Consider the following 56,398-nt stretch of genomic DNA (forward strand, 5'->3'; position numbering starts at 1 on the left):
CGGCCGTGATACATCAGCGCGATGAAGGGCGGCTTGCTGTCGGCCTTCGCGTCGGGCAGCGCAAAGTAATCGCGAAAGGCGCGGTTGATGAATTCAGCGCGGGTGTCGGCATCAAGCAGCACGATGCCGATGTCGACCTGGTCGAGCGCCGATGAGAGTCGGTCGGCGGTTGCGTGATGACGGCGCTCCCAGGCGAGCGTATCGACCAGGCGTTTCCGCAGCAGGCCGGTCAGCAACGCGGTGCCGAACGCGGCGACCGCGAGCATCGCGAGGCGGGCGAGGTCGGAAGCCGACGCGTCGAGCCGAAAGCCGTTGGCCAAAAAAATCAGCGCGGAGCAGGCGAGTGCAATCGCCGCGCTGGTCAGGCTCGAGCCAAGACCGGACAGCGATCCGGCAAGCGCCACGATGCAGACAAACAGCGGTGCGGGGTTGGGAACGGCAAACAGCAGGCGGTCGACGGCGAGCGCAACCAATGCGGTTGCTGCGGTGAGGGCCGGTCCGAACGTAGCGCGCCAGTCGAACTGCATGAACTAACTCTCGTTGGCTCACGAGAATGAGACGGGCAGTTTGATGGAAAGTTGTGTGTCGTCAGCGAGGTTTCTCGTCATAACCTTAAACAGCCGTTAATCGGCTCGGTGCAGCTGTCCGGTCTTTTGCGTCAAATTGGCCGGGAACCGGCTCGCGTGCGGAAGTCAGGACTTGCCGCTGATTGTGCTCGGCGCCTGCTTCATCTTTCACGAATGGTCGTAAGCCGGCGCATCGCGATACGGAAGCGGCGCCTCCTCGCCGCGCGTGCCGGCGGCAATCAGCAATGACGCCGCCACCAGGATGGCCGTCACCAGCGCTGCCGTCACCAATGCGGTAGGCGACCTCATCATTCTCCGATCGCGATGCGGATCATCGCGTTTCAGTCCAAGCCAACGAAAAACCAAAATGGCTTTAAGAAAATGAAGGGGAGCTAGGCCGGAATCGGCGGGCCCGCACCGAGCTTGCTCGACAGCACCGTGAGGGTCACCATCAGGCAAAGCGACAGCGAGGCGATCGCGAGCGAAGCCGCTACCGCCTCCCTCAACCGGGTCGATGCGACGGCCACGCCTGGGTTAAAGAAACCGGCTGGGCCCGAAGATCGGGTCATGGTCGAATAAATCCTTATAAAAACGCGCAAATTCGTCCCGTCACGCGGCGAATCAGTGCCGCGCGATAATCGTTATGTGACAATTTTCACCGGCAAGATTGGGGCGGGGCCGTCAGTAAAAGCGGCTAAAATGCGGCGAAGCGAGCGCTATGCCCATGATCCCCGTCGTTCGTCCCCGCTTTTCACCGGGTCTTCAGGCCTCGGCCGCGAGATCTTCAGTCTCGGCGGGCGACCAGTCCATCGAGACAAATCCCGGAAATTGCTCGACCCGCTTCAGCCAGGCGCGGATCGCCGGGAAGGTCGAGAGATCGTAGTCGCAAAGCTCCGCGACATGGGTGTAGCCGTAAAGCGCGATGTCGGCGATCGTGAACTGGCCGGCGGCAAAATAGTCGTGGGTCTTGAGATGATTTTCCATCACCTGGAGCGCCGCATAGCCGCGCTCCATCCAGTCTTCCAGCGCATGCGTTTGCAGATCGCGGCCGCCTTTGACCAGCGCGAGCCAGAAATAGGCCGCGCCGATATTCGGCTCCAGCGCATGCTGTTCGAAGAACATCCACTGCAGCGCTTCGGCGCGTTCGATCGGCGACTCCGGCGCCAGAGAGGTGCCGCGGGCGACGTACCAGAGGATGGCATTGGATTCGGCGAGGTAGCGCCCCTCGGCGACTTCGAGCAGGGGAACCTGTCCGCTCGGATTCTTGGCCAGAAAGTCCGGCGTGCGACTCTCGCCGCGCAGAATGTCGATCTCGATCGCGCGATAGGGTGCATCGAGTAGCGCAAGGGCCAGGCGGACCTTGTAGCTATTGCCCGAGCGCTGCATGGAATAGAGTTTGTACATTGCGAAACAGTTCGACCAGTGAGAGCGATACTAGTGTCCCGGTTCTGACATTCGTATCATATCGCGGCAGGCACGGTTACGAATGTCAGAACCAGAGGGACACTAGCAACCCTGTGATTCTAGTGTGGCCTTGACTCTGACGTTCCTTTGAAGAACTCGCGGCGGCACTGAAAGGAACGTCAGAGTCGCCACACCAGCGGCTTCTCCGCCTGCAACTTGGCCAAACAATGATGCCGATGCGAGCGCGCCGCAAGGGTTGAAACTGGAATCGGTCAAAAACCTCTACTGCACTGCAACGACGGAAAACAACTTTCCGATCCAGCGCGACAAATCAGATCACAGTTGCGATAGCGGCGGCGCGCTCGTGCTGTGCGCTCAGACGTCGCACGATCAGTGCGAACAAAGCGAGCGTCGCGAGCAAGCCGATTGGAATGCCGATCAGGCCGGCCACGCTGCGTGTCACAAGCGGCGCGATCCAGACAAATGCCATCACGCTTTTTTCATAGTCGCGCGCGCCGTCGTCCAGCATGGCCGACGTGAGGAAGGCCAGCGCGGGCGCAAGCAGAACGAGGTCGTAGTCGAGCAGATGCGGCGAGGCCAGCGCCGTCGCGACCACGAGCATTGCGGCTTTGAGTGCGATGTTATCGGAGATACGCCAGGCATAGGCGGTCGTGAGAACGGCCAGCATCGATACGGCGCCCTGCACAGCATAGCCCAGTGGCACCCCGCCGCCCCACAGCCGCACGGCTGCAAACGCGCTCTGCAGTTTTTCGAAGCCGACGCTGCCTTGCTCGAGCAGGATTTTCCGCGACATCTCGGTCGAAGCGAGAAATGCCGTCCATGCATCGGTGCCGAACAACAACCAGGATGCACCCACAAGCGCGATCGTGGTCATCGTGGCGGCCGCGATCACGCGCCACCTTCCGGCGGCGAGCAGCGCAAGCGGGATGACGAGCGCAAATTGCGGCTTGTAGGAAAGAAGGCCGATGCACAGGCCTGAGAGAAAAGGCCGCTCCAACATCACCAACGCCGCGCCGAGCAGGCCAGCGGTGAGAAAGCCGTTCTGACCGTGGCCGAGATTGACGAAGACTGCGGGAAAGGCCGCCGTCACCGGCAGCCAGTTCCGCGCGATGACGGGATCCTGCCGTCGCGGTTTGCCGAGAATCGCGGCGATGCCCCAGAGATAGAACGCAAACCCCGTTGCCTGGAACAGCGCGAGCGCAAACGGATAGGGTAGCAGCGCAAGTGGCGCCGCGATGAGGAAGAACACCGGCGGATAGTTCCAGCTGTAATAGGGTGTCGTCGCGCCGAACTGGCTTTGCTCGCGTGCGTGCTGGGAGGCGGGCTGGTAGGCGTCGGCCGCGCGGCCCTCGAGCGCCAGCGAGCCCGCGGCATAGAAGCTCGAGAAATCGGTGCCGATGGGTTTGCCGTTGCGGTCGATCAGGCCATCTGACAGGGCAATCCAGCCGATCGTCGCGACAACGCAGAAGCCGAGCAGGATCAGGCTGTAGCCGCGCGCGCGGGCGGCCGTCAGCCACTCGCCGGATCGCAGGCCTTGCCAGAAATGAGCCATTTTGCCGCGGAATTTTATGAATGTTGCGCGGAAAGCTAGTCCCTGCACTTTAAGGATCTCTAAAGTTCGCAAGGCGTGGCCGAAGCTTCTTGCGATGCGGTGAGCCTCGTTTTACTGTGGTCCGCATTCCACTCACATCGAGTCGTGATGCTTTTGAGCGCACGACGTTTGCCGGGAGATCATGATGCCTTTCCTGTCTGCTGCACTCGACCGCGTGAAGCCGTCCGCGACCATCGCGGTCACGGATAAAGCGCGCGAGCTGAAAGCGGCGGGGCGCAATGTGATCGGTCTCGGCGCGGGCGAACCCGACTTTGACACGCCCGCCAACATCAAGCTCGCGGCGATCAAGGCGATCGAAGCCGGCAAGACCAAGTACACCGCGGTCGACGGCATTCCCGAATTGAAGCAGGCGATAGCAGCCAAGTTCGAGCGCGAGAACGGGCTTGGCTACAAGCCGAACCAGATCATCGTCGGCACCGGCGGCAAGCAGGTGCTCTACAATGCGCTGATGGCGACCATTAATCCGGGCGACGAGGTGATCATTCCCGCGCCGTACTGGGTGAGCTATCCCGAGATGGTGGCGCTTGCCGGCGGCGAGCCGGTCGCGATCGTGTGCACGGCGGAGCATGGCTTCAAGCTGCAGCCCGATGACCTGGAAAAGGCGATCACGCCGAAGACCAAATGGATCATTCTCAACTCGCCGTCGAACCCGACGGGCGCCGCCTATACCCGCGCCGAGATGAAGGCGATCACCGACGTGCTGGTGAAGCATCCGCATGTGTGGGTGATGACCGACGATATGTACGAGCATCTCGTCTATGACGACTTCGTGTTCACCACGCCGGCGCAGATCGAGCCGAAGCTGTACGATCGCACGCTGACCGTGAACGGCGTCTCCAAGGCCTACTGCATGACCGGCTGGCGCATCGGTTACGCCGGTGGGCCCGTGCCCTTGATCAAGGCGATGTCCACGATCCAGTCGCAGTCGACCTCGAACCCGTCGTCGATCGCGCAATGGGCCGCGGTCGAAGCGCTCAATGGTCCGCAGGATTTCATTCCCGCGAACAACAAGGTGTTCAAGGAGCGGCGCGACCTCGTGGTGTCGATGCTCAACCAGGCGAAGGGCATCGATTGTCCGCGGCCGGAAGGCGCGTTCTACGTCTATCCGTCCTGCGCCGGCACCATCGGCAAAACCTCGCCATCGGGCAAGGTGCTCGCCAACGACCAGGACTTCGTCACCGAGCTCCTGGAAACCGAGGGCGTCGCGGTGGTGCAGGGGTCGGCCTTTGGTCTCGGACCGGCGTTCCGCATTTCCTACGCCACCAAGACCTCCGACCTCGAAGACGCCTGCAAACGCATCCAGCGTTTCTGCGGCAACCTGCGCTAGTTTAAGAAGACCCCTCGTGTCCCGGACGCGGTGCGACGCCTCTCGGCGTGCACCGCAGAGCCGGGACCCACGTGTCTGGACCCCGGATCGGCGGTGCAAGACCATAGCATAGCGCGCCCAAGACGCGCGTGAACGCGCTTATGGTCCTGCGCCGCGTCCGGGGAACGCATCTGGAGCAAGCATAAAACTTATGCCATAGACAAAGCGTGCGTCCGGGCCTGTTGCCCGGGGCGCGTTCACCTTTCTCGACTCGCATCACAGCTTTTCAGCCGGAGACATAATTCATGCGTCGTTTGATCATCCTTGCCGGCATTGCCGCCGCTACGCTTGCCGCGCCCCTGGCCGGCGCCAACGCTCAGCCGGTGGACCGCGTTCAGGTCGGCGTGCTGGAATGCCGGGGCGGGGCGAGCATCGGCTTCATCGTGGGATCCGTCACCAATCTCGGTTGCGTGCTCCGCGTCAGCGGCAGGCCCGACGACTTCTATGTCGCCACCATCCGGAAGGTCGGCGTCGATCTCGGCATCACGCAGGAGACCGCACTGGCCTGGGGCGTGTTCGCGCCGGCGAAGTGGCTCGGTTCGGGCGATCTCTCCGGCAATTATGCTGGCGCGCAGGGCAGCGCGACTATCGGCGTCGGTGCCGGCGGCAACGTGCTGGTCGGCGGCTCCAACAACTCGATCGCGCTTCAGCCGCTCAGCCTGCAAGGCCAGGTCGGCCTGAGCGTCGCCGCCGGTCTGGAAAGCCTGGAACTGCGTCCGGGACGATAAGACCCACGCCCTGCTGGTCCGCCGCCTTGCGATGACAAGGCGGCGGAACGATTCCTTGGTCGATGCACCGCAGCGATTTTCTTCCTTGCCAAATCGATGACGGAGGAAGAGCATACACTGTTGCCGACCCAATCACGGGCCGAGCTCCACATGAGGAGGCGGCAATGGGACAAGACGTCAGAAGTCCCCGCGGTCCACGGTGCATCGCACTGGTGGGCCCTTTCCAAAGCGGTAAAACCACCCTTCTTGAAGCAATACTCGCTCGCACCGGTGCGATCTCGCGTGCGGGCAGCGTCGATTCCGGCACGTGCGTAGGCGACGCCAGCCCTGAGGCCCGCCATCACAAGATGGGCATCGCGCTCACGGCCGTCACCACCAATTTCATGGGCGACAGTTACACCTTTATCGACTGCCCCGGCTCGGTTGAATTCACTCACGACATGCGGGCCGCTCTTCCCGCCGTCGATGCGGCGATCGTGGTCTGCGAAGCCGACGAGAAAAAGCTGCCGCAGCTCCAGATCATCCTGCGCGAGCTCGAGGATCTCGGCATTCCGCGTTTTCTGTTTCTCAACAAGATCGACCGCGCCAACAAGCGCATCCGCGAGACGCTCGCGACGCTGCAGCCAGCCTCGCGCATTCCGCTGGTGCTGCGCCAGATCCCGATCTGGAACGGCGATCTGATCGAAGGTTTTGTCGATTTGGCGCTCGAACGCGCCTTTGTCTATCGCGAGCACAAGGCTTCCGAAGTCGTCACGCTCGAAGGCGGCAACCTCGACCGCGAAAAGGAGGCCCGCTTCTCGATGCTGGAGAAGCTCGCCGATCACGACGACGCATTGATGGAACAATTGCTCGAGGACATCGCGCCGCCGCGCGATGCCGTATTCGACGATCTCGCCCGCGAATTGCGCGAAGGCGTGATCTGTCCGGTACTGCTCGGCTCCGCCGCGCGCGGCAACGGCGTGCTGCGCCTGATGAAGGCGCTGCGGCACGAGGCGCCGGGCGTCGCCGACACGGCCAGACGGTTAGGGGCGGCCGCGTCGAAGGAGATGTTGGCGTATGTCTTCAAGACTGTGCATCTGCAACACGGCGGTAAACTGTCTTATGCACGCGTGCTCGCCGGACGGCTTGACGATGGCGCCACGCTGCATGCCTCCTCGGGCGAGGCCGGCCGGGTGTCGGGCGTCTCCGCGCTCTATGTCGGCCAGGACAACAAGCGATCGTCGGCCGAGGCCGGCGAGACGGTCGCGCTCGGCAAGCTTGACGTGGTCAAGACCGGCGACACGCTGTCGAGCGGCAAGACCGCGCCACAGCCGCTGGTGAGCGTCGCGCCTCAGCCGCCGGTGCTCGCGATGGCGGTCGCAGCCACGGACCGCAAGGATGACGTCAAGCTCGGCCAAGCCTTGTTGCGACTGAATGAGGAAGACCCTTCGCTGACCATGGTGCAGAACCCGCGCACCCATGACAGCGTGCTGTGGGGACAGGGCGAGATGCATCTGCGCGTCGCGCTCGAGCGGCTGAGCAACCGCTTCGGCGTCAACGTCAAGTCGCATCCGCCTGCGATCGGTTATCAGGAAACTATCCGCAAGCCGATCACCCAACGCGGCCGGCACAAGAAACAATCCGGCGGCCACGGCCAGTTCGGCGATGTCGTGCTCGACATCAGACCGCTGCCGCGCGGCGGCGGCTTCGAGTTTCACGAGAAGGTCGTCGGCGGCGCGGTACCGCGCAATTACATCCCGGCTGTCGAGGAAGGCGTCGTCGATGGTCTGTTGCGCGGACCGCTGGGTTTCCCGGTCATCGACGTTGCGGTGACCTTGACGGACGGCTCTTACCACAGCGTCGATTCATCCGATCTCGCGTTCCGGACCGCCGCACGAATCGGCCTCAGCGAAGGGTTGCCGCAGTGCCAGCCGGTGCTGCTGGAGCCGATCCATGTCGTGGACATCGTTTGTCCGACAGATGCGACGGCGAAGATCAACGCCATCCTGTCGGGGCGGCGCGGACAGATCCTGGGTTTCGACACCCGCGAGGGCTGGCCGGGATGGGATCGCGTGCGCGCGATGATGCCGGAGGCCGAGATCGGTGAACTGATCGTTGAGTTGCGGTCGGCGACTGCCGGTGCCGGCAGCTTCACGCGGCAGTTCGACCGCATGGCGGAGGTGACGGGCCGCGCCGCCGACCAGATCATTGCCGCCCATCGCGTCGCCGCCTGACCGTCTTCAAGACTATAATTGCGGATCGCCGTCCCCATTTGTGGGGGCGGCGATCGTCTTGACGGCCTCGTCTGTATCTGGCTGCTTTCTGCTGCGCAGCCCGAGGCCGGCACCACGCAGGATCGGGATCGATTGATATATTATAAATGTAAATTGATGCTTGAAGCATGCTTTCATGTATCATATTTATATTTTGTCTAGATCCAGGCGAACCGCTCTACATGATCACCGCCAACCAACTCAGGGCCGCGCGCGCTTTGCTGAATATCGATCAGCGAGAAATCGCCGATATGGCTGACCTTTCAGTTCCAACCATTCAGCGCATGGAATCAAGCGAGGGCGTCATCCGGGCCAACGTCGATTCGCTGATGAAGCTCGTTTCCGCGCTCGAGAATGCGGGAATCGAATTGATCAATCCCGGAGCTCAGAGCGCCTCGGGCGGCCGCGGTGTCCGGCTGCGCGAACATGTCGTCAACCCGGTGACGAGGAGCGTCCGCTAACGTCCGGCCAGGTTCTCAGGCCGTAGCGGCGGTATCGTCCGTCCGTTCGAGCAGCGCAAGAAGCCCTTTCAGCATTGCCATCGGCGTCGGCGGGCAGCCGGGAATGTGGAGGTCGACCGGCACAACATCGCCGACGCCTCCAACCACCGCGTAGCTGCCGGCAAAGCAACCGCCATCCTTCGCACAATCACCGATCGCGACCACCCATTTGGGATCGGGGGTCGCATGATAGGTGCGATCGAGAGCATCACGCATGTTTTTGGTCACCGGGCCCGTCACCATCAGCACATCGGCATGGCGTGGCGAGGCGACAAAGCGCAGCCCAAAGCGCTCGACATCGTAATAGGCATTGTTGAGCGCGTGAATTTCCAGTTCGCACCCATTGCACGAGCCCGCATCGATCTCGCGTATCGAGAGGCTGCGGCCGAGACGTCGCCGTGCGGCGTGAGCGACGGTCGCCGCGAGCTCGTTCAGCGCGAGATCATCCGGCAACGGTGCGCGTTCCGTCAGAGGCGGGCGGAACAGGCTTTGAAAGAGCAGCTTGCGCATCTTGTGTCGCCCTTAGAGGTCCTGACCCGAATACGAACAGTTGAACGACTTGTTACAGAGTGGAAAGTCGGCGACGATATTGTCCTCGATCGCCGCTTCAAGCAGCGGCCACTGAAACCACGAGGGGTCGCGCAGATGGCAGCGCTCGACCCGGTCGCCGCGCAGGCGAAGCCAGACCAGTATGTCGCCACGAAATCCTTCGACCATCGCCATGCCTTCGTTCGCCTCTGGCCGTGGCTTGAGCGGAATTCTCGACGGTCCTTCGGGAAGCTGGTCCAGGATCTGATCGATCAGCGCAAGCGATTGTTCGACCTCGCGCACCCTGATCCAGACGCGCGCGTTGACGTCGCCCTCGCTCAGAACCGGCACGTCGAAGCGCAAGGCGTCATAGGGCGGGTAGGCGAGATTCTGGCGGGCGTCGAACGCGCGGCCGGAGGCGCGGCCGATATAGCCGCCGGTGGCATATTGGCTCGCCAAAGCAGGCTTAACCACGCCGGTGCCGAAGGTGCGGTCCTGCAGCGAGGCCGTATTGTCGTAGAGTTCGACAAGCGGGGGAAAGCGCACACGGAGATTGTCCAGCATGGCGTGGATAATTTCCTTATGCTCGTCGGTGAGGTCGCGGACGACGCCGCCGGGCACGATCAGATCCCGCATCAGGCGATGACCGAATACCTCGCCGGTGGCGCGCAGCACGCCCTCGCGCAACACGCCGCAATGCGCATGCATCAAGGCGAAGGAAGCGTCATTGCAGATGGCGCCGATATCACCCAGATGATTGGCGAGCCGCTCGAGTTCGGCTAGCAGCGCGCGCAACCAGACCGCGCGATCGGGGACGACAATGTCGAGCGCTGCCTCGGCAGCCTTCGAGAATGCGAAAGCATAAGCCACCGTGCTGTCACCCGAAACCCGTCCGGCAAGTTGGGCGGCGCGTTCGAGAGCGGCGCCGGACATCAGCCCCTCGATGCCCTTGTGGGTATATCCGAGCCGCTGCTCCAGCCGGGCCACGGTCTCCCCGCTTGCGGTGAACCTGAAATGTCCGGGCTCGATGATTCCTGCGTGCACAGGTCCGACCGGAATCTGGTGAAGGCTGTCGCCCTCGACCGGGAGGAAGCGATAGGGCGCCGCTTCCGGCGGGGACACCACCCGATTTCCCAACGGAAACCACATACCCCAGCGCCCGTGATCAAGCCAGGGTCGGGCATCTGGCAAGCCCTCCGCTGACAATCCGAACAGATCGTTGATTGCCCGTTCCAGGCGGATGGCCGGCGGGTGGTGCGCGCCGACGGAAGGGTATGTTTGCTCGGGGCAATCGAGACTGAGCACGGCAATCTCGCTTGCGGCCTTGTCGCTGATGGCCATGTGCACCGCGGAGGGTTCTCCCCAAAGCGCGAGCAGGTTGCAGCGCCTCTGCGCCACTTCATCTGCCGCACGGCTCCAGGTGGCAGCATCGACCACGGCGCGCGGCCAAGGGCGATGTTCGGCGACCATGCGGCCCTTCTGCACGAGATCAATCAGCGGCGACATCATCAGGCCATCCTATCCGAGAAGGCGCGCGACATGCTGGAACCAGGCGACGAATGGCGCGGGCAGATAGACGCCCGCAATGAGAACCAGCGACAGATGCGCGAACATCGGCACGTAGGATGCCTTGGCTGACGCCGTGCTGCCGCGCGGTTCGCCGAATGCGAGGCTGGTCAAGCGCAGGATCAATGCGCCAAAGGCCAACAGGAGCCCAAACACCAGAACGATCGCGAGCAAGGGGGCTCTGGCAAACGTCGAGCTCACGACCAGGAATTCGCTCATGAAGATACCGAGCGGCGGCAGGCCAGCGATCGCCACGACGCCGACGATCAGTCCCCAGCCGAGCGCCGGATGCGTCACGGTCAGGCCGCGGATTTTCGAAATTCGCTGCGTACCCTTGATCTGTGAGATGTGGCCGACGGTGTAGAAGATCGCCGACTTGGTGAGGCTGTGCATCACCATGTGCAGCAGCCCGGCGAAATTGGCGAGCGGCCCGCCCATGCCGAACGCAAACACGATGATGCCCATATGCTCGATCGAGGAATAGGCGAACATCCGTTTGATGTCGCGCCGGCGATAGAGCATGAACGCCGCGAAGACGACCGAGATCAGGCCGATCGTCACCATCAGCGGTCCCGGCGTGATCGCGAAAGGATTGGCAACCACCAATATCTTGAAGCGCAGCAGCGCATACAGCGCGACGTTCAGCAACAGCCCGGACAGTACCGCCGAAATCGGAGTGGGTCCTTCGGCATGCGCGTCGGGCAGCCAGGCGTGCAGCGGCGCGAGACCGACCTTGGTGCCGTAGCCGAGAAGCAGGAAAATGAAGGCAACGTTCAGAAGCTCGGGGTCAAAATTTGCGGCATGCTCGATCAATGTCGTCCAGACCATGCCATCGAGGCCCTCGCCAACGACGGGGCGCGCCGCCATGTAGACCAGGATCGTGCCGAACAGCGCGAATGCAATTCCAACACTGCCCAGGATGAAATATTTCCAAGCCGCCTCGAGCGCGGCATGCGTGCGGTAGATCCCGACCATCAGCACTGTCGTGAGCGTCGCCAGTTCCACCGCAACCCACATCAGCCCGATATTGTTCGACACGAACGCGAGGTTCATGCCGAACATCATGGTCTGATACATGGCGTGGTAGAAACGCAGATAGATCGGCGTCAGCCTTTTCGTCTCAAGCTCGTGGGCGATATAGCTGGCGCTGAAAATGCTGGTCGTGAAGCCGACGAAGGTGTTGAGCACGATGAAGACGATGTTCAGGTCGTCGACCAGAACATATGGCCCGGGCTGCGACCGCTCGACCACGAACAACGAAAGCGCAGCGAGAAAGGTCGCAAAGCTCGCGACAACGTTCAGCCGCGCGGTCAGCCGGTAACCGGGCAGCGCCGCCAGCAACGCCGCCGAGCCGATCGGGATCAACAGGACTGCCGTCACCGCATCGGAAGAATAGGTGTTCATCGCCGCTCTCCCCGAAAATCGTCGAGCGCCGACACATCCACCGAATCGAAGCGCTCGCGAATCCGGAACAGGAAGATGCCGATGACGATGAAGGCTATCAGGATCGAGAAGGCGACGCTGATTTCGACGACGAGTGGCATGCCCTTGGCTCCGGTGGCCGCCAGCACCAACCCGTTCTCGAGCGACATGAAGCCTACGACCTGGCTGACGGCATTGCGGCGCGTCACCATCACCAGAAGGCCGAGCAGTACGACCGACAGCGCAAAGGCGAGATCCTCGCGCGCCAACGGGTCGGCATCGGCCGTGACCCGCAGCATCAGCACCATCGACAGCGCGACCAGCGCCATTCCGGCCAGCATGGTCGGGCCGATGCCGACGGCCGACTCGATATCGCGATGAATGCCGAGCTGCTTGACGATGCGATGCAGGGCGAGCGGGATGACGATCGCCTTGAAGACGAGGGCGATCATGGCCGTGATGTAGAGGTGCGGCGCGTTCTGGACATGGGCCTGCCAGGCGACGGAAAGCGTCAGCACCAGGGCGTGAAGCGCAAACACATTGAGGAGCGAATAAAGCCGGTCCTGATACAGCATCATGAAGCTGATCAGCACCAGCCCGCCAGCGAGCGTGTGCGAAATGTCGAAGGCGAGACTGTGCATCTGCATCAGAAACTCCTCGATACGAACAGGAGCAATGTTCCGAGTAGACCCAGCATCAGCGCGGCGCCGAGGAATTGCGGAATGCGGAAAACTCGCATTTTCGCGGTGGCGGTTTCAAACAGCGCGAGGAAGAAGCCGGCAACGGCAAGCTTGACGATGAAGACGCCGGCGCCGACGGCATAGGCCAGCGGCCCGGCGCCGAGCACGGCCATTTTCCACGGCAGAAATACGCAGACGATCAGCGAGATATAGAGCAGCAACTTGAGAAATGCGCCGATCTCGATCATCGCGAGGTGGCGTCCCGAATATTCGAGAATCATGGCCTCGTGCACCATGGTGAGTTCAAGATGCGTTGCCGGATTGTCGACCGGAATGCGCGCATTCTCGGCGAGCGCCACCATGATCAGCGCGATCACGGCCATGCCGAGCGAGACGCGCAATCCGACCCAGGACGATGCCATGAAGTTTGCAACCGTCGAAAGCTGGGTCGATCCCGCAACCAGCGCCATGCAAAACACGATCAGCAGCATCGCGGGTTCGGCGAGCGTTGCAATCATGACCTCGCGGCTGGACCCGATGCCGCCGAAACTCGTTCCGACGTCCATGCCGGCGAGAGCCAGAAAAAAGCGAGCACTTCCGAGCAGCGCGACGATGGCGATCAGGTCTGCAGTCCAGTTGAACAACAGGCCTGTGGCGAAGGTCGGCACCAGCGCCGCTGCGACCCAGATCGCCGCGAACGTAATGTAGGGCGTCACGCGGAACAGCCACGACGCGTTCTCGGCGATCACCACCTCCTTGCGGAGCAACCGCAACAGATCGCGATAGGGCTGAAAGATCGAAGCGCCGCGCCGCCGCACCAGCCGCGCCTTGATCTTGCGTACGAAGCCGGTCAAGAGCGGCGCAAGCAGGAGCACCAGCAGCATCTGCACGGTTTGCACGAGAATGTTCGAGATCACGACCATATCGCAAGCACCAGCAGAAGCGCGACAAGCGTGACGAATACCAGGCTGAGATATTGTCGAATGGTCAGGAACTGCAGACGATTGAGCCGTTCGGAAGAGCGGCTGATCGCGCCTGCAATCGGCGCGTACATCGTTTCCCAGACCAGATCGTGCAGTTCGATTCTGAGCCGCGCCGGCCGCGTATCGCCGGGAGCAGGCATCTCGACCTGGTCTTTCGCATTGAACGCCATGGTGCCGAACACGCGCCGGATCGGCTGCGCGAAGCTCGCGGCCGAATATTGCGCAGCCGGGGTCGGATCGGAAAAGCCACAGCCCCAGGCCGGTCCGCGCCGCAGCGCGTGGGAGGCGAAACGATGGATGAAAAACACGGCGAGCGAGGCGGAAATCGTGATGAAGACCATCACCAGCAGGCCGTTATATGAACTTCGACTCTCCGCAATCGGGGCGATCGACAGCCACGCTTCGTTGACCTGGATTGGCATTCGGCCGCCCAGGATCTCGATCGCAACCGGCGAAAGCGCATCGATCACCAGCCCCGGCAGAATTCCACCGAACAGACAGAGCGCAACGAGAACGAACATCGCGCCGAGCGAGAAGCGGTCGACCTCATCGGCTGTTTCGGCAACCACGCTGCGTGGCCGGCCGAGAAAGCTCACTCCGAACACCTTTACAAAGCAGGCGGCGGCGAGCGCCGCAGCCAGCGCCAGCATCGCACCTGCCGCAGACACCGCGATCTTGAGCGCCCATTGCGGAAGATCCGGACTCTGCAATACGGCCTGGAACATCAACCATTCCGAAACGAAACCGTTGAATGGCGGCAGCGCCGAGATGGCGACGCAGCCGACCAGGACGGCGAAGCTCGTAAGTGGCATGCGATGAATAAGGCCGCCCAGCCTGTCCATGTCCCGCTCGCCGGTCGCCGTCAGTACGGCGCCGGCACCAAAGAACAGCAGGCTCTTGAACAGCGAGTGGTTGAGCACGTGGAACAGCGCTGCTGTGAAAGCAAGCGCTGCCGCCAGTTTGAGACCGTTGGCCTGAAATGCCAGCGCAAGCCCGAGACTGACAAAGATGACGCCGATATTTTCGATGGTGCTGTAGGCAAGCAGCCGCTTGAGATCCCTTTCCATCATGGCATAGAGGATTCCCATCACGGCGGTCACGCTGCCAAGGAAAAGAACGACGACGCTCGCCGACCATGCCGGCGGTCCCAGCAGGTCGAATACGACGCGAACAAAACCGTAGATCGCCACCTTGGTCATGACGCCGCTCATCAGCGCCGAGACGTGGCTGGGAGCCGCGGGATGGGCGAGCGGCAGCCAGACATGCAACGGCACCAGGCCGGCCTTGGAGCCGGCTCCAAGCAACATCAAGACCAGCACCAGCGCCGCCGTGTAAGGCGTGTGATGCGCCGCGCGGATCGCGGAAAATGCGTAATCGCCTGACGGGCCTGACAGCAGGCCAAAGGCCAGCAGAAGTGCAAGCGTCCCGAAGCTTGCCATCACGAGATAGATGTAGCCGGCCTTCGCGTTACCTGCCTCGCGGTGATGCGCCATCACCAGCGCCCAGGAAACCAGCGACATGAATTCCCAGCAGAGCAGATAGGAGAACGCATCGTCCGCCAGCACCACGAGACTCATGCCGGCCAGAAAAGCGGCGAAAAAGGGCAGCACGCGAGACGGAGTTGGCTCATGGTGGCCGTAGCCCAAACCGTAGAGGCTCGCGGTTGCACCTCCAAGATTGACGACGACGAGGAAGAAGGAGGCCAGCGGGTCGAGGCGGAAATGGGCGCCGAGCCACGGCAATCCGATCGGCAATACAAGATCGGATGTTGACGAGTAACCCAGCAAAACCACGAGCGAACTGATTAATCCGACCGCTGACACCGCCAATGTCGCGCCATAGAGGATGACCGTGGAGAATCTTGACCGGCTGAGGACGATCGCCAGCACTGCCAGTCCAAGCGTGACGGCCACACACGCCATTTGCAAAACCACGGCTGACATTATGTGCGCGCCCTCGTTCTGCCCGCGGCTTTGTGCGCCGATCGTGTTTCGACCAGGGTTGATGTCGAACTCGCTCTCAGCCGTACCCCTCGCCCTTGCGAACGGCTGACGGCTCCTTCGTCGATCATCTCGATGCCGGCCGCATCCAGTGCGGCAATCAGCTTGACCAGCGAGTCGACATTGCCGCGAACCATCGTTTCAGAGGCCTCCATCCGTTGAATGGTTGGCACGGAAAGCCCTGACAGTTCGGCGAGCCGGCGCTGATCGATGCCGAGAAGCACCCTGGCGGCTCGCAATTGAGCCGCAGTGATCATTGGTCTGCCCTGCTGCGGGGATTCCAGCTGATATGAGAGATCATATTTTCATGATAATTTATGATGTTAATTTGTCAATAAATGATATTTAGAACATCTAATATGAGGTGTGCAGGCTGTGAATTCTGTGAATTTCTCGGATTTTGACGTCAGCAAGGGTGCGCGACAGTGCGCTATCGCGGTCCACCTCTTCATGAACCCCATCGCCGGGACCGGGCACTGATCTGGGTCAAAATCGATGCTCCCCGGCTTCTATCCTCGGACCGGGCTCGGCGCTGAGATGCACGGGCTCTCGCCGTTGCACGAACAGCCTGTCCGCATTGACTCGGCAACCGGCTTGCCCGATCTGAGGGATATGGCGGCGATGCCGCAACAGGATCGACGATGGCTTTTCTGACAAGATCTCGCGCGGCATGTTTGATCGGATGGCCGGCGGCGCATTCGCGCTCGCCCCTGATCCATCACTACTGGCTGCGTCAGCTCGGCATCGAGGGCGGTTACAGCATTGAAGCGATTCCGCCGGAAGGGTTTGCCGAATTCGTCCAGCACCTGTCGATACACGGCTTCGTCGGCGCCAACGTCACTATTCCGCACAAGGAACGCGCTCTGGCGCTGACCATGCCGGACGCGCGGGCGCGCGCCGTCGGCGCCGCGAACACGCTTTGGTACGATGGCAGCAACCTCCGCTCCACCAACACCGACATCGAAGGCTTTGTCGGCAATCTCGATGCGTCCGCGAAGGGATGGGACGGCGCAACTGAGGCGTTGGTGTTAGGGGCCGGCGGTTCGTCGCGCGCGGTCATATTCGGTCTTCTCGAGCGCGGCATCAAATGCGTGCATCTGGCGAACCGGACCGCCGAGCGATCGCAGGCACTCGCGGATCAATTCGGAACCGCCGTGCGGCCGATTTCGTGGGACGACATCAGTCAGGTGCTTCCGCGCGCCGACCTTTTGGTCAACACGACTTCGCTCGGCATGCACGGACAGCCGGCGCTCGAGCTCGATGTGAGCCTGCTCGCGGCGCGCGCGATCGTTGCCGATCTCGTTTATGTCCCGCTGGAAACCGGGCTCTTGAAAGCAGCGCGGGCGCGAGGTCTGAAGACGGCCGATGGTCTCGGCATGCTGCTCCATCAGGCGGTTCGCGGTTTTGAGCTGTGGTTCGGCCAGAGACCGCAAGTCACGCCCGAACTGCGCGCCCTGGTTGAGGCCGATCTCAGGGGCGCGTGATCGCGCGCATTTGAACGGAATATCATGAAGGCGTCCGGGTCTATCGTTATGCTGCCCGTATATCTTCCGGAGAATTGTTCATGCTGACGGTCCGTCCCCGTTTTGCCCGCTCCTCATTTGCCCGTCCGCTGATCGCCGCTGCGATGGTGGCTGGGTCCGTGTTCGCCGCCATCGCGCAACAGTCACCGACGCCGACGCGGGTGCGCGGCACGATCGAGGGCGTCGATGGCGACGTGATCACGGTCAAATCGCGCAGCGGCGAAGACGTCAAACTGCACATGACCTCGGATATGAAGGTCGTCGGAATCATCAAGATTTCGCTCGCCGACATCAAGCTCGGCTCCTTCATCGGCACCACGACGGTGCCTGGACCGGACGGCAAGCAGAATGCAGTCGAAGTGCATGTTTTTCCCGAGAACATGCGCGGCACCGGCGAGGGTTCGCGCCCCTACGATCTCAAGCCGAATTCGACCATGACCAATGCGACGGTCGCCGAACAAGTTGCCGGCAACGACGGCCAGACCTTGATGATCAAATACAAGGATGGCGAGAAGAAAGTCACGATCGGCCCCGACACGCCGGTCGTGACCTATGTTCCCGGCGACAAAGCCGACCTCAAGGCGGGCGCGAAGATCATCGCCTTTATCAAGCCACTCGCCGACGGATCGTTCGAAACCAATCGCATCAGTGTCGGCCGCGATGGCCTGACGCCGCCGATGTGACCGCGAAGCGGTCATCCCGGGGCGTACGAAGTACGAACTATGGTGCGCAATCGCGCACCTGACGATCTCGAGATTCCGGGTTCGCGTCGCGCAGTCCGGAATAACCCCGCGCTTGCGGGGTACTGCCTTTATTGTACGCCGTAAACCTTTGAGGGACCGATCATGCCGAAAATCTCTTCCTGGCTGCCGCGCTCGTTGCTCACTTCGCTGGCCGTCGTCTCCGTGCTGGCATCAAGCGCATGGGCCCAGCAATCGCCGACGCCGACGCGCATTCGCGGCACCATCGAAAGCGTTGATGGTTCGATGCTGGCGATCAAGACGCGCGAAGGCACCGACGTGAAGGTGAAAATGACCGATGATCTCAAGGTCATCGGAATTGCCAAGACGTCGCTGTCGGAAATCAAGCCGGGCAGCTACATCGGCGTGTCGGCGATGCCGCAACCCGACGGCAGCCAGAAGGCGTTCGCGATCCATATCTTCCCGGAAGCGATGCGTGGCGCCGCCGAGGGCCACCGTCCGTGGGATCAGCGTCCGAACTCGACAATGACCAACGCCACCGTCGCCGAAACGGTTGCCAGCGTCGATGGCCAGGTCATCCAGGTCAAATACAAGGACGGCGAGAAGAAGGTCGTGGTGCCGCCGGATGCCGCGATCGTTGCCTTTGCCGACGGCGAAAAATCCGAGATCAAGCCGGGCGCCAAGATCATCATCTTCGGTGCGAAGAAGAACGACGACGGCTCGCTCGAGACCAACCGCATCGGCGTCGGCCGCGACGGGATCGCCCCGCCGATGTGACGTTTTCGCCTACGCTTGCCTATGAAAACGTCATCCCGGAGCGTCGCGACAGTGACGAATTCGGGATCTCATGGCGCCGCTATAGATTAGCTCGTCAATGCGAGCGAAGCGAAGCAATCCAGCGTTCGATAAGGACTGGATTGCTTCGTCGCTTATGCTCCTCGCAATGACGGCGGCGAATCAAACCGCCACGACGTGGTCGTCGATTTCGGCGATCGTGTTCACGCCGCACAGCCCCATCGTCGTCAGAAGCTCGTTGCGGATGATGTCGATCGCCTTGGTGACGCCGGGCCCGCCATAGGCGCCGAGGCCGTGCACATAGGCGCGGCCGATCATGCAGGACTTGGCGCCGTGCGCGAGCGCCCGCACCACGTCCTGGCCGGAGCGGATGCCGCCGTCGAACATGATTTCCATCTTGTCGCCCACTGCATCGACGATTTCCGGCAGTGCGGCGATTGACGATGGTGCGCCGTCGAGCTGACGTCCGCCATGGTTGGAGACGACGAGCGCCTGCGCGCCGCTCTTGGCGGCCTCATTGGCGTCCTCGACGTCGAGAATGCCCTTCAGCACCAGCTTGCCCGGCCAGATGCTGCGGATCCATTCGACATCCTTCCAGTTCAGCGTGGTGTCGAACTGCGTTCCGATCCAGGTGCCAAGCGCGGTGATGTCGTCCGTGCCTTTCAGGTGACCGACGAGATTGCCGAAGGTGCGGCGCTTGCCGCGCAGCACGCCGGCGACCCAGGCGGGCTTACTGGCAAAGTCGATCAGTTTCGACAGCGACCATTCCGGCGGCACCGTCATGCCGTTCTTGATGTCGGCATGGCGCTGCCCGATCACCTGAAGATCGACGGTGAGCACGAGCGCGCTGCACTTGGCCACCATCGCGCGCTCGATCAGCGCCTTGATGAAGCCGCGGTCCTTCATGACGTAAAGCTGGAACCAGAACGGCTTGTCGACATTGGCGGCGACGTCCTCGATCGAGCAGATCGACATCGTGCTGAGCGTATAGGGAATGCCTGCGGCATGCGCTGCGCGGCAGGCATGAATTTCGCCGTCCCCGTATTGCATGCCGGTCAGGCCGACCGGCGCCAGGATCAGCGGCAGCGCTGCCGGCTCGCCGAGAATGGTCGTCGAGGTGTCGCGCTTCGACACATCGACGAGGATGCGCTGACGCAACTTGATCGCTTGCAGATCTTCGCGGTTGGCGCGCAGCGTTTCCTCGGCGTAGGAGCCGCGGTCGCAGTAGTCGAAAAATGCCTTGGGGACCTTTCGCCGGTGGCGCTCGCGCAGGTCCTCGATGCAGGTCATGTGTTTCATGGACGTTTCCGAGACTTGTATTTGGCTTCTTTGCTGTCATCTACCATGGGAGGGGCCAGCGCAACATCGCTTCGCGACAAAGCTTTTGGACATTGCCATGACCGGACCGCACCCGAAATCGCCCCACAAGAAAAAGCCCGCCAGGACGTCGCGCGACGAGGCGCTTGAAGATGCGCTGGAGGAGGGCTTGGAGGAGACTTTTCCGGGCTCCGACCCGGTCAATGTCGTCCAGCCGGCCCCATCCAAGGAGGATGCTCGCCCCCTGCGCAAAGGCTGAAGTTCCCGCGAGCGTCTCGGCCGAAAAAAATTCTGTTTCTTTTCAATATGTTGAGCTCGGCGGCGGCGCCGTATCCGAAATGATTAATCATATTTTTTGAAGTCATTTTAGCGGCGTAGGCATTATAACGGCGTCCAATATTACAATGGGGCTGACAGTCCGGCGTCACGGTCATGGCCGTTCGAGGCCCAGACGCTGCTGGGGGTTATATGAGCCGCAAATATTTCGGGACGGACGGGATTCGGGGCCTCGCCAATGGCCTGATCACGCCGGAGCTCGCGCTGAAGGTCGGGCAGGCCGCAGGGCTGGTGTTTCAGCGCGGCGAGCATCGCCATCGCGTCGTGATCGGCAAGGATACCCGCCTGTCCGGCTACATGATCGAAACGGCGCTGGTCGCCGGCTTCACCTCCGTCGGCATGGATGTCCTTCTGCTCGGCCCGATGCCGACGCCGGCGGTGGCGATGCTGACCAAGTCGATGCGCGCCGACCTTGGCGTGATGATTTCGGCCTCCCACAATCTGTTTGAGGACAACGGCATCAAGCTGTTCGGCCCACAAGGTTTCAAGCTGTCCGACGACGTCGAAAAGCAGATCGAGCAGTTGCTCGATGAATCGCTTGACCGCCGCCTGGCGCAAAGCGCGAGCCTGGGCCGCGCCCGCCGCATCGACGGCGTTCACGACCGGTACATCGAATTCGCCAAGCGCACGCTGCCGCGCGAACTCTCGCTCGAGGGGCTGCGCGTGGTGGTCGATTGCGCCCATGGCGCGGCTTACAAGGTGGTGCCGGAGGCGTTGTGGGAACTGGGCGCCGACGTGATCTCGATCGGCGTCGAACCCGACGGCTTCAACATCAACAAGGAATGCGGCTCGACCGCGCCGGAAGCGCTGTGCCGCAAGGTGCGCGAACTGCGCGCCGATATCGGAATTGCACTGGACGGCGACGCCGATCGCGTGATCCTGGTCGACGAGCGCGGCCATCTGGTTGACGGCGATCAGTTGCTCGCCGTGATCGCACAGAGCTGGAAGGAAGACGGGCGGCTCGCCAAGCCCGGCGTCGTCGCTACCGTTATGTCCAATCTCGGCCTCGAACGTTTCCTGGAGAACCAAGGCATCGAACTCATTCGCACGCCCGTCGGCGATCGCTACGTGCTCGAGCGCATGCTCGCCGGTGGCTATAATCTCGGCGGCGAGCCGTCCGGCCACATCATCCTGTCGGACTATGCCACCACCGGCGACGGCTTCGTTGCGGCGCTTCAGGTGCTGGCAGTGGTGCAAAAGCTTCGCCGCCCGGTCTCCGAAGTCTGCCGCCGTTTCGATCCGCTGCCGCAGATCCTGAAGAACGTGCGCTATCGGAGCGGAAAGCCGCTCGACAATGCCGACGTCAAGTCGGCGATCGATGACGGCGAGAAACGGCTCAACGGCCACGGCCGGCTTCTGGTGCGCTCCTCCGGGACAGAGCCCGTGATCCGCGTGATGGGCGAGGGCGACGATCGCATTCTGGTCGAGGAGGTCGTCGACCACATCGTGTCCGCGCTCGGTCAAGCCGCAGCCTGAACGCCTCCGTCCTTTCGTTCCCCGGATGCTGCGTAGCGCGCCGTTCTTTCGGCGTGAGGCGCTGCTGATCCGGCGTCTCTATCGTGGGTCCCGGCTTCGCGAAGCGGTGCTACGCACCGCATCGCATCCGGGACACGAGTTATAGATTGTTGCGTGACGAGCTTCGTCGCGCACGTTCCTCGCAAACGACGGCAATTGTGGAGAGCGCATCACAGCCATCGGCTATTGGCGGTGGTGGGCAAGACCTCGCCGGCGTAGGTAGTGCGCATTGCCTGCCGCATTCATCCTGCCGGGAATGATTCGTTGAACAAGCCTGTCGTCGTCTCCGAGGAAACCCTGACCGAGCCGGTCATCGTCGACGACGCCTCGTCTGCGCTGAAGGCGAGCGTCGCCGGACCGGCTTATATCGTGCTTGCCGGCATCAGCTTCTCGCACTTCCTCAACGACACCATGCAGTCGCTGATCGCATCGGTGTATCCGATCCTGAAAGACAATTATGCGCTCGACTTCGCGCAGATCGGATTGATCACGCTGGCGTTCCAGTTCACCGCATCGCTGCTGCAGCCGGTGGTCGGGCATTTCACTGACAAGAAGGCGCAGCCGTTCTCGCTCGCGATCGGCATGTCCTCGACCTTCTTCGGACTGTTGCTGCTCAGCGTCGCTCACCAGTACCTGGTCATCCTGATCGCTGCCGCGCTGATCGGCCTCGGCTCCGCTGTGTTTCATCCGGAGTCGGCGCGTATCGCGAGGATGGCCTCCGGCGGCCGCTACGGGTTTGCGCAATCGGTGTTTCAGCTCGGCGGCAGTTTCGGCACGTCGATGGGGCCGGTGCTCGCAGCGTTGATCGTCGTTCCGTTCGGCCAGCCGAGTATCGCGTGGTTTTCTTCCATCGCGTTTCTCGCCATCGTGGTGCTGTGGAAGATCGGCCAGTGGTACAAGCCGCAGATCAGGGCGAAAAAGACAGCCGTCATCGAGCGCCACCCGGATGCGCCGAATTCGCGCGGTGTTGCGTTCGCAATTTCCGTATTGGTGGTGCTGCTACTCTCCAAACAGCTCTACGTCTCGAGCCTTTCGAGTTATTACATCTTCTATCTCATCGATCGCTTCGGCGTTTCGACCCAGGCCGCGCAGCTTTATCTGTTCGTGTTCCTGGCGGCGAACGCGGTCGGCGCCTTCTTCGGCGGTCCGCTGGGCGATCGCTTCGGCCGCAAGATCGTGATCTGGATCTCGATCGTCGGCGCGTTGCCGTTCACGCTGGCGCTGCCTTACGCGGGTCTCACGGCGAGTGCGGTGCTGACCGTTTTCATTGGGCTCATCATTTCTTCGACGACGTCTTCGATCATCGTGTTCGCGCAGGAACTGGTGCCGCATCGCTTCGGCATGATCTCCGGTGTGTTCTTCGGCGTGGCGTTTGGTGTTGGAGGTCTTGGAGCCGCGGCTCTCGGCAAGCTCGCCGATCACACCTCGATCGCCTTCGTCTATCAGATCTGCTCATTCCTGCCGGCGATCGGATTGCTTGCGGTTTTCCTGCCGAGGATGTCGCAACCGCAACGGTAAACAAGCTGTTTGCGCGCTTTTCTTCCATCAAGGCTTTGTTAGTGATTGCGGCTTCGCTCACCATTTCTGGGCGAGGGAAACACGCAGCCACAATTTTGTTCGCGAAAAATCAACCTTAAAAATTAGGGTTAAGCGGCGCTTAAGCATTTGGTGCGATCGTCCCGACGTGAGTTTTGATGTGGGGCCGTCTGCCTCACCGGCCAAAAGGACGAAACCAATGCGTAGTGTTAGATTTTTCGTTATCGCCGGAGCGGCATCCCTGCTGTCGTCGATGGCGTCCGCCGCCGACATGGCAATTGCGCCCCCGCCGATGCCTTATGCGCCACCCGTTGCCGAATTCGGTGGATGGTATCTGCGTGGTGACGTCGGGTTCAGCAACCAGCGCGTCGACAACATCCGCAACACCAATGCCGCGCTCTACGCGAACAATCTCTCGTTCCAGGAGACGACCGGCTTCGACACCGGCGGTCTCTATCAGATCGGCGCCGGCTATCAATTCAATCACTGGTTTCGCATGGACGTGACCGGCGAATATCGCGGCAGCGCCAATTTCCACGGCCTTGATCTGATCAGCTTCCCGAACGGCGGTACGACCGGTTTCGGGTCCGACGTTTACAACGCCAGCAAGTCCGAATGGCTGTTCCTCGTCAACGCCTATGCCGATCTCGGCACCTGGTACTGCATCACGCCTTACATCGGCGCCGGCATCGGCACCGCGCGGGTGCAGATCGCGAACTTCACCGACTCGGGTGTTGCAACGCTATTCCCGCCCGGCAGTGGTGTCGGGCCGAGCCTGGTATCGGCCGCAACCGGTTCGCAGTGGAATTTTGCCTGGGCGCTACATGCCGGCCTTTCTTATCAGGTCACCCAAAACATGGCGGTCGACCTTGGCTACAGCTACGTCAATCTCGGCAACGGCACCACGGGCGTCGACAGCGCGTTCGATCATTCGGCTGGCGGTCATGTCTTCCAGTTCCACAACATCACCTCGCAAGACGTGAAGCTCGGCGTGCGCTGGAATCTCTGGAGTCCGCCGACTTATGCGCCGCCACTCGTCACCAAGGGCTGATTGAGCGAGCTTGATCTTAACTTCTCTTAACGGCGCGGGGATGTTTCCCGCGCCGTTTTGTTTTGCGTGAATGCATGATCCCGACCCGAAGGGCCGCGCCAGCGCAAAGTGGACCCCGGTTTTCGGACAAGATCATGCACAGAAGTCGCGCAAGACAACGATTGATTAAGGTTAACAGGCGATGATCACGCAGAGTTTCGAAAGTGTGGATGGGAGTGATCGATGCGTGGGGTCCTGTTGGCAGCGGCGATGGTTGGGATGTCGGTGAGCGCACAGGCCGCCGATATGCCCGATTTCCTGCGTGGCTCGGTTGGCTACACGCCGGTCAACATCTGGCAGGGATTCTATGTCGGTGGGCAGGGCGCCTACGGATCTTCCGATGTGCGTTTCAGTGGGTCGAACGGCAGCATGCTGAGTGCGCTGGTCGCCAACAATATTATTCAGCAGATGGGCGTCGCCGGTTGGAATCTCCAGCTCGGCGGCGTCTCTCAACGCTCCACTGGATTCGGGGGATTCGCGGGATATAACTGGCAGTGGGACGACGTCGTCGTCGGTCTCGAAGCGTCTTATCTGCACGGCACATTCGGAGCGACGACCAGTGCCCAGGCAGGGCCCCTCGTCGGCGGACCGCTATCGGACAACACCTTTCACACTGTGACCGTTGTTTCTTCGGACTCGATCGGCATTACGGACATGGCGACGTTCCGCGCGCGGGCGGGCTATGCTTATGGAATCTTTCTGCCATACATGTTTGGCGGGCTAGCGCTCGGCAATGGCAATATCTCACAGTCGGTCTCTGTCCAGGACAACTGGGGAACCAGCCTCAACCAGGCGATCGCACCATGTGGAAGCGTGGGCGGCCCGATTTGCGCCCATTCCGCCGCCGACAACACCCTGCATAACCACTTGATCTACGGCTACTCGGCGGGCCTCGGCGTCGATATCAAGCTGGTCGGCGGCCTGTTCATGCGCGCCGAGTGGGAATACGCGCGCTTCGTTGATCAGATCGAAGTCAACATGAACACCGTGCGTGCCGGCCTCGGCTACAAGTTCTGACCGCGTCCCCGACGCGCCTTTATTGACATGACTGATTGCGCCTGTTGCTCTGTCATTTCCTCGACAGGGGCGGCAGTCGATGAAGATCTACGGTGACACCAAATCGGGCAACTGTCTCAAGGTGAAATGGGTGTGCGATTATCTCGCGCTGCCCTACACCTGGATCGCGATCGACATTCTCAAGCAAGAGACGCGCTCGGCGCAATTCCTCAGGCTCAATAGCGCAGGGCAGGTGCCAGTGGTCGAATTCGACGACGGCCGCACGCTCGCTCAGTCCAACGCCATCATTCGCTACCTTGCCCGCGGCAGCGACCTCGTTCCGGAAGATGCGTTTGCCGCCGCCAAGATGGATGAATGGCTGTTCTGGGAGCAATACAGCCACGAACCCGCGATCGCGGTCTGCCGCTTTCAGATGGTCTATCTGGGCCGGCCCGCTTCCGAACTCGACCCCGACAAGGTCAAGCGCGGCTATGCGGCGCTTGAGCGGATGGAGCAACAGCTCGCAGCGACGCGATTCTTGATCGGCGAGGCACTGACACTCGCCGACGTCGCCTTGCTCGCCTATACGCGCGTGGCACATGAAGGCGGTTTTCGCCTCGATGACTATGCCTCGCTGGATCGGCGACGCCGAGCAGTCGCTTAAGTTACCACCGAACGCTGGTTGAGCGCGTCGGAATCGCGCTTGCGTTTTGCCGCAGTTTCGCCTGCAGCCTGACGCGGCCCTTGTGACTCCTGCGAAACACGTTTCGCCGTTCGTTCGCCTTAACCCACGATAAACTAATTCGGTCATCTGGAATTTTGCTCAGGAACGATCCGTGGCAGTTGGCGTCTGTCCGGCGCACAGAACTTCGGGGACGTCAAAATGAAGAGCTATTCCATCGTCCGGATGGGCGACGATTATGTCGTGCAGGCGGACGACAAGAGCATTCTGAAAGTCGCAAGCCGGCGCCGCGCGGCGCAACTCGTCAGTGACGCGTCTGAGCTCCTGAATGCGCAGCCGGAGCCCGCGGACGACGCAGAGCCTCCAGTCGCCGCAGAAAACGAAGCGTCTTGACGATTTGAGGCGTTTGCCCTATCCACCACGGCGGGACACCTCCCCCCAACGGGAGGCTTGCTATCTGGAAGGGTAGATCATGACTGTAGCGAAGCCCGCTTCGCGGCCTCTCGTGCCGCATTTTTCCTCCGGCCCCTGTGCTAAGCGCCCCGGCTGGACCCCGCAAAATCTGAAAGACGCAGCTCTCGGCCGTTCGCATCGGGCGAAAATCGGCAAGGAGAAGCTGAAGCGCGCCATTGATTTGACGCGTGAAGTGCTCGAGGTGCCCGCCGATTACAGGATCGGCATCGTGCCTGCGTCCGACACCGGCGCGGTCGAAATGGCGCTGTGGTCGCTGCTCGGCGCGCGACCCGTGACGACGCTGTCATGGGAATCGTTCGGCGAAGGCTGGACCAGCGACATCGTCAATCAGTTGAAGCTGAAGGACGTGACCAAGCTCGCGGTGCCTTACGGCGACATTCCCGATCTCTCCAGGGTCGATCCGGCGTCCGACGTCGTCTTCACCTGGAACGGAACGACCTCGGGCGTTCGCGTTCCCAATGCCGACTGGATCAGCGCCAGGCGCGAAGGCCTGACGATCTGCGACGCCACCTCGGCGGCATACGCGCAACCGCTCGATTGGCCCAAGCTCGATGTCGTGACCTTCTCCTGGCAGAAGGCCCTGGGCGGCGAGGCTGGCCACGGCATGCTGGTGCTTTCGCCCCGCGCGGTCGAACGGCTTGAGACCTACAAGCCGGCCTGGCCGCTGCCGAAGATCTTTCGCATGACGAAGGGCGGCAAGCTCAACGAAGGCATCTTCGTCGGCGAGACCATCAACACGCCGTCGATGCTTTGCGTCGAGGATTATCTCGACGCGCTGAACTGGGCCAAATCCGTCGGCGGTCTGAAGGCGCTGATGGCGCGCGCCGACAAGAACCTCAAGGTGCTGGCGGACTGGCAGGCCAGGACTCCCTGGATCGATTTTCTCGCCAAGACGCCGTCGATCCGGTCCAACACCTCGGTGTGCATGAAGATCACCGATCCCGCGGTCGCTTCGCTGACTTCTGATGCGCAGATCGACTTCATCAAGAAGATGGTCGGTCTCGTCGAGAAGGAAGGCGCCGGTTACGACTTCGCCGGCCATCGCGATGCGCCGGCCGGTTTGCGTATCTGGTGCGGCGCCACGATCGAGGCGAGCGATGTGGCGTTGCTCACCCAGTGGATCGACTGGGCTTTTGCCGAGACCAAGGCGCAGTTGCCGAAGGCTGCGTAAGTTTTTTACCCTCCCCTGGAGGGGGAGGGTCGACGCACCGTAAGGTGCGGCGGGGTGGGGCGATCATCTCTCCCAACTCGGCGCGCCCTGAAAGATTTCAGATTGATAGCTTCACCCCACCCCGGCGCTTCGCGCCGACCCTCCCCCTCCAGGGGAGGGTGAAGGAACGTGAACCATGACAAAACCGAAAGTGCTTATTTCCGATGCGCTGTCGCCGGCTGCAGTGCAGATCTTCAGGGATCGCGGCGTCGAGGTCGACTTCCAGCCGAACCTCGGCAAGGACAAGGAAAAGCTCGCCGCTGTCATCGGCGATTATGACGGCCTTGCCATTCGCTCGGCGACCAAGGCGACCGCCAAGATCATCGAGAAGGCCGCAAAGCTGAAGGTGATCGGACGCGCCGGCATCGGCGTCGACAATGTCGAAATACCCGCCGCGACCGCCAAGGGCATCATTGTGATGAATACGCCGTTCGGCAATTCGATCACGACCGCCGAGCATGCGATCACGCTGATGCTGGCCTTGGCGCGCGAAATTCCCCAGGCCGATGCTTCGACGCAAGCCGGCAAATGGGAGAAGAACCGCTTCATGGGCGTCGAGATCACCGGCAAGATTCTCGGTGTAGTCGGCTGCGGCAATATCGGTTCGATCGTTGCGGATCGCGCGCTCGGCCTGCGCATGAAGGTGATCGCGTTCGACCCGTTCCTGTCGCCCGAGCGCGCCAAGGATATCGGCGTCGAGAAGGTCGAGCTCGATGAATTGTTCAAGCGCGCCGACTTCATCACGCTGCATACGCCGCTGACGGACAAGACGCGCAACATCATCGACGCAGCGGCGCTGGCGAAAATGAAGAAAGGCGTGCGTATCATCAATTGCGCGCGCGGCGGCCTGGTCGACGAGCAGGCGCTGGTCGACGCGCTCAATTCCAAGCATGTCGCGGGCGCGGCCTTCGACGTCTTCGTCGAGGAGCCGGCAACGTCGAACGTCCTGTTCGGCCATCCCAACGTGATCTGCACCCCGCATCTCGGCGCTGCCACCACCGAAGCGCAGGAGAATGTCGCGCTCCAGGTCGCCGAGCAGATGTCGGACTATCTGTTGCACGGCGCGATCTCGAACGCGGTCAACTTCCCCTCGATCACGGCGGAAGAAGCGCCGAAGCTCAGGCCGTTCGTCGAGCTCGCCGAAAAGCTCGGCTCGTTCGCCGGCCAGCTTACCGAGACCGGCATCACCCGGGTGCAGATCACCTATGAGGGTCACGTCGCCGAAATGAAGATCAAGGCGTTGACCTCCGCTGTCCTCGCCGGCCTGCTGCGGCCGATGCTCGGCACCGTCAATGTCGTGTCCGCGCCTCTGGTCGCGAAGGAACGTGGCATGGCGGTTGACGAAATCGTCCGCACCGCGCACAGCGATTACGAAAGCCTGATCACGGTCACCGTGACGACGGAACGGCAGGAACGCTCGGTGTCGGGCACGGTCTATGCCGACGGCAAGCCGCGACTGGTCGACATCAAGGGCATCCGCGTCGATGCCGAGTTCGGCAAGTCGATGATCTACATTACCAACGAGGACAAGCCAGGCTTCATCGGGCAGTTTGCGGGCCTGCTCGGCGATGCCAAGATCAACATCGCGACTTTCCATCTCGGCCGCACCAAGGCGGGTGGAGACGCGATCGCACTGGTCCAGATCGACGGCGCCATGCCGGACGAGCTGCTCAAAAAGGTCAAAGCGCTGCCGCAGGTAAAGCAGGCGAAGGCGCTGGCGTTTTAAGCGCGAAGGCCAATCTTCGTCGTCATTGCGAGCGTTAGCGAAGCAATCCAGTCTTTCGATGCACTGGATTGCTTCGTCGCGTTGCTCCTCGCAATGACGGAGGCAAAAACGCCGCTGCTCCTGCCGCGATCCTGCCTTCGCCGCGCCGCACGGAAACCTCAATCGAACCGGTTCCTTCCTGCCCGCGTCTCACGGCAAGGCGCGACGCAATCTTTTTTGTCGGCGGATACCGTCGGTCCGGAAAGATGAGATGCGCGTCTGTCCAATCCGTCGGTCTCTTATTGCAGGAGGGAAGCTCATGGGTCTTGTTGCGCACCGTCTCGTCTTGACCAGTCTCTTCGTTTTGACAACCTTTGCCGCGACACGCGCCGAAGCGGCTGATGTCGAGGCAGCGTCAACGGTTGACGCCGTTACCGTTTATCCAGACGGCGCCAGCGTGGCGCGCGTCGTCACGGTCGAACTGCCGGCGGGCGAGAACACGCTTGTTCTGAAGGATTTCCCGCTCACGCTGGACGCCGCTTCGCTGCGGGTGGAAGGCGAGGCAGATGCGGCACTGGCCATCGGAGCGATCGACACCAAACCACCGCGCGCGACGCCCCCGGTCAACCTGCCCGAGATCGACAAACGCATCGAGGTGCTGAAGGACGAACGCGCCGATCTCGATGGCGCGATTGCCGCCGCCGAAGCACGCCGCAAATTCGCCGAGCGATTCGCGGAGACGTCGCCTGCCGGAATCGGCGAGAAGGGTGAAGCGCGGCCGATCGCCGAATGGCGCACGGCGTTTTCGGCGGTCGCCGAGGAGGTGGCGAGCGCAGATACCGCCATCCGCGAGGCGCAGCGCAAGCAGCGCGACATCGATCGCCAGATCGCGCGGCTGGAACTGGACCGTAAAGCCAAGCCCGCCAACAAGCTCGAGGTCAGTGTCGCTCTCGCGGCCAAGGCCGCGGCCAAGGCGACGCTGCATGTCACTTACACGGTGCCGAACGCACGCTGGAAGCCGATCTACGACGCCCGCCTCGATACCGGCGCGAAAGATCGCAAACCCGCACTCGAACTGGTGCGCCGCGCCGAAATCACCCAGGCCACCGGCGAGGATTGGTCTGACGTCGCACTAAGCGTTTCGACCGTGCGGACTGCGGTCGGCGGCAACGCGCCCCAGCTAAGTTCGCTGGTCGTGCGATATCCGTTTGTCGCCCAGGCGCCGGCGCCGATGAGCGCTCCGGCGGGAGAGCCGTCTTTGCGAGGAAATCTCGCGAAGACTACACAGCAGTTCCATTTTGGAGGGGGAACGACTTTTGATGAACCAGCCGATAAGGCGGTTGAGAAAAAGGCCGTGGCCGACGTCAGCGGCTTCCAGGTGGTCTTCAGGATTCCCGGCCGCGTCAGCGTCGGCGCCAGCCAAGGTGCCAAGAGCCTTCTGATTTCCACGGCGACGATCGCGCCCGATCTCACCATTCGTTCCGCCCCGGTCGTCGACGCCACCGCGTTCCTTGAAGCGAGCTTCGTCCAGAGCGAGGATGCGCCGCTGCTGCCCGGCCGGATCTCGATCTACCGTGATGGCGCGTTTGTCGGCCGCAGTCAGATGACGGCCGCCAGCAAGGACGAAAAGGTGCGGCTCGGCTTCGGCGCCGACGACAAGGTCAAGGTCGTGCGCTCGGTCGTCAAACGCAACGAAGGATCGGCTGGCCTGATCGTCACGACCGCGAAGACGGATGAGCGCGCCTTCAAGACCACTGTTCGCAACGGTCACGATTTCCCGATCCGGGTGGCGATCGAGGATCAACTGCCGGTCAGTGAAAATGACGACATCCAGGTCGAGATGCTGCCGTCAACGACGCCGCCGACCACGACCAACCTGCGTGACAAGCGCGGCGTGCTGGAATGGGCGCTCGAAGTGGGGCCATCGGAAGCCAAGGAGATCAATTTCGCCTGGCGCGTCCGCTGGCCTAAGGACAAGGGCGTCGTGATGGTTCCGGCCGGATAATGGCATTCGTGAGCGGCGGGTATTTTCGACCCGCCGCTCGCGCGAAACTCATCCGGAGGGCGCCTTGCGCGAGGCGATCACGATGCCGGCGATGACCATCAGATATCCGACGAGGTGAAACAACCGCGGCTCTTCGCCGAGCAGCATGATCGCCATCACCGAACCGAACACCGGCACCAGATGGAAAAACGGCGCGGCGCGATTCGGTCCGATCATCGCAATGCCGCGGTTGAAGAAAAGGTAGGCAAGCGTCGAGGGGAAGATCACGACATAGACAAGCGTGATCATCGTGATCGTGTCGAACTTGAGCGTGATGCCGTTCTTATATTCCCAGATCGAGAATGGCATCAGGAGCAGCGCGCCGCAGGCCATGGTGAAGAAGATCAGCGAGAGCTGATGCGTCACCGGGCGTCGCAGCATCAGCGCCGAGTAGAGGCCGAAAGAAATCAGCGCGCCGGCGAACATGACGTCGCCGATATTCGGCCTGACGGTGGCAAGCGCCGTGGGGTCGCCGCGCAGGATGATGGTGAGCACGCCGACAAGCGACAAGGCGACGCCGGCGAACTGGCTCCAGGTCAGGCGCACGCCGAACAAGATCAGCGCCCACAGCGCTACGAACAGCGGCCCGGAGGATTGGATCAGCAGCGCGTTGATGGCTTCCGTGTATTGCAATGCCCAGTAAGACAAGGCGTTGTTGAAGGCAAATCCGGTCGCTGCGAGTGCGACCAGCAGCGGAAGGTGCTTGCGCAGCACTGGCCAATCCCGCTTCAAATGCGGCTGCGCGAACGGCAGCAGCATCAGGCAGGCGCCGATCCATCGCACGCAGGACAAGGTCATCGGCGGCACGTGGCCCGCGACATAGCGGGCGAGAACGATATTGCCGGCCCAGAACAACGAAGCCAGGCTCAACAGCAGATAGGGCTGATGATTGAGCCACCGGATCGGATCAAATGACGATGGCGCGCTTTTTGTCATCGGCGGACGCGGGTAGTGGAGTGGATTTGACATTCGCTACTCATCTGTCCGCAAGCTCCGAATGCGAATGTCAAATCCCAAACTCCACTAGAAACATATATTTTCTAGTGGTCCTTTGATTCTAACATTCGCAAAAGTGCCTGCTGAGAAGGGATGCGAACGTTAGAATCGGACCACTAGCCCGTTCGTGCCGATGCTTTTCGCGACGTCACGTAGACGCCTGTCAGCACCAGCGCAAAGCCGATGAAATGGAAGACTTGCGGCCTTTCGCCGAGGAAGGCGATCGCCATCACCGATCCGAACACCGGCACGACGTGAAAGAACGGCGCGGCGCGGTTGGCGCCGATCAGGTGAACGCCGCGGTTGTAGCAGAGATAGGCGATGGTGGAGGGAAACACTGCGACATAGATCACCGACAGCAGGTTGGCCGCGTTCAGTTCCATGACCGGACGCCACAGCGACTCCGCGATCACCGCCGGGATCAGAACCGCCGAACCGCATCCGAACGTAAAGGCGACGAACGACAGATCGTGGAGGCGCGGACGCCGCGACGACATCACCGTGTAAAGTCCGAAGATCAAAAGCGCGACGGTGAAGATGAGGTCGCCCTTGTTGAAGTCGATCTTGGCGATCGCCGTCAGGTCGCCGTGCAGCAGGATCACCAGCACGCCGGTGAGCGACACCATGACTCCGATCGCCTGTGCCAGCGTCAGCCGCACGCCGAGCAGGATCAGCGACCAGGCCGCCACGAAGAGGGGACCTGCCGACTGCAACAGCAGCGTATTGAGCGCAGTGGTATGTTCGAGCGCCCAGTATTGCAGGCTGGTGAAGGCCGAAATGCCTGTGAGGGAGATGAGGATCATCGTGCCGAGGCTGGCGCGGATCATGTTCCAGTCGCGCCTCAGGTATTTCCAAGCCCAGGGAAGGATGATCAGAAACGCGAACCACCAGCGCAGGAACGCCAGCGTCACCGGCGGAATGTGGCCCGCGGCAAGCCGGCCGACAATGGCATTGCCGGCCCAGCACAGAGCGGTGATCGATAGCAGCACATAAGGCTGGTTGGTCAGCCAATTGCCGCCATGTTGGGCGGCATCGGAAATCTGGTCGGAAGCGGACATGCGGCCTGGGCCTGGTGAAGCGAAATCACAGCGCCGCGCCCCGGCCCGGCATGACACACCCGGCCGGATGATTCTCGCCCGGCTTTTTCTAAGGACACGGATTTTGAAGTGGCTTCAACGCCGGCCGATGCATCGCCTCCATGCGCCCGCGGCCATTGCGAAATAGGGCGATGACGGACGCATCCGTGGCGGCGGTCTGGCGGAATGGTGACCGTCCGCGGCCGAGGACGGATTTTCGGGGGATATCAAGGGCTTGATCGGCTCTCCGGACGGCCCCGAAGCGCCTTCTTGCTTGCGTCGGTAGCCCGCATCCTTTATCCGGATGTGTGCCTCGCATGGGACCGGCCCCGGCATGCCCTCCACAGGGCTGAAACCGGTTTTTCGAACAGATCATGCTGAACTTTTAAAGAGTTGCAGAGGGAATAGCTGCGGATGGGGAATGTCGTTGTGGTCGGCGCCCAGTGGGGCGACGAAGGAAAAGGCAAGATTGTCGACTGGTTGTCGGAGCAGGCCGATATCGTCGTGCGTTTTCAGGGCGGCCACAATGCCGGCCATACGCTTGTCATCAATGGCGAGACCTACAAGCTGGCGCTGCTGCCTTCCGGCGTACTGCGTCCCTCGAAGCTCGCGGTGGTCGGCAACGGCGTCGTGTTCGATCCGCAAGCGTTCCTTGACGAAGTGACCAAGCTGAAGGGGCAGGGTGTTGCCGTCAGCCCGGAAAATCTTCGCATCGCTGAAAACGTCACGCTGATCCTCCCCTTGCATCGCGAGCTCGATGCGCTCAGGGAATCTTCCAATACCAACACGGCGATCGGCACCACGCGGCGCGGCATTGGACCCGCTTATGAAGACAAGGTCGGACGGCGCGCGATCCGCCTCATGGACCTCGCCGATCTCGCAACGCTGCCGCACAAGATCGACCGCTTGCTGGCGCACCACAACGCGCTGCGTCGCGGGCTCAATCTCGCAGAGATCGACGGCAAGGAAATCTTGCGCGAGCTGACGGCGCTGGCGCCGCAGCTCTTGCCCTATGCCGAAACGGTGTGGCGATTGCTCGACATCAAGCGGCGCGAGGGCAAGCGCATCCTGTTCGAGGGCGCGCAGGGCGCGCTGCTTGACGTCGATCACGGCACCTATCCTTATGTCACCTCGTCCAACACGGTTGCCGCGCAGGCCGCGACCGGCACCGGTCTTGGGCCGGGCGCGGTCGGCTACGTGCTCGGAATCTGTAAGGCCTATACGACCCGCGTCGGTCAGGGCCCGTTTCCGACCGAACTGCATGACGCGATCGGCGAGGAGATTGGCCGCCGCGGCAAGGAATTCGGCGTCAACACCGGACGCAAGCGCCGCTGTGGTTGGTTCGATGCCGCACTGGTGCGCCAGACCGTGCGTACCTGCGGCATCCATGGCCTGGCGCTGACCAAGCTCGATATTCTCGACGGCTTTGAAACCATCGAGGTTTGCACAGGGTATCTGCTGGACGGCAAGGAGATCGACCATTTACCGGCTGGTGAGGGCGCCCAGGCCCGGGTTAAGCCGGTCTACGAGACGATCGAGGGCTGGAAGGAACCCACCGCGAATGCTCGCTCCTGGGCAGACCTGCCGGCGCAGGCGATCAAATATGTCCGCCGTGTTGAGGAATTGGTGGGTTGTCCGATCGCCTTGCTTTCCACAAGTCCGGAACGCGAGGATACTATCCTGGTGCAGAATCCGTTCGAGGCATAACGACATGTTACAGCAGAGCGTGCATTGTTGAACAGAAATGGCTGACTACTACCCGCTGATCGCCCGTGCCATCGCCGGACTGGATCCCCAAGCTCCCGGTGAAAGCCGTCGTGCGCTCTATGAGCGTGCGCGTGCGGCGTTGATCGCGCAGCTTCGCAGCGTCGAGCCGCCGCTCAGCGAGTCCGAGATCACCCGTGAGCGGTTGTCGCTGGAAGAAGCCGTGCGGAAGGTGGAATCGGAAGCAGCCCAACGGGCTCGCGATGCGGCGCGCGGGGCGGACCCGACACGCACCCCGGCGCGGGCATCGAACGCGTTGCGGGCCAATGCCCGTTCAAACGGACGGCCGGAGGCTGCAGCCGCGGCAGCGCCGGCGCGCTCGCGACCATCGGCACCGCCGCCATTGCCGCGCAACGACGACCGGCGGCCGGACGCGGCGCGCCAGCCGCAGGTTTCGATGCAGGACCCGCAATTGCCGCCGTCGCGCGATCGGCAGGGCGCAGCGCGCCGAGGGGGCGAGAACAATTCAGCCGAGGCGCCCGGCATCCGCGGTTTTCGCGACATCACGGCCGACGCCGACGATCTTGGCCGTGCCGCCGCTCAGGCCAGCCGCGCGGCGCGGAAGACCTATGCCAACGTGCCTTCACCGTCGCCTGAATTCGACCGGCTCGAACCGGTGATGGAAGACCGCGGCTATGATGACGAGGCGCCTTATTCCTACGATGAAGCTGCCGCAGAGGCGGAGCGCTATGCACCGCCGGCACAGCCTGCGCCGTCACGCCCGCGCCTGCCGCCGGATCGCGGCCGCGAGCCGAAACGGGGGACGGTGTTTCCGTTCAAGAGCGCGATCGCCGTCGGCATCGTTCTGATCCTCGTCGGCGCTGCGATCCTGTGGGGCAAGACGGCCGTCAGCACCGTGAGCGGCCTGTTCAAATCCTCGCCGACATCGGTCGTCGAGGCGCCGAAGGATTCGAGCACTCCGGGGACAAAGCCGAAGATTCCCGATCGCGTGGGACAGCCGTCGTCGAGCGATCAACTGGCGCCGGTGGCGCAGCGCGTGGTGCTGTATGACGAGGATCCCTCCGATCCCAAGGGCAAGCAGTATGTCGGCTCCGTGATCTGGCGGACCGAGCAGATCAAGGCCTCCGGGAGCCAGAAGGCCGATCTTGCGGTGCGTGCCGACATCGAAATTCCGGATCGCAAGTTCAAGATGACGATGTCGTTCCGCCGCAACACCGATTCGTCGCTGCCGGCGAGCCACACCGCGGAACTGACCTTCATCCTGCCGCCGGATTTCTCGGGCGGCGGCGTCAGCAACGTGCCCGGCATCCTGATGAAATCCAACGAGCAGGCGCGGGGAACGCCGCTCGCGGGCCTCGCGGTCAAGGTCACCGACGGCTTCTTCCTGGTGGGTCTGTCGAACGTCGACGCCGATCGCTCGCGCAACCTGCAACTGCTCAAGGAGCGTTCCTGGTTCGACGTGCCGCTGGTCTACGTCAACCAGCGCCGCGCCATCATCGCCATCGAGAAGGGCGCTCCGGGCGAGCGCGCCTTCAACGATGCATTCGCCGCCTGGGGCGAATAGCGACCCGCGCGGAGTGGCGATGAAGCGTTACGTCATCTTTGCCGCGCTGGTGCCGCTGATGGGCGGCTTTCTGCTGCTCCTGACAACCACCGTGATGTCTGGGTACTGGAGCCATCCGCCGAGCCTGTCGGAGGCCGGCAAGCTCCTCACCGTGTTCGCAAGGACGTTGCAGTATGCCTACCTGTTCGGTCTGTTGCCGGCGCTGATGCTGGGTGCGGTGGACGATATCGTTTTTCACGTCAAACGAATTGGACCGCTGGTGCGCCTCGTCATCGTCGGCGTGATTGCTTTTGTTGCGGCGGAACTGCTCTATGGATCGCGCGGGCCGGACTCCGGCACGCTGCAATTCGTTCTCTACGGTCTGGTCGGATTTGTGCCCGGTTCGGTATCTTCCGCTGTCGTGCATTTCGCTGAACGGCAGGTCCCGGTCTAAGCGCGCCGCATTGCATCGCCGTAAGGTGGACAAGACGGACCTTGCGCCGATGGGAGGCGCACCCATCTGACCAGCATGACGAACGAAGACATCATCTCTCCTGGCAATGCGCGCTTTGGGGCTTCCTCGCGCGGACGCTTCCGCGATCGCCGGCCACACGGCCCGGTGATCGACCAGGAAGGCCGCGAGATTCCGGAAAGCTCACTGCGCGACGGCATCCGTCGCTTTCAGTTCGATTTCGCCCATTCCAGCGCCAATCCCTTCGGCGAGCTCACGCGTGAGCAGCGGCTGGCGCGGTTCGAGACGCTGGCGAAACTGCTCGATATCGCGTTCCTGCTGCCAGGCACCAAGATCCGCTACGGCGTCGACGGCGTCATCCGATTGATCCCGGTGGTCGGCGACATCCTTGCCACCGCCTTTTCACTCTGGCTGGTGCGCGAAGCGCGTGCGCTGGGCGCGCCGTGGCACGTCACCGCGCGGATGCTCGGCAACGTTGCTGTCGACGGCGTGGTCGGTCTGGTGCCTTTGGCGGGCGATGCGTTTGACGTGCTGTTTCGCGCCAATATGCGCAATGTGCGCCTGCTCAGGCGCTGGCTCGACAAGCAGCCGCGTTGATTTCGCGGCTGCGATGTCGGCTCAGTCTCGATATGTGTGGATCAGGCGGCCTTGTCGTCTGCCTTGGCGGCCGTATCCGCCGGCTGGGCCGCACGCGGACGCCGCGGCAGCGGAAAATCCTTGCTCTCATAGAGCGAGCGAATGCCCATCTGGTCGAAGCGTGCCTCGTCGACCTGAAGGTAGGCGCCGTTCAGCGAATCCGCCGGCAATTCCTCGATCGCAAAACGAACCGCTTCGGCCGCGGTGCCAAATCGCCGATAGGCGAAACCAGCTCGCTTCTTCTTGCGGATGGCGGCAGGAAAAAGTTCGGCAGCGGTGTTGAAGCTGAAAGCCATGATCGAGGACCTCTATTCTTCTTGGTGAGAACGCGATCGGTATCGCGAACAGATTGCACGGGCGCAAAAAACAGGCGGCGCCGGTACACGTCATTTCCATTTTGGACTGTCCTTAATATAGGCCTCTCCGCAGGAATTGCGAATCCTCTCGGGCCTGATGATGAATCCGTCATCCAGGCCCCTAGTCCACTAAAAAGATGTTTAATTACAGTTACTTACGGGAATTAGAGTTTGCCGAGTAGCAATAGCACCAGCAATACAACCAGAACCACGCCGCCAAGACCCATTCCGGAGTGCCCATAGCCGTAGCCGTAGCCGCCGACCCGGCCGCTCCAGCCGCCAAGCAGGTAAATGATCACGAGAATGATGAGGATCGTTCCAAGCGACATGGCGCTCCTCCCCGTTCAACCGACCGGCGCGTGAATGCTACCAGACCGGGTGAAGAAGAACAGCGTATCGACCCTTCCGGTTCCGTCAACGGAACCGGAATTGCGCATCCGGTTCGCGACCGGCGACGAGGGTAGGTATTTTCTGGCGTTATTTCTTGGACTCGTCGATCGGCATCACCTTCAGCGGCGACGCGTAGGGTTCGACCCGCAGCGAGTCCGAGGCGATCAGGCCGATCTTGCGCAGCGGCGCCTGCTCGAGGTCGCCGGTGGCCGATTTGTGCGACGCATATTGCCACACGCTCATCGAACCCTTCGCGACCAGCATCCTGGCGATGCCGCCGGCGTCCTTGCCGTCGATCTGCGCCAGCTCGTCGTCCGGGATTCCGATAACGATTTCGTCCTTGACGGTGATGATCTTGAACAGGGAAACCTTGTCGGCGGCCAGAGCGGGCTGAATCATCAGGCTCCCCACGGTGAATGCGGCTGCGCCGACACCGAGCAGCAGACGTTTGGAAATTTGCATATGAATTTTTCCTCAAAGCTTTGCGCAAGAGAGCGGACGAGAGGCTGGATGAGAAAAACCCCACGCGATTTTGGTCGCGCGGGGTGCGAAAGGCGTTCGAGGCAACTTAGAAAAATTATTTCGGCTCAAGCTTTAGCGCGGCTGAATTGATGCAGTAGCGCAATCCGGTCGGCGCCGGTCCGTCCTCGAACACATGGCCGAGATGGCCGTTGCAGCGCGAGCAAAGCACTTCGGTTCGGATCATCCCGTGGCTGATATCGCGCTCTTCGTCGATATGGCTCCCGGTCGCCGGCTGGGTGAAGCTCGGCCAACCGCAGCCGGAATCGAACTTGGCGTCGGACTCAAACAGCGTCTGTCCGCAGCCGGCACAGACGTAGGTGCCGGCACGCTTCTCATGCTCGTATTCGCCGGAGAAAGGCCGTTCGGTCGCCTTCTCGCGCAGCACCGCATATTGCATCGGCGTCAATTCCTTGCGCCATTCGGCCTCGCTCTTTTCGACTTTCGGCGTCGTCTTGGCGTCGGACATGAAACCTCCTTTGCAGCGAGAGCCCTTTAGTTGGTGGCCTTGTTTTCGCTCACCAAAGTGGGCTTCTCGGTATAATTGTCGGCGAAAATCTTCTTCAGGTTTTCGACCTTCGGGATGTCGTTATAGGCAATATAGGGCTGGGTCGGGTGAAGCGTCAGGTAGTCCTGATGGTAGGCTTCCGCGGCAAAGAACGCCTGCAGCGGGCCGACCTTGGTCACGATCGGCTTCTTGTAGACGCCGGCGGCGTTGAGCTGGGCGATATAGGCGTCCGCGACCTTCTTCTGCTCGTCTGAGGTCGTGAAGATCGCAGAGCGGTACTGTGTGCCCGTGTCTGGTCCTTGGCGGTTCAGCTGCGTCGGGTCGTGCGCCACTGAAAAGAAGATCTGCAAGATCTTGCCGTAGCTGATCTTCTTCGGATCGTATTTGATCTGGACGGATTCAGCGTGTCCGGTCGTGCCGGTCGACACCATGTGGTAGTCGGCGGTCATCTGGCTGCCGCCGGAATAGCCGGACACGGCGTTGACGACGCCTTTGGTGTGCTGAAACACGCCTTGCACGCCCCAGAAGCAGCCGCCGGCCAGAACCGCGGTCTGGATACCGCTTGCGGCCTGATCGTCGACCGCCGGCGGCGGGATCACCACGGCGTCTTCCGCGGCAAGCGAAGGTGCGACGTTGACGGCGGAAATTGCCAGCAAGCCGACGGCGGCGGCAACAAGCGAAAAGCGGCTGAGGGGACGGCGGGTCATGGGAGCTGGCTCCTGATTTGCTGTCGGAAGGATAACTTAAGATGACGCTGGCCGTTCGCAAAACGGACCTCGCGCCTGCTTCTCCCAAGATACGGGACAAAAGCCGTTTTGTTACGACCGGTTACGCACGAGTCCGTGACTTTTCGTGGCGTCTCAAACCACGATGGAAAGCCGCTTGGCCGCCCGCGTCACGCCGGTATAGAGCCAGCGCGCGCGGCTGTCCTGAAAGGCAAAGCTCTCGTCGAACAAAACCACATCATCCCATTGCGACCCTTGCGACTTGTGCACGGTGAGCACATAGCCATAGTCGAATTCGTCGTAGGGCTTGCGCTGCTCCCAGGGGATCTGCTCGATGCCGCCCTCGAAGCAGTCGCAGCGAACGGAGACTTTCGTCACCTTGTGGCTGAACTCTTCGTCGGGTGCGATCCGCAACGAGACGATGCGCGACTTCGACCGCGAGGCGGTGCGCGACTTCACGCGCCACAGGCCGCCATTGAACAACCCTTTCTTGCGGTTGTTGCGAAGGCACACGAGCTTGTCGCCGGCAACCGGCAGCGGCTCCTCGATATTCTGTTTTTGCCGCATCCGCATATTGTAGGCACGGCGGGTGTTGTTCCGTCCGACCAGCACCTGATCGGCCTGCATCACCCGTTCCGGATCGAGGTCCGCGCGGGAGACGATTTCGCTCTCGCCATAGCGGCCGAGTTCGAGTTCCCGGCCCTCGCGGATATCCATCGACATCCGCACGATCGGATCGTCCTGCGCCTGACGGTGCACCTCGGTCAGCATCGCGTCGGGCGCGCTGTCGGTAAAGAAGCCGCCGCCCTGGATCGGCGGAAGCTGCGCGGGGTCGCCGAGCACGAGCAGCGGGCAATCGAACGACATCAGATCGCGGCCCATTTCGGCGTCCACCATCGAGCACTCGTCGATGATGATCAGCTTTGCTTTCGAGGCCGGCGCGTCGTCCCACAATTCAAAGCTTGGCTGCTCGACGCCGGATTCGCGGGCGCGGTAGATCAGGGAATGGATGGTGGAGGCGTTGTCGCAGCCCTTGTTGCGCATCACCAGCGCGGCCTTGCCGGTGAAGGCGGCGAATTTCACCTCACCATCGACACCCTCGGCCACATGACGGGCCAGCGTCGTCTTGCCCGTACCGGCAAAGCCGAACAGGCGGAACACCGGCGGCGTGCCGTTGCGGCCCGGTTTTGCTTTGAGCCATTTCGCCACGGCATTGAGCGCGGCGTCCTGGTGCGGGGAGAAGTTGGTCATTGGGGCTCGGGCGGGGAGGGGCGTCGCTTATGCGGCGACTCACGACAAACCGAAGCTAACGTCGAATTTTGCTCGCACAAGCCAACAGTTACGAGAAAGGGAACTTGATGCTTGGAAGGACGCATAGCAACTTTTAGTATATGCCAAGCACTTCCAAACGTAGCGATGAGCCGTCTGAAATGGCTACGACTTATATATTGTTCGGCTTTTTGCTGGTGGGCTGTGGTGGCCTCGCACGTCTTAATGGCTACCTGTCGCGTGATCGTCCCGAGGATCAGTCTCGGATCAAGCTCTTTGTTGAGGCACGCGGTTTGCGTGTCATCTCTATAAAGCGCGCCAGCTCGTTGCGTTCGTTTTGTTATATGCTTCGCTGGTACCTGAGCAATGTTGCTCGGGTCTACGCGGCGAGGGTCGAAGATGCCGAAGGTGTCCGGGCGGACATTTACGTGGCCTTTGACTCCTGGATGTTGTCGGTGCCAGCGCGCTCAAAGATTCTGAGTCCTCGAGCCTTACGTCACGCTCCACCGGGACGGTCGGTCAGCTTGAATCAAATGCTACCGGCGCGACGGCTAACTCGATAGGTCGGGCTGATCACTGCCAGCCGGGAACGCCGCGCATATCGGGCAGGCGGTGGGCGATTCCCTTGTGACAGTCGATGCAGGTCTTTTCGCCGCTGAACAGGAAGCGCTCATGCGCCACGGACGCCCGCGGCGACTGCTTGGTAATGTCCATCGATTCGGAGCTGTGGCAGTTGCGGCATTCGAGCGAATCGTTGGCCTTGAAGCGCGCCCACTCGTGCTCAGCCAATTCGAGCCGGCTGTCGATGAATTTGTCGCGGGTATTGATGCTGCCGAACAGATGGCCCCAGACCTCTTTCGAGGCCTGCATCTTGCGCGCGATCTTGTCCGTCCAGTTGTGCGGGACGTGACAATCCGGGCAGCTGGCGCGCACGCCGGAACGGTTGGAGAAATGGATCGTCGACTTCAGTTCCGCGAAAACATTGTCGCGCATCTCATGACAGCCGGTGCAGAATTTCTCGGTGTTGGTCAGTTCAAGTGCGGTGTTAAATCCGCCCCAGAAGATGACGCCGGCCACGAAGCCGGCAAGCACCAGCACGCCGAGGCCGAACACCGAGCTCGGCCGACGCAGCACGTCCCAAAGCTCGACGATGAAGGCCCAAATTCGTGCCCAGGGCGTCGGGCGAACCTTTGTCGGCTTGTCCGCGCTCATCGGCGCCCACCGGGATTGGCGCGGCTCAGCATGGTATCGATATCGACAAAATCGTTCGGGACCGGCGGGGTCACCACATTCTGCGGCACGTGGCATTCCGTGCAGAAAAAGCGGCGCGGCGAGACTGACGCCAGGAACTGGCCGTCGCGGTCCATGAAATGGGTGATGCTCACCATCGGCGCCTGCGACTCCGCGGTGCGGGCGCGCGCATGGCATGACAGGCACTTGTTGCTGTTGAGATCGATCTGATAGCCGTCGATGGTGTGGGGAATGACGGGCGGCTGCTCCGGGTAGTTGCGCACCTCCTTTTCGGCGGTATTGCGGACCGGCGGCATCGGCGCGGCCGGGCCTTCTTCGTTGAGCGGGGTGCTCCCACGCAAGGCCGAGGAGACCTGTGCGGAGAGGGGGCCGGAGGCGGCTGCTATCGCGATCGCCAGCGCGGATACGATGAGTTTTCTCGCCATGGCTCTCTCACACCTTTTCGATGCGCACGGCGCATTTCTTGTAATCGGTCTGCAACGAGATCGGATCGGTGGCATCCAGCGTCACCTTGTTGATGAGCTGCGCCTCGTCGAACCAGGGCACAAATACAAGTCCGCGCGGCGGCCGGTCGCGTCCGCGCGTCTCGACGCGGGTGCGGATGTAGCCGCGGCGGGACTCCACCTTGACCTCATCGCCGCGCCGCAATTTCAACTCGGCCGCATCGTCCGGATGCATGAAGCACACGGCTTCCGGGAAGGCCTTGTAGAGCTCGGGCACCCGCCGCGTCATGGTGCCCGAGTGCCAGTGCTCCAGCACACGGCCGGTCGAGAGCCAGAATGGATATTCGGCGTCGGGCGATTCCGCCGGAGGCTCGTAAGGCAGTGCGAAGATGCGGGCCTTGCCGTCCGGAAACCCATAGAACTCGAATTCCTTGCCGCTCTTCACGTAGGGGTCCGATCCCTCGCGGAAGCGCCACCTGGTTTCCTGTCCGTTGACGACAGGCCAGCGCAAGCCGCGCTCGCGGTGATAGGTCTCGAACGGCGCGAGGTCGTGGCCGTGGCCGCGTCCGAACGAGGCGTATTCTTCGAACAAGCCTTTCTGCACGTAGAAGCCGAAGGCCTTCGATTCCTGGTTCTCGTAGCCGGCTTCGATGTCGGACAGCGGGAATTTGTCGACCTGTCCATTCTTGAAGAGAATATCGAAAAGGGTCTTGCCGCGATATTCGCTCTTCTTCGCAATGAGTTCTTCAGGCCAGACATCCTCGATCTTGAAGCGCTTCGAGAACTCCATCAGTTGCCACACATCCGACCGCGCTTCGCCGGGCGCCGACACCAGTTGATGCCAGAACTGCGTGCGCCGTTCGGCATTGCCATAGGCGCCTTCTTTTTCGACCCACATCGCCGTCGGCAGAATGAGATCGGCGGCAAGTGCGGTGACGGACGGATAGGCGTCCGAGACGACGATGAAATTTTCGGGGTTGCGATAACCGAGCCAGGTCTCCTGGTTCGAATTGGCGCCGGCCTGCAGGTTATTGTTCACCTGCACCCAATAGGCGTTGAGCAGGCCGTCTTTCAGCATGCGGTTTTGCAGCACCGCGTGATAGCCCGGCTTGTCCGGAATCGTGCCTTCGGGCAGCTTCCAGATCTGCTCGGCCTTGTCGCGGTGTGCCTTGTTGGTCACTACCATGTCGGCGGGCAGGCGGTGCGAGAAGGTGCCGACCTCGCGCGCCGTGCCACACGCAGATGGCTGGCCGGTGAGTGAGAACGGGCTATTGCCCGGTTCCGAAATTTTTCCGGTCAGAAGGTGAATGTTGTAGACGAGGTTGTTGCACCAGACGCCGCGGGTGTGCTGGTTGAAGCCCATCGTCCAGAAGCTTGTCACCTTGATTTTCGGATCGGCGTAGAGCTCGGCGAGCGCCTCGAGCCGGTTGATCGGCACGCCGGACATCTCGGCGGCCTTTTCCAGCGAATAGTCGGACACGAACTTCGCATATTCCTCGAAGCTGATGTCGGTGGCATCGCCGGCCTTAGCGGCGCCGGTCGCTTTCTGTTGCAGCGGGTGTTCGGGACGAAGGCCGTAGCCGATGTCGGTCTGGCCTTTCTTGAACACGGTATGGGCGATAACAAAATCCTTGTTGACGCGGCCGGTCTTGATGATGTGGTTCGCAATCGCATTGAGGATGTAGAGATCGGTCTGTGGCTTGAACACCATTCCGATGTCGGCAAGATCGAAGGAGCGGTGCTCAAAGGTCGAAAGCACGGCCACGCGAACGTGTGGCGCACTCAAACGGCGGTCGGAAAGGCGCGTCCACAGAATGGGATGCATCTCGGCCATGTTCGAGCCCCACAGCACGAAGGCGTCGGCCGACTCGATATCGTCATAGCAGCCCATCGGCTCATCGATACCGAAGGTGCGCATGAAGCCCACCGCGGCGGATGCCATGCAGTGACGCGCATTCGGATCGATGTTGTTGGAGCGGAAGCCGGCCTTGAACAATTTGGAGGCGGCATACCCTTCCCAGATCGTCCACTGGCCGGATCCGAACATGCCGACACCGCTTCCGCCACGCTTCTTTAGCGCGGCCTTGTATTTCTCGGCCATGACGTCGAAGGCTTCATCCCAGGAAACCGGCGTGAACTCGCCGTTCTTGTCGTATTTGCCGTTCGTTTTGCGCAGCATCGGCTGGGTCAGCCGATCGTGGCCATACATGATTTTGGAGAGGAAATAGCCTTTCACGCAGTTGAGGCCGCGATTGACCTCGGACTTGATATCGCCGTGGGTTGCAACGACGCGGTTGTCCTTGGTCGCAACCATCACGCTGCAACCGGTGCCGCAGAACCGGCATGCCGCCTTGTCCCACTTCAATTCGTTGGCGTCGCGCTCGGTCACGAGATTGGCGGCGCGTGCCGTCGTGTTCATGCCGCCCGCAAGCGCGGCCATCGCGGCGGCTTCCAGCTTCAGAACCTGACGGCGATCGAGCTTCGGTGCGGTCATTTGATTGATGCTCCCGTCGGATTTTTGAGGTCGCCTTAGCCGGCGTCGATGGCGTGAAAGACGAGCGAAGCCGAATAGACGTCTGGCAGAGCTGCAATGCTGTTGAGGATGGTGCCAAGCGCGCCGGCGCTGACTGCCTCGGCAACGACGACGAGTTTTCCCTTGGGGTCGCGGCCGTGGACCTCGCAACCATTGATGGCAACGACCGCACTTTCGACGTCGGCAAGGCCCTCGGGGCGCGCCTGCACCAGGATGCTGGCGATTTCGGCGCTTGGCGGCACGACGACGCGGTCAGGCAGCCGGCCGGTGATCAGGGAGCGGCGATCGATGGCGGAGTTCGGCTTGGCCATTGTTTCATTCCTCTTGAGATTCACTTAGTGCGACGGCGGCCCGGGAGGACCGGCTGCCATCTGGTAAATCCAAACGGTGAGCCCGTAAGTGCCGACGGTCGCAACCGCCAGCGCCGGCATCAGGATCGCGGTAAGAAAGAGGAACGCGAAGATTTCCATGCGCTTACGGCGCGGTCGTTCATGCGTGTCGTCGCTCGCGGCGGACATGCTGTCTCTCGGCTTTCAAATTCGGGGATTTCGACGGCGTCAGGGCCGTTACCTGCCAAGAGAATAGGCAGGGTGCCTTTGGCGGCTTTGATCTAGGTCAAAGCGTGCCAAGCGCCGGAGTTGCTTTCGCCCAAACAATGGTGAGGTCCGTTCCCCGGACGCAGCGTAGCGCCGAAAGCGCGTTTTGCGCGCGTCTGAAACGCCATAGCGATGCGCTGCTGATCCGAGGTCCATTGTTCCCTTGGGTCTCGGCTCTGCGCAGCAGCGTACCGAACGATGCTTCGCATTGCCGTTAGCACGCTGCATCGCGTCCGGGACACAAGAGACTTGACATCATTTCACCCGCACCAGCTGATTTGCCCGTCGCGTTAATCTGTCGCAGGCGCTTTCGGTTGTGACGTCGGGCAAATCAAGGGCACTTCTTCGCGCGTCCTGTGCCCGTTAAGAGGGGCGCTTCGCGATCGTCACGAACGTTGGGTGCGGGATGCGATGGACGCTTTCGCATCGACTGACGAGCGATGTCGAAGCGGACGGCGAAGTCGTGTCGGCCTGATATCCCGACGCTGATATCAACCTGGTGACGATGCTAACGCATCGTGACCAGCGACGGAGACAACAAAGCCCGGTCTCCGGGGCGAGCACGAAGGAAACCGTAACACCGTCGCGCAGGGAAGGCTGGGGATGCCCGGTGAACCTGTGGTGACTAACTTGCGTGTTTTCGTTTTTTGCACGCAAGGCTGCGGGTGCGCTGGCGTACCCGGCTTTCCCTGCGCCCTCTGTTTTTTGGAGGGCGGAATTTCTCAAAACTCGGGCGCAAGGCGCGGCGGGGAGGATGGAGTGCGTCTACACCAAGTCGTTCCGCGCACGCGCCGACCCGATCAGAGCGGTGCGCGATCAACGGGGGGCAAAGCTAACCATTCGCGGTTGGCGCAAGCCAGCTCCGCCTCACGGAATAGGCTCCCGGCTGGACTCAAGTTTCACCGGCACTACACTGACTCAAAAGACAAAACCGGCCGCGGGGAGAGACCTTCATGAAGTTCGGCATCTTCTATGAGCTGCAACTGCCCCGGCCGTGGCAGGCGGGCGATGAACTCCGCCTTTACCAGGATGCGCTGACGCAACTCGAGACCGCCGACCGGCTCGGCTACGACTACGCCTGGGTGGTCGAGCATCATTTCCTCGAAGAATATTCGCACTCACCGTCGCCGGAATCCTTTCTCGCAGCTGCGAGCCAGCGCACCAAAGACATCCGGCTCGGCCATGGCATTTTCCAGCTGACCACCAACCATCCCGCGCGCGTTGCCGAACGTATCGCCGTGCTGGACCTCTTGAGTCGCGGCCGCTGCGAATTCGGTATGGGCGAAAGCGCCTCGATCACCGAGCTCGAGCCATTTTTCCGCGACATGGAAACCAAGAAGGAGGTGTTCGAGGAGGCTGTCGCGGCAATCTTGCCGATGTTTCGTGAGGGCGGCAGCGAACATCACGGCAAGTATTTTGATATTCCGTTGCGCAATGTCGTGCCGAAGCCGGTGCAGAAACCGCATCCGCCGCTCTGGATGGCCTGCTCGCAGCTGCCGACCATCGAGCGCGCGGGACAAAATGGTTTTGGCGCGCTCGGCTTTCAGTTCGTCAGCGCCGACGCCGCGCATGCCTGGGTGCACGCCTATTACAACGCGATCACCAAACGCTTGAAGAAGCTCGCCGACTACGAGATCAATCCGAACATGGCGCTGGTGTCGTTCTTCATGTGCGCAAAGACAGATGAGGAGGCGCGTCTACGGGCCGACGGCGCCACGTTTTTCCAGTTCGCGCTGCGCTTTTATGGTGCGTCGCAAGGCCGCCAGCGTCCGGCGCCCGGCACCGTCAACATGTGGGACGAATACAACAGATGGAAGCGCGAGAATCCACAAGCGCAGGAGGCGGCCTTGCGCAGCGGCCTGATCGGTTCGCCTGAGACGTTAAGCAAGAAGCTGCGCCGCTTTCGTACCTCGCACATCGATCAGGTCATTCTGCTCAACCAGGCTGGCAAGAACAGCCACGAGCATATTTGCGAGTCGCTTGAACTGTTCGCAAAGGAAGTGATGCCCGAGTTTGAAAATGATGGCGAACATGACGCCTGGAAGGCCGGAGTCATGAGCGGCGCGATCCGGCTCGAGGAGATCGATACCACCGCTTTCACCGACCGCTACGGCAAACTCGAAGCCAATGTCGGCCTGCCGAAAAGCACCCCGGCAATCGCACGATAAAGGGACGCTTTGCGGCTGATCGGCGTCACAGGGCCGGGGAAAAATGATCTCCGTTGGCTCGCTTCTCTGGAAGAAACGTGCCGTTGCGCCGTAATTCGGCAGGCCCGGCATCGCTTTTTTTCTCAAGTTCTCGACACGCTTGGGCCACACCCTCATCCTGAAGCGTGACACAAAAGGAGGCCATCGCCTCCGCAGCATCATTTGTACTCGTTGGGGACATGGAATGTCGGACATCGCGATCAAGGCTTCCGAGCCGTTGACGCTGCGAGCGCAGCTGACCGAAGACTGGCTGGCCGTTGTCATCGGCCTTCTGGTGTTTGGCGCGGCGCTGGTCAGTCTCGGCGGGACCGACATTTTGGGCTGGGCGGTCAACACATCGGTCTATACGGATATCACCTCGGCGCTCAGCCCGATTGCGAAGTCCTACGCCTGGCTTGGCGGCGGCGCCGCATTGGTCGCGACCTATCTCTCGTTGCTCGTTGTGCTGACCGCGGGCGTCGCAACGCTTGGCGCAGACGTCCGGAAATTTGCACTCGCCTTCACCGTTGTCTTTGCGATCGCCTATGCCAGCTGGATCATCGGCAGCTATGCCCATGTCGCTGCAGTGACGCCGGCCGAACAGCAGAAATTCGGTATTTCCTGGTCGCTCAAGCTGACCAACGAAGGCGGCTACATCGTCGCGCTTCTGGCCGGGCTCGTCATCGCCAATTTCTTCCCGCGGTTTGCCGAATGGCTGAAAGAAGCAATCCGGCCCGAGCTCTATATCAAGATCGCGATCGTCATTCTCGGCGCAACGGTGGCCGTCACCGCTGCCGGCCGGCTGAACCTCGCGTCTTCGCTCTTGTTGCGCGGAGCTGCCGCTATCGTCGAGGCCTATCTGATCTATTGGGCGGTGATCTATTACGTCGCGCGCAAATGGTTCGGCTTTAGTCGCGAATGGTCGGTGCCGCTTGCCTCAGGCATTTCGATTTGCGGCGTTGCGGCATCGATCGCAACCGGCGGCGCGATCCGCGCGCGGCCGGCCGTGCCGATCCTGGTGTCTTCGCTGGTGGTCGTGTTTGCCGTGGTCGAAGTCCTGATCCTGCCGTTCCTGGCACAGCACTTCCTGTGGCAGGAGCCCTTGGTGGCCGGCGCCTGGATGGGGCTGGCGATCAAGACGGATGGCGCGGCGGTCGCAGGCGGCGGCATCACCGAGTCGCTGATCATGGCGAAGTCAGCCGCCGAAGGCATCAAGTATCAGCCGGGCTGGATTCTCGCGACCACGACCACGGTAAAGATCTTCATCGATATCTTCATCGGCGTCTGGGCCTTTATCCTCGGCTATATCTGGACCAACCACATCGACAAGGGGCCGGACAAGGCCAAGCCGCGCGAGATCTGGCAGCGGTTCCCGAAGTTCATTCTCGGTTTCATCCTCGTCTTCGCGGTTTCGCTCTGGCTCGCGCTGGGCGCGACGCCGGCCATCGCCAAGGCGCTGCCCGCAGCCGCCGGCGAAGCCAACGTGTTCCGCGTCATCTTCTTCGTGCTCACCTTCTTCTCGATCGGCGTGCTGTCGGACTTCCGCAAGCTCTGGCAGCAGGGTTTTGGCAAGCTCGCCGCGGTCTATTTCGTCAGCCTGTTCGGCTTCGTGATCTGGGTGGGCTTGTTGATTTCCTGGCTGTTCTTCAGCGGTTTCAAGCCGCCGCTCGCCAGTTAAACTGGAAGGTTATCCGATGCCGACATCCAATCTCAAAGACGAGATCAACGCCAAGGACGTCGAGCCGTTGCTGCCGATCGAAAAGAAGCTGATCGGCTCAAGCCTCGGTCTCGGCATTGTTCTTTTGATCGTCCTGATCGCGATCAATCACTTCATTCCGATCAAGCTCTAGACCGGGCTCGCGCTTGCATGCCCGCCCGGCATCCAGCGGGGTAGCCCTGAGGAGGGCGCTTTGTTATCGCCTAACGGGTAAAATTGATCCTTTATCAGCGTAGAACCTTATGAACGCTCCATTTCCCGTTCCCGGAGCGCCGCCGAGCGACGTGCAAACCCGTCCCATCATCGCCTTTGCCGATGTCAGCAAGGTCTATCCGTCACGCGACCGCGCGGCGGAGGTGATCGCGCTTTCCGACGTCACTCTCGACGTGCCCGAAGGCGCCATTGTCGGCGTGATCGGCAAGAGCGGCGCCGGCAAATCGACCCTCATCCGCATGGTCAATGGGCTCGAATGTCCGAGCCGCGGCCGCGTGATCGTCGATGGCACCGACATCACGGCGCTCGACGAGCGCGGCCTGCGCCAGGCCCGGCGTTCGATCGGCATGATCTTTCAGCACTTTAATCTGCTGTCTTCCCGCACCGCTTTCGAAAACATCGCGCTACCGCTGGAAATCGCCGGTCTCGACAAGGCTGCGATCGCCGCGCGTGTCGAGCCCTTACTGGCGATGGTCGGGCTGTCCGACAAGCGCGACCGCTATCCGGCGGAACTGTCCGGCGGGCAAAAGCAGCGCGTCGGCATTGCGCGGGCGCTGGCGACAAGGCCAAAGGTGTTGCTGTCGGACGAGGCGACGTCCGCACTCGATCCGGAGACGACTGATCAGATCCTGGCGCTGCTCAAGACCATCAACGCCGAACTCAAGCTGACCATCCTGTTCATCACCCATGAGATGATGGTCGTGAAAAAGCTCGCCGACCGCGTCGCCGTGCTCGAGGGCGGCCGAATCGTCGAGCAAGGCACGACTTACGAAATCTTCGCCCATCCGCGGCACGAGACGACACAGCGCTTTATCGGCGCCATCACCGGCAGCGAGGCGCCGGAGTGGCTGGTTGCGAAATTGAGGCGGGAACGCCAACCGGGCGACAGCGCGGTGCTCCGCGTCGGCTTTGTTGGCGGCGAAGCCGATCAGCCGGTGTTGTCGCGGCTGTCGCGCAATCTCGGCCTCGACGTTAATATCCTGCACGGGCAGGTCGAGACGATCGCCGGCCGTCCGTTCGGATCGTTGTTCATTTCTGTGGCGGCCGACCCGGACGAGCTGCGGCGGATCATGGAGCATTTGCGGGCAGGGCAGAATACGGTGGAGCATCTCGGCTATGTCGCCTGAAATGGTCCAGCTCATCGCCGCCTCGACGCTCGACACGCTCATCATGGTCGGGCTCTCCGGGCTGTTGGGCACGCTGCTCGGGCTTCCGCTCGGCATCTTTCTTGCGACGAGCCGGGCGGGCGAGCTGTTTGCCGCCCCGGTTGCCAACCGCATTCTCGGCCTCATCGTCAATGCGACGCGTTCGACGCCCTTTATTATTCTCGTCGTCGCCATTGTGCCGCTGACCCGGCTGATCGTCGGAACCTCGATCGGCACCCGCGCGGCGGTGGTGCCGCTGACCATCGCGGCGATTCCGTTCATCGCTCGCGTCGTCGAAGCCGCGATCCGCGAGGTCGACCAGGGTCTGGTGGAGGCCGCGCGCGCCTTCGGCGCGAGCCCGTTGCAGATCGTGCGCAAGGTGCTCCTCCCGGAGGCCTTGCCGGCTTTGACGCTAGCACTCACATTGACGTTGGTCAGCCTGCTCGGCTATTCGGCGATGGTGGGCGCGGTTGGCGGCGGCGGACTTGGCGATCTCGGTATCCGTTATGGCTACCAGCGCTTCATGCCCGAGGTGATGGCCGCTGTCGTGATTGTGCTGATCGTGCTGGTGCAGGGCGTGCAGACCCTGGGCGAGGTGATCGCGCGGCGTCTCGACAAGCGCAGCCGGAAATCATGAGCTGAATTTTTCAATAAGGATCGAATGATCATGTCCCTTCGTTTTCTCCTGGCCTCGGCTGTCGCAGCCCTTGTCGTCGCTGGTCCGGCGCGCTCTGAGACCATCAAGATCGGCGTCACGCCGGGCCCCCATGCCCAGATCCTCGAAGCGGTCAAACCCATCGCGGCCAAGAACGGCCTCGACATCCAGATCGTCGAATTCACCGACTATGTGGTTCCGAACGCCGCGCTCGATGCCGGCGACTTGCAGGCAAACTCGTTCCAGAACCAGCCTTATCTCGACAATCAGAAGGCCGACCGCGGCTACAAGATCGAGACGGCGGCGCTCACAGTGAATTTCCCGCTTGGAATCTATTCGAAGAAATACAAGAGCTGGGATGCGGTGCCGCAGGGCGCGACCTTGTCGATCCCGAACGATCCCACCAATGGCGGCCGTGTGCTGCTGCTGTTGCAGGACAAGGGCGTGCTGAAGCTGAAAGCCAATGTCGGATATAAGCCTACAGTCGCCGACATCACCGACAACCCGAAGAAATTCAAGATCGTGGAAGTCGATGCCGCGCAAACCGCGCGTACGCTTGACGACGTCGACGTCGCCGGCATCAATACCAACTACGCGACGCAGGCCGGCCTTGACCCGGTCAAGGATGCGATCTTGCGCGAGGATCCGAAAGGCCCCTACACCAACTTGATTGCGGTACGCAGCGCCGACAAGGACAAGCCATGGGTCAAGACTTTGGTGGACAGCTATCATACGCCGGAAGTCCGCGAGTTCGTGCTGACCAAGTTCAAGGGCGCGGTGCTGCCGTCGTGGTAGGCTTGCGTCGATGCGCCGTGAGCCGCGCTGACCGATGAAACGGGCCGCGACCTGGTTGTTCTACGCGATCGGGGCGCTCGCGGTCGCCTATCTCGCGCTTTACGCCTATGTTGCCTTCACCGGGCGCACGTTTGAGCCCGGCGATCCCATCCATATCTTCCGCAAGCCGGATGCTCCGAATTATTCGTGAGGCGTCTGCGAGATCGAGAGGATTTTTGAACCGGTTGCGCGGACCACGCGACATACCAGGTCGTCAGGAAGAGGCGCAATTTCGGATGGGGCAGGGACATTTAAAGGCTGCTGGGGCCAAGTCCCGTCGCAACCCTGCGGTGCGACTCCTGGTGGCGGCCGTGGCCGCTCTCGTTGGCGGCATAGTCCTGGCCGCTGGAGTCTATGCGGCGGGCCGGACGCCTGACCTGCACGATGTTGCCTCCGCGGCGCGGATGCCGATCCCCGGTACGGCAGATGTCGATCTGGATCGCAGGGAATATGGCCTCTATTTCGGCTTGCTGAACGCACCCACGGGCAAGGCCGTTCACGTCCCAAGGCTCCGCATCACCATCGTGCCGCCGGATGACGTCGCGGATCCCGCGTTCTTCAAGGTCCCGCATGACGTTGACGTTGATGTCGATGGCTTTCACACCGTGCAGATCGCCCGCATCTCCGTGCATCTGCCGGGCAAGTATCATCTGCACGTGGAAAGTCCGGACGAGGTTGGCGGCTCTTTCTCCGTTGGCGAGATGCCGCGCGTGCTGGATCCGGATCGCGCGTTTGCACGCGCGATCCCGTTTGGCTTTGCCGCGCTTGGCCTGTCGGCCTTGCTCGCCGCCGCGGCGATCTTCGTTCACTGGCGCGATAATCCCGCCGATCGCGGCTTCTGACCGCACGAACAAAATGGCCGGGCAAGGCCGGCCATTTGCATCAGACGCTCTAACGGCTATCCCACCGCCGGCATTCGCGGATATTCGCCGGTCGTGTTGGGCGGCGTGATCGGAATGCCGCCGTCGGCATATTCATTCAGCTTGTTGCGCAGCGTGCGGATCGAGATGCCGAGAATGTTGGCCGCGTGCGTGCGGTTGCCAAGACAATGTTTCAGCGTCTCCAGGATAAGGTCGCGCTCGACATCGGCGACAGTGCGACCGACGAGGGCGCGAGTGACCTGTTCGGCGGCGAAGGTCGCATGTGCCACGGCGGGAACGGTCTTCGGACCATCGAGACGGTCGCCGTCAGGCGTGATGATCGCCTCGACGCCGATCTCATCGCCCTGAGCCATCAGCACCGACCGGTGAATGGTGTTTTCCAGTTCGCGGACGTTGCCTTGCCAGCGGTTGGTGGTGAGCACGCGGCGCGCCTCGGCGGAGAGGGGACGCAGCGGGACGCCGTTGGCGTCGGAGTATTTCTTGGCGAAATGCTGCGCCAGTTCGAGGATGTCGGCCGGCCGCTCGCGAAGCGGCGGAATCTTCAGGTTGACGACGTTGAGGCGGAACAGCAGGTCCTCGCGGAAGGTGCCTTCGCGCACGGCGTCGGCGAGGTTGCGGTTGGAGGTCGCGATGATGCGGATATCGACCGGAACCGGCCGCGTGCCGCCGACGCGATCGATCACCCGTTCCTGGATCGCTCGGAGCAGCTTGGATTGCAGCCGCACATCCATTTCCGAAATTTCGTCGAGCAAGAGCGTGCCGCCGGTCGCTTCCTCGAACTTTCCAATCCGCCGCGCGATCGCACCGGTGAAGGCGCCCTTTTCATGTCCGAACAGTTCGGACTCGAGCAGGTGCTCGGGGATGGCCGCGCAATTGATCGAGATGAACGGCCTTTTGGCGCGGTTGGAGCGGGTATGGACATAGCGCGCCAGCACCTCCTTGCCGGTGCCGGACTCGCCCGTGATCATGACGGAAGCGTCGGAGCCGGCAATTTGCTGGGCGAGCTTGATGACCTTGGCCATCGCATCGTCGCGGTAGACCAGGTCGCGGGAGTCGTTGGCGACCGCGGCAAGCACGGCTGCGATCAGCTCCGGATCCGGCGGCAGCGGGATATATTCCTTGGCGCCGGCATGGATCGAGGCGACCGCGGCGCGGGCGTCGTTGGAAATGCCGCAGGCGACAATCGGCACATGAATGTGTTCGGCTTCAAGCCGCATCACCAGGTCGCGAATGTCGAGGGATACGTCGACCAGCAACAGGTCGGCGCCCTTGCCGCCGCGCAGCACCCGCATCGCCTGTTCGTTGTCTTCCGCGTGAGTGACGGAAGCGCCGTTGTCCATCGCGATCTTGGTCGCCGTTGTGAGCTGCCCCTTCAAGGTACCAACAATAAGAAGCCGCATGGTCATCTCCTGTTCGACTATTCGCGCCGTTCAGGCGCGCCGTTTGAGTAAGAATCTTTAGTTGCGTTCCGCCTTGATGATTTCCGTCATCGTGACGCCGAGTTTGTCTTCGACCAGAACCACCTCGCCACGCGCGACCAGGCGGTTGTTGACGTAAATGTCGATCGCTTCGCCGACGCGGCGATCGAGTTCGAGGACAGTGCCGGGACCGAGCTTGAGCAGATCGCCGACTTCCATCTTGGAACGGCCGAGCACCGCCGAGACCTGGACCGGTACGTCAAACACCGCTTCGAGGTCGGCCGCGATCCGGGCGGCATTCTCGTCTTCGTTATAGGCAACGTCGGCCATCGCCGGCGTGTCGGCCGAGTTCAGATCCGGGAGGGGAACCTGTCCGTCGGTGTCACTCATGGTTCATTCCTCTCAAGGCTCGTCTGGCCTGGTTGTGGACGCGATATAGCGCCCGACAAGTTCGTTGATCTTGGCTTCGATGGCTCCGCGTTCCAGAACGACACCGCCATCCGCCCATTCGATCCGGCAATCGCCGGTCGCAACACTCGGCTCGGCCAGGATGATCAGCCGGCCGGAAAAGCCGCTCTGCTTCGCCAGCGCCTCGATGCGCGTGTGCGCGGCCTCGTAGAGGGCGTCATTGATTCTGACCACGATGTGAGGCGTCGAAACCAGCTGCGCAAAGCAGTCGGCAACCAGCGCCGTGACCTCGCCGAGCGGCTCGCGCGCGATCAACTCGCTCGCCAGCTTGCGCGCGACCGCGACAGCGAC

At 61.9% G+C, this 56,398-nt stretch carries 56 protein-coding genes and 2 pseudogenes (1 of these 58 cut by a window edge); 29 read left to right on the forward strand and 29 right to left on the reverse strand.

What is annotated here, in order from left to right; all coding sequences use genetic code 11:
- The 5 genes and pseudogenes from VFB05_RS05835 to VFB05_RS05855 all read right to left on the reverse strand — a co-directional run.
- Positions 1-527: pseudogene (locus tag VFB05_RS05835) on the reverse strand (hypothetical protein); the annotation flags it as partial.
- Positions 528-734: 207 nt separating this feature from the next.
- On the reverse strand, positions 735-878 hold the full coding sequence (locus VFB05_RS05840; protein ID WP_325009807.1) for a hypothetical protein: 144 nt from the start codon (positions 876-878) through the stop codon (positions 735-737).
- Between the two features lie 80 nt (positions 879-958).
- The gene (locus VFB05_RS05845) at positions 959-1,135 is read right to left on the reverse strand and encodes a hypothetical protein (protein WP_325009808.1); all 177 of its coding nucleotides are present in this window, start codon (positions 1,133-1,135) and stop codon (positions 959-961) included.
- 193 nt (positions 1,136-1,328) lie between these two features.
- Positions 1,329-1,970, reverse strand: a complete 642-nt coding sequence (locus VFB05_RS05850; RefSeq protein WP_325009810.1) for a glutathione S-transferase family protein — start codon at positions 1,968-1,970, stop codon at positions 1,329-1,331.
- Positions 1,971-2,301: 331 nt separating this feature from the next.
- Positions 2,302-3,543, reverse strand: coding sequence for a glycosyltransferase family 87 protein (locus VFB05_RS05855; protein WP_325009812.1), 1,242 nt, complete (start codon positions 3,541-3,543; stop codon positions 2,302-2,304).
- Between the two features lie 184 nt (positions 3,544-3,727).
- Between VFB05_RS05855 and VFB05_RS05860 the strand changes: the two genes are divergently transcribed.
- The 4 genes from VFB05_RS05860 to VFB05_RS05875 all read left to right on the forward strand — a co-directional run bounded on the left by VFB05_RS05860 (position 3,728) and on the right by VFB05_RS05875 (position 8,410).
- Complete coding sequence (locus VFB05_RS05860) at positions 3,728-4,930, forward strand: pyridoxal phosphate-dependent aminotransferase (protein WP_325009814.1); 1,203 nt, start codon at positions 3,728-3,730, stop codon at positions 4,928-4,930.
- Between the two features lie 284 nt (positions 4,931-5,214).
- The gene (locus VFB05_RS05865; RefSeq protein ID WP_325009816.1) at positions 5,215-5,697 is read left to right on the forward strand and encodes a DUF992 domain-containing protein; all 483 of its coding nucleotides are present in this window, start codon (positions 5,215-5,217) and stop codon (positions 5,695-5,697) included.
- Positions 5,698-5,861: 164 nt separating this feature from the next.
- Positions 5,862-7,910 (forward strand): elongation factor G, encoded by a 2,049-nt coding sequence (locus VFB05_RS05870; protein ID WP_325009817.1) that lies wholly within the window; start codon positions 5,862-5,864, stop codon positions 7,908-7,910.
- A gap of 221 nt (positions 7,911-8,131) precedes the next feature.
- Positions 8,132-8,410, forward strand: a complete 279-nt coding sequence (locus tag VFB05_RS05875) for a helix-turn-helix transcriptional regulator (protein ID WP_325009819.1) — start codon at positions 8,132-8,134, stop codon at positions 8,408-8,410.
- Positions 8,411-8,425: 15 nt separating this feature from the next.
- Here the strand turns inward: VFB05_RS05875 and VFB05_RS05880 are convergent, their stop codons facing one another.
- From VFB05_RS05880 to VFB05_RS05910, 7 genes are read right to left on the reverse strand one after another with little or no spacing between them, the layout of a single operon-like run.
- Positions 8,426-8,959, reverse strand: a complete 534-nt coding sequence (locus tag VFB05_RS05880) for an NADH-quinone oxidoreductase subunit NuoB (RefSeq protein ID WP_325009822.1) — start codon at positions 8,957-8,959, stop codon at positions 8,426-8,428.
- 12 nt (positions 8,960-8,971) lie between these two features.
- A complete protein-coding gene (locus VFB05_RS05885) occupies positions 8,972-10,483 on the reverse strand; it encodes an NADH-quinone oxidoreductase subunit C (RefSeq protein ID WP_325010135.1) in 1,512 nt (503 codons plus the stop codon).
- Positions 10,484-10,495: 12 nt separating this feature from the next.
- Positions 10,496-11,947, reverse strand: a complete 1,452-nt coding sequence (locus VFB05_RS05890; protein WP_325009824.1) for a hydrogenase 4 subunit F — start codon at positions 11,945-11,947, stop codon at positions 10,496-10,498.
- Positions 11,944-12,606, reverse strand: coding sequence for a hydrogenase-4 component E (locus tag VFB05_RS05895; RefSeq protein ID WP_325010137.1), 663 nt, complete (start codon positions 12,604-12,606; stop codon positions 11,944-11,946). Before VFB05_RS05895 ends, VFB05_RS05890 begins: the two co-directional genes overlap by 4 nt.
- 5 nt (positions 12,607-12,611) lie before the next feature.
- Entirely contained in the window at positions 12,612-13,568 is a 957-nt protein-coding gene (locus tag VFB05_RS05900) for a respiratory chain complex I subunit 1 family protein (RefSeq protein WP_325009826.1), read from the reverse strand.
- Entirely contained in the window at positions 13,559-15,571 is a 2,013-nt protein-coding gene (gene hyfB / locus VFB05_RS05905; protein WP_325009828.1) for a hydrogenase 4 subunit B, read from the reverse strand. The genes VFB05_RS05900 and hyfB overlap by 10 nt, the downstream gene beginning before the upstream one ends.
- A complete protein-coding gene (locus VFB05_RS05910; RefSeq protein ID WP_325009830.1) occupies positions 15,571-15,885 on the reverse strand; it encodes a helix-turn-helix transcriptional regulator in 315 nt (104 codons plus the stop codon). Before VFB05_RS05910 ends, hyfB begins: the two co-directional genes overlap by 1 nt.
- A gap of 384 nt (positions 15,886-16,269) precedes the next feature.
- Here VFB05_RS05910 and VFB05_RS05915 point away from each other — a divergent pair, with 384 nt between their 5' ends.
- The 3 genes from VFB05_RS05915 to VFB05_RS05925 all read left to right on the forward strand — a co-directional run bounded on the left by VFB05_RS05915 (position 16,270) and on the right by VFB05_RS05925 (position 18,629).
- Complete coding sequence (locus VFB05_RS05915) at positions 16,270-17,112, forward strand: shikimate dehydrogenase (protein ID WP_325009832.1); 843 nt, start codon at positions 16,270-16,272, stop codon at positions 17,110-17,112.
- A gap of 143 nt (positions 17,113-17,255) precedes the next feature.
- Complete coding sequence (locus VFB05_RS05920; RefSeq protein WP_325010139.1) at positions 17,256-17,834, forward strand: hypothetical protein; 579 nt, start codon at positions 17,256-17,258, stop codon at positions 17,832-17,834.
- 162 nt (positions 17,835-17,996) lie between these two features.
- Positions 17,997-18,629: a hypothetical protein gene (locus tag VFB05_RS05925; RefSeq protein ID WP_325009834.1), complete on the forward strand. Its 633-nt coding sequence runs from the start codon at positions 17,997-17,999 to the stop codon at positions 18,627-18,629.
- Between the two features lie 180 nt (positions 18,630-18,809).
- Here VFB05_RS05925 and VFB05_RS05930 read toward each other — a convergent pair whose 3' ends face one another.
- On the reverse strand, positions 18,810-19,946 hold the full coding sequence (locus tag VFB05_RS05930) for an alpha-hydroxy acid oxidase (protein WP_325009836.1): 1,137 nt from the start codon (positions 19,944-19,946) through the stop codon (positions 18,810-18,812).
- A gap of 97 nt (positions 19,947-20,043) precedes the next feature.
- Between VFB05_RS05930 and VFB05_RS05935 the strand changes: the two genes are divergently transcribed.
- From VFB05_RS05935 to VFB05_RS05980, 10 genes and pseudogenes are all read left to right on the forward strand, one after another.
- Positions 20,044-20,223: a hypothetical protein gene (locus tag VFB05_RS05935; RefSeq protein ID WP_325009838.1), complete on the forward strand. Its 180-nt coding sequence runs from the start codon at positions 20,044-20,046 to the stop codon at positions 20,221-20,223.
- A gap of 209 nt (positions 20,224-20,432) precedes the next feature.
- Complete coding sequence (gene glmM / locus VFB05_RS05940) at positions 20,433-21,776, forward strand: phosphoglucosamine mutase (RefSeq protein ID WP_325009840.1); 1,344 nt, start codon at positions 20,433-20,435, stop codon at positions 21,774-21,776.
- Positions 21,777-22,079: 303 nt separating this feature from the next.
- Positions 22,080-23,333, forward strand: a complete 1,254-nt coding sequence (locus VFB05_RS05945; RefSeq protein WP_325009842.1) for an MFS transporter — start codon at positions 22,080-22,082, stop codon at positions 23,331-23,333.
- Between the two features lie 217 nt (positions 23,334-23,550).
- The gene (locus tag VFB05_RS05950) at positions 23,551-24,402 is read left to right on the forward strand and encodes an outer membrane protein (protein ID WP_325009844.1); all 852 of its coding nucleotides are present in this window, start codon (positions 23,551-23,553) and stop codon (positions 24,400-24,402) included.
- A gap of 222 nt (positions 24,403-24,624) precedes the next feature.
- Complete coding sequence (locus VFB05_RS05955) at positions 24,625-25,458, forward strand: porin family protein (protein WP_325009846.1); 834 nt, start codon at positions 24,625-24,627, stop codon at positions 25,456-25,458.
- Positions 25,459-25,537: 79 nt separating this feature from the next.
- A pseudogene (locus tag VFB05_RS05960) lies at positions 25,538-26,123 on the forward strand (glutathione S-transferase family protein).
- Between the two features lie 197 nt (positions 26,124-26,320).
- Positions 26,321-26,512, forward strand: a complete 192-nt coding sequence (locus VFB05_RS05965) for a hypothetical protein (RefSeq protein WP_325009849.1) — start codon at positions 26,321-26,323, stop codon at positions 26,510-26,512.
- Positions 26,513-26,591: 79 nt separating this feature from the next.
- Positions 26,592-27,764: a phosphoserine transaminase gene (locus VFB05_RS05970; RefSeq protein ID WP_325009851.1), complete on the forward strand. Its 1,173-nt coding sequence runs from the start codon at positions 26,592-26,594 to the stop codon at positions 27,762-27,764.
- A gap of 175 nt (positions 27,765-27,939) precedes the next feature.
- Positions 27,940-29,529: a phosphoglycerate dehydrogenase gene (gene serA / locus VFB05_RS05975; protein ID WP_325009853.1), complete on the forward strand. Its 1,590-nt coding sequence runs from the start codon at positions 27,940-27,942 to the stop codon at positions 29,527-29,529.
- Between the two features lie 298 nt (positions 29,530-29,827).
- Entirely contained in the window at positions 29,828-31,513 is a 1,686-nt protein-coding gene (locus tag VFB05_RS05980; RefSeq protein ID WP_325009855.1) for a mucoidy inhibitor MuiA family protein, read from the forward strand.
- A 48-nt stretch (positions 31,514-31,561) separates the two neighbouring features.
- On the opposite strand, the gene VFB05_RS05985 is transcribed toward VFB05_RS05980, so the two are convergent.
- Both VFB05_RS05985 and VFB05_RS05990 read right to left on the reverse strand, forming a co-directional pair.
- A complete protein-coding gene (locus VFB05_RS05985) occupies positions 31,562-32,488 on the reverse strand; it encodes a DMT family transporter (protein WP_325010141.1) in 927 nt (308 codons plus the stop codon).
- 176 nt (positions 32,489-32,664) lie between these two features.
- Positions 32,665-33,606, reverse strand: a complete 942-nt coding sequence (locus VFB05_RS05990; RefSeq protein WP_325009857.1) for a DMT family transporter — start codon at positions 33,604-33,606, stop codon at positions 32,665-32,667.
- A gap of 432 nt (positions 33,607-34,038) precedes the next feature.
- Between VFB05_RS05990 and VFB05_RS05995 the strand changes: the two genes are divergently transcribed.
- The 4 genes from VFB05_RS05995 (at position 34,039) to VFB05_RS06010 (ending at position 37,961) form a co-directional block, all read left to right on the forward strand.
- Positions 34,039-35,331: an adenylosuccinate synthase gene (locus VFB05_RS05995; protein WP_325009859.1), complete on the forward strand. Its 1,293-nt coding sequence runs from the start codon at positions 34,039-34,041 to the stop codon at positions 35,329-35,331.
- 37 nt (positions 35,332-35,368) lie between these two features.
- On the forward strand, positions 35,369-36,913 hold the full coding sequence (locus tag VFB05_RS06000; RefSeq protein ID WP_325009861.1) for a hypothetical protein: 1,545 nt from the start codon (positions 35,369-35,371) through the stop codon (positions 36,911-36,913).
- A 19-nt stretch (positions 36,914-36,932) separates the two neighbouring features.
- Positions 36,933-37,346: a DUF5413 family protein gene (locus VFB05_RS06005; RefSeq protein ID WP_325009863.1), complete on the forward strand. Its 414-nt coding sequence runs from the start codon at positions 36,933-36,935 to the stop codon at positions 37,344-37,346.
- 75 nt (positions 37,347-37,421) lie between these two features.
- Positions 37,422-37,961: a DUF4112 domain-containing protein gene (locus VFB05_RS06010; protein WP_325009865.1), complete on the forward strand. Its 540-nt coding sequence runs from the start codon at positions 37,422-37,424 to the stop codon at positions 37,959-37,961.
- Between the two features lie 41 nt (positions 37,962-38,002).
- Here VFB05_RS06010 and VFB05_RS06015 read toward each other — a convergent pair whose 3' ends face one another.
- From VFB05_RS06015 to napE, 11 genes are all read right to left on the reverse strand, one after another.
- A complete protein-coding gene (locus tag VFB05_RS06015) occupies positions 38,003-38,296 on the reverse strand; it encodes a hypothetical protein (RefSeq protein WP_325009867.1) in 294 nt (97 codons plus the stop codon).
- A 224-nt stretch (positions 38,297-38,520) separates the two neighbouring features.
- On the reverse strand, positions 38,521-38,685 hold the full coding sequence (locus VFB05_RS06020; RefSeq protein ID WP_325009870.1) for a DUF3309 family protein: 165 nt from the start codon (positions 38,683-38,685) through the stop codon (positions 38,521-38,523).
- Between the two features lie 148 nt (positions 38,686-38,833).
- Positions 38,834-39,208: a hypothetical protein gene (locus tag VFB05_RS06025; RefSeq protein WP_325009872.1), complete on the reverse strand. Its 375-nt coding sequence runs from the start codon at positions 39,206-39,208 to the stop codon at positions 38,834-38,836.
- A gap of 115 nt (positions 39,209-39,323) precedes the next feature.
- A complete protein-coding gene (gene msrB / locus VFB05_RS06030; RefSeq protein ID WP_325009874.1) occupies positions 39,324-39,734 on the reverse strand; it encodes a peptide-methionine (R)-S-oxide reductase MsrB in 411 nt (136 codons plus the stop codon).
- A gap of 26 nt (positions 39,735-39,760) precedes the next feature.
- Positions 39,761-40,480 (reverse strand): peptide-methionine (S)-S-oxide reductase MsrA, encoded by a 720-nt coding sequence (gene msrA / locus VFB05_RS06035; protein WP_325009876.1) that lies wholly within the window; start codon positions 40,478-40,480, stop codon positions 39,761-39,763.
- 153 nt (positions 40,481-40,633) lie between these two features.
- Positions 40,634-41,749 (reverse strand): ATP-dependent RecD-like DNA helicase, encoded by a 1,116-nt coding sequence (locus VFB05_RS06040; RefSeq protein ID WP_325009878.1) that lies wholly within the window; start codon positions 41,747-41,749, stop codon positions 40,634-40,636.
- Positions 41,750-42,340: 591 nt separating this feature from the next.
- A complete protein-coding gene (locus tag VFB05_RS06045) occupies positions 42,341-42,979 on the reverse strand; it encodes a NapC/NirT family cytochrome c (RefSeq protein ID WP_325009880.1) in 639 nt (212 codons plus the stop codon).
- Positions 42,976-43,443: a nitrate reductase cytochrome c-type subunit gene (locus VFB05_RS06050; protein WP_325009882.1), complete on the reverse strand. Its 468-nt coding sequence runs from the start codon at positions 43,441-43,443 to the stop codon at positions 42,976-42,978. The genes VFB05_RS06045 and VFB05_RS06050 overlap by 4 nt, the downstream gene beginning before the upstream one ends.
- 7 nt (positions 43,444-43,450) lie before the next feature.
- Entirely contained in the window at positions 43,451-45,955 is a 2,505-nt protein-coding gene (gene napA / locus VFB05_RS06055; protein WP_325009884.1) for a nitrate reductase catalytic subunit NapA, read from the reverse strand.
- A 35-nt stretch (positions 45,956-45,990) separates the two neighbouring features.
- Positions 45,991-46,305, reverse strand: a complete 315-nt coding sequence (locus VFB05_RS06060; RefSeq protein ID WP_325009886.1) for a chaperone NapD — start codon at positions 46,303-46,305, stop codon at positions 45,991-45,993.
- Positions 46,306-46,329: 24 nt separating this feature from the next.
- On the reverse strand, positions 46,330-46,512 hold the full coding sequence (napE, locus tag VFB05_RS06065) for a periplasmic nitrate reductase, NapE protein (protein WP_325009888.1): 183 nt from the start codon (positions 46,510-46,512) through the stop codon (positions 46,330-46,332).
- A 1,031-nt stretch (positions 46,513-47,543) separates the two neighbouring features.
- Between napE and VFB05_RS06070 the strand changes: the two genes are divergently transcribed.
- The 8 genes from VFB05_RS06070 (at position 47,544) to VFB05_RS06105 (ending at position 54,182) form a co-directional block, all read left to right on the forward strand.
- Positions 47,544-48,758, forward strand: a complete 1,215-nt coding sequence (locus VFB05_RS06070; protein WP_325009890.1) for an LLM class flavin-dependent oxidoreductase — start codon at positions 47,544-47,546, stop codon at positions 48,756-48,758.
- Between the two features lie 223 nt (positions 48,759-48,981).
- On the forward strand, positions 48,982-50,454 hold the full coding sequence (locus VFB05_RS06075) for a putative sulfate exporter family transporter (protein ID WP_325009892.1): 1,473 nt from the start codon (positions 48,982-48,984) through the stop codon (positions 50,452-50,454).
- A 16-nt stretch (positions 50,455-50,470) separates the two neighbouring features.
- Positions 50,471-50,626: a hypothetical protein gene (locus VFB05_RS06080; protein ID WP_325009894.1), complete on the forward strand. Its 156-nt coding sequence runs from the start codon at positions 50,471-50,473 to the stop codon at positions 50,624-50,626.
- A gap of 109 nt (positions 50,627-50,735) precedes the next feature.
- Complete coding sequence (locus VFB05_RS06085; RefSeq protein ID WP_325009897.1) at positions 50,736-51,833, forward strand: methionine ABC transporter ATP-binding protein; 1,098 nt, start codon at positions 50,736-50,738, stop codon at positions 51,831-51,833.
- Positions 51,823-52,488, forward strand: a complete 666-nt coding sequence (locus VFB05_RS06090; protein WP_325009899.1) for a methionine ABC transporter permease — start codon at positions 51,823-51,825, stop codon at positions 52,486-52,488. Before VFB05_RS06085 ends, VFB05_RS06090 begins: the two co-directional genes overlap by 11 nt.
- A 30-nt stretch (positions 52,489-52,518) precedes the next feature.
- Positions 52,519-53,301: a MetQ/NlpA family ABC transporter substrate-binding protein gene (locus VFB05_RS06095; protein ID WP_325009901.1), complete on the forward strand. Its 783-nt coding sequence runs from the start codon at positions 52,519-52,521 to the stop codon at positions 53,299-53,301.
- 34 nt (positions 53,302-53,335) lie between these two features.
- Complete coding sequence (locus VFB05_RS06100) at positions 53,336-53,491, forward strand: hypothetical protein (RefSeq protein WP_325009903.1); 156 nt, start codon at positions 53,336-53,338, stop codon at positions 53,489-53,491.
- Positions 53,492-53,651: 160 nt separating this feature from the next.
- Positions 53,652-54,182, forward strand: coding sequence for a hypothetical protein (locus VFB05_RS06105; RefSeq protein ID WP_325009905.1), 531 nt, complete (start codon positions 53,652-53,654; stop codon positions 54,180-54,182).
- Between the two features lie 56 nt (positions 54,183-54,238).
- Here the strand turns inward: VFB05_RS06105 and VFB05_RS06110 are convergent, their stop codons facing one another.
- The 3 genes in view from VFB05_RS06110 to VFB05_RS06120 are tightly spaced (at most 57 nt apart) and all read right to left on the reverse strand, a layout consistent with a single transcriptional unit that may run on beyond the window.
- Positions 54,239-55,621: a sigma-54 dependent transcriptional regulator gene (locus VFB05_RS06110; protein ID WP_325009908.1), complete on the reverse strand. Its 1,383-nt coding sequence runs from the start codon at positions 55,619-55,621 to the stop codon at positions 54,239-54,241.
- 57 nt (positions 55,622-55,678) lie between these two features.
- Complete coding sequence (gene fliN / locus VFB05_RS06115) at positions 55,679-56,029, reverse strand: flagellar motor switch protein FliN (RefSeq protein WP_325009910.1); 351 nt, start codon at positions 56,027-56,029, stop codon at positions 55,679-55,681.
- 12 nt (positions 56,030-56,041) lie between these two features.
- On the reverse strand, positions 56,042-56,398 hold the 3' portion of the coding sequence (locus VFB05_RS06120) for a FliH/SctL family protein (RefSeq protein ID WP_325009912.1). 267 nt of this gene lie beyond the right edge of the window; only the last 357 of its 624 coding nucleotides appear in the window; its start codon lies off the right edge, out of view; it ends in the stop codon at positions 56,042-56,044.

The sequence above is a fragment of the Bradyrhizobium sp. genome (assembly GCF_035652035.1).
Classification (GTDB): domain Bacteria; phylum Pseudomonadota; class Alphaproteobacteria; order Rhizobiales; family Xanthobacteraceae; genus Bradyrhizobium.

Coding starts and splice junctions, on each gene's coding strand:
- VFB05_RS05840 (WP_325009807.1), bottom strand. CDS start 878: ATGATGAGGTCGCCTACCGCATTGGTGACGGCAGCGCTGGTGACGGCC.
- VFB05_RS05845 (WP_325009808.1), bottom strand. CDS start 1,135: ATGACCCGATCTTCGGGCCCAGCCGGTTTCTTTAACCCAGGCGTGGCC.
- VFB05_RS05850 (WP_325009810.1), bottom strand. CDS start 1,970: ATGTACAAACTCTATTCCATGCAGCGCTCGGGCAATAGCTACAAGGTC.
- VFB05_RS05855 (WP_325009812.1), bottom strand. CDS start 3,543: ATGGCTCATTTCTGGCAAGGCCTGCGATCCGGCGAGTGGCTGACGGCC.
- VFB05_RS05860 (WP_325009814.1), top strand. CDS start 3,728: ATGCCTTTCCTGTCTGCTGCACTCGACCGCGTGAAGCCGTCCGCGACC.
- VFB05_RS05865 (WP_325009816.1), top strand. CDS start 5,215: ATGCGTCGTTTGATCATCCTTGCCGGCATTGCCGCCGCTACGCTTGCC.
- VFB05_RS05870 (WP_325009817.1), top strand. CDS start 5,862: ATGGGACAAGACGTCAGAAGTCCCCGCGGTCCACGGTGCATCGCACTG.
- VFB05_RS05875 (WP_325009819.1), top strand. CDS start 8,132: ATGATCACCGCCAACCAACTCAGGGCCGCGCGCGCTTTGCTGAATATC.
- VFB05_RS05880 (WP_325009822.1), bottom strand. CDS start 8,959: ATGCGCAAGCTGCTCTTTCAAAGCCTGTTCCGCCCGCCTCTGACGGAA.
- VFB05_RS05885 (WP_325010135.1), bottom strand. CDS start 10,483: ATGTCGCCGCTGATTGATCTCGTGCAGAAGGGCCGCATGGTCGCCGAA.
- VFB05_RS05890 (WP_325009824.1), bottom strand. CDS start 11,947: ATGAACACCTATTCTTCCGATGCGGTGACGGCAGTCCTGTTGATCCCG.
- VFB05_RS05895 (WP_325010137.1), bottom strand. CDS start 12,606: ATGCACAGTCTCGCCTTCGACATTTCGCACACGCTCGCTGGCGGGCTG.
- VFB05_RS05900 (WP_325009826.1), bottom strand. CDS start 13,568: ATGGTCGTGATCTCGAACATTCTCGTGCAAACCGTGCAGATGCTGCTG.
- hyfB (WP_325009828.1), bottom strand. CDS start 15,571: ATGTCAGCCGTGGTTTTGCAAATGGCGTGTGTGGCCGTCACGCTTGGA.
- VFB05_RS05910 (WP_325009830.1), bottom strand. CDS start 15,885: ATGATCACTGCGGCTCAATTGCGAGCCGCCAGGGTGCTTCTCGGCATC.
- VFB05_RS05915 (WP_325009832.1), top strand. CDS start 16,270: ATGGCTTTTCTGACAAGATCTCGCGCGGCATGTTTGATCGGATGGCCG.
- VFB05_RS05920 (WP_325010139.1), top strand. CDS start 17,256: ATGGTGGCTGGGTCCGTGTTCGCCGCCATCGCGCAACAGTCACCGACG.
- VFB05_RS05925 (WP_325009834.1), top strand. CDS start 17,997: ATGCCGAAAATCTCTTCCTGGCTGCCGCGCTCGTTGCTCACTTCGCTG.
- VFB05_RS05930 (WP_325009836.1), bottom strand. CDS start 19,946: ATGAAACACATGACCTGCATCGAGGACCTGCGCGAGCGCCACCGGCGA.
- VFB05_RS05935 (WP_325009838.1), top strand. CDS start 20,044: ATGACCGGACCGCACCCGAAATCGCCCCACAAGAAAAAGCCCGCCAGG.
- glmM (WP_325009840.1), top strand. CDS start 20,433: ATGAGCCGCAAATATTTCGGGACGGACGGGATTCGGGGCCTCGCCAAT.
- VFB05_RS05950 (WP_325009844.1), top strand. CDS start 23,551: ATGCGTAGTGTTAGATTTTTCGTTATCGCCGGAGCGGCATCCCTGCTG.
- VFB05_RS05955 (WP_325009846.1), top strand. CDS start 24,625: ATGCGTGGGGTCCTGTTGGCAGCGGCGATGGTTGGGATGTCGGTGAGC.
- VFB05_RS05965 (WP_325009849.1), top strand. CDS start 26,321: ATGAAGAGCTATTCCATCGTCCGGATGGGCGACGATTATGTCGTGCAG.
- VFB05_RS05970 (WP_325009851.1), top strand. CDS start 26,592: ATGACTGTAGCGAAGCCCGCTTCGCGGCCTCTCGTGCCGCATTTTTCC.
- serA (WP_325009853.1), top strand. CDS start 27,940: ATGACAAAACCGAAAGTGCTTATTTCCGATGCGCTGTCGCCGGCTGCA.
- VFB05_RS05980 (WP_325009855.1), top strand. CDS start 29,828: ATGGGTCTTGTTGCGCACCGTCTCGTCTTGACCAGTCTCTTCGTTTTG.
- VFB05_RS05985 (WP_325010141.1), bottom strand. CDS start 32,488: ATGACAAAAAGCGCGCCATCGTCATTTGATCCGATCCGGTGGCTCAAT.
- VFB05_RS05990 (WP_325009857.1), bottom strand. CDS start 33,606: ATGTCCGCTTCCGACCAGATTTCCGATGCCGCCCAACATGGCGGCAAT.
- VFB05_RS05995 (WP_325009859.1), top strand. CDS start 34,039: ATGGGGAATGTCGTTGTGGTCGGCGCCCAGTGGGGCGACGAAGGAAAA.
- VFB05_RS06000 (WP_325009861.1), top strand. CDS start 35,369: ATGGCTGACTACTACCCGCTGATCGCCCGTGCCATCGCCGGACTGGAT.
- VFB05_RS06005 (WP_325009863.1), top strand. CDS start 36,933: ATGAAGCGTTACGTCATCTTTGCCGCGCTGGTGCCGCTGATGGGCGGC.
- VFB05_RS06010 (WP_325009865.1), top strand. CDS start 37,422: ATGACGAACGAAGACATCATCTCTCCTGGCAATGCGCGCTTTGGGGCT.
- VFB05_RS06015 (WP_325009867.1), bottom strand. CDS start 38,296: ATGGCTTTCAGCTTCAACACCGCTGCCGAACTTTTTCCTGCCGCCATC.
- VFB05_RS06020 (WP_325009870.1), bottom strand. CDS start 38,685: ATGTCGCTTGGAACGATCCTCATCATTCTCGTGATCATTTACCTGCTT.
- VFB05_RS06025 (WP_325009872.1), bottom strand. CDS start 39,208: ATGCAAATTTCCAAACGTCTGCTGCTCGGTGTCGGCGCAGCCGCATTC.
- msrB (WP_325009874.1), bottom strand. CDS start 39,734: ATGTCCGACGCCAAGACGACGCCGAAAGTCGAAAAGAGCGAGGCCGAA.
- msrA (WP_325009876.1), bottom strand. CDS start 40,480: ATGACCCGCCGTCCCCTCAGCCGCTTTTCGCTTGTTGCCGCCGCCGTC.
- VFB05_RS06040 (WP_325009878.1), bottom strand. CDS start 41,749: ATGACCAACTTCTCCCCGCACCAGGACGCCGCGCTCAATGCCGTGGCG.
- VFB05_RS06045 (WP_325009880.1), bottom strand. CDS start 42,979: ATGAGCGCGGACAAGCCGACAAAGGTTCGCCCGACGCCCTGGGCACGA.
- VFB05_RS06050 (WP_325009882.1), bottom strand. CDS start 43,443: ATGGCGAGAAAACTCATCGTATCCGCGCTGGCGATCGCGATAGCAGCC.
- napA (WP_325009884.1), bottom strand. CDS start 45,955: ATGACCGCACCGAAGCTCGATCGCCGTCAGGTTCTGAAGCTGGAAGCC.
- VFB05_RS06060 (WP_325009886.1), bottom strand. CDS start 46,305: ATGGCCAAGCCGAACTCCGCCATCGATCGCCGCTCCCTGATCACCGGC.
- napE (WP_325009888.1), bottom strand. CDS start 46,512: ATGTCCGCCGCGAGCGACGACACGCATGAACGACCGCGCCGTAAGCGC.
- VFB05_RS06070 (WP_325009890.1), top strand. CDS start 47,544: ATGAAGTTCGGCATCTTCTATGAGCTGCAACTGCCCCGGCCGTGGCAG.
- VFB05_RS06075 (WP_325009892.1), top strand. CDS start 48,982: ATGTCGGACATCGCGATCAAGGCTTCCGAGCCGTTGACGCTGCGAGCG.
- VFB05_RS06080 (WP_325009894.1), top strand. CDS start 50,471: ATGCCGACATCCAATCTCAAAGACGAGATCAACGCCAAGGACGTCGAG.
- VFB05_RS06085 (WP_325009897.1), top strand. CDS start 50,736: ATGAACGCTCCATTTCCCGTTCCCGGAGCGCCGCCGAGCGACGTGCAA.
- VFB05_RS06090 (WP_325009899.1), top strand. CDS start 51,823: ATGTCGCCTGAAATGGTCCAGCTCATCGCCGCCTCGACGCTCGACACG.
- VFB05_RS06095 (WP_325009901.1), top strand. CDS start 52,519: ATGTCCCTTCGTTTTCTCCTGGCCTCGGCTGTCGCAGCCCTTGTCGTC.
- VFB05_RS06100 (WP_325009903.1), top strand. CDS start 53,336: ATGAAACGGGCCGCGACCTGGTTGTTCTACGCGATCGGGGCGCTCGCG.
- VFB05_RS06110 (WP_325009908.1), bottom strand. CDS start 55,621: ATGCGGCTTCTTATTGTTGGTACCTTGAAGGGGCAGCTCACAACGGCG.
- fliN (WP_325009910.1), bottom strand. CDS start 56,029: ATGAGTGACACCGACGGACAGGTTCCCCTCCCGGATCTGAACTCGGCC.